This is a genomic window from Algoriphagus pacificus, assembly GCF_017254845.1.
Classification (GTDB): Bacteria; Bacteroidota; Bacteroidia; order Cytophagales; family Cyclobacteriaceae; genus Algoriphagus; species Algoriphagus pacificus.
Map to the genome: position 1 here is coordinate 57,672 of NZ_JAFKCU010000001.1, position 56,936 is coordinate 114,607.

A 56,936-nucleotide genomic window follows, 5' to 3' on the forward strand; every position below is an offset into this window, starting at 1 on the left:
CCTCTTGCCTGTGGCAAGAATTACCAGCTTTTATTTCATCGTGCTTTTACTGGCACTTTTCTTACCAGTTCTCCAATTACCAACTGGAATTTGGGCCTGGATCATTGTGATTATTAAAACTCTCAAACCATTATTAATCACAGTCATCTTTTACAAAATTGTTGATGTCATCGCTGCATATTTCTCAAAGATGGCATCTCGTACAGAATCAACATTGGATGATCAATTAGTTCCGCTAATCCGAAAAACCTTAAAAGCTTTTGTGGTTATTATCGGAACACTCTTCGTACTGAAAGAAGGGCTGGATCTGGATATAATTCCATTTTTGACTGGTCTATCTATCGGTGGTGTTGCAATCGCTTTGGCAGCGCAGGATACTATCAAAAACTTCTTTGGGTCTATCATGATCTTTTTGGATAGACCTTTTCAAGTGGGAGATTGGATTACCTCAGGAGATCTAGATGGTACGGTAGAGGAAGTGGGATTTCGATCCACTAGAGTTCGAACGTTTAGGAATTCGGTAATGTATATTCCAAACGGAAAGGTAGCCGATGCTACAATTGACAACCATGGGTTAAGGCAATATCGAAGGTTCTATACCACTTTGACAATCACTTATGACACCCCGCCGGAACTTGTCGAAGAATTTGTAAAAGGCTTGCGTGAGATCGTTTTGGCACATCCCAAAACAAGAAAAGACACCTTCCATGTTTATTTTAATGGACTGTCATCTTACAGTTTGGACATCATGTTTTATATCTTTTTTGAAGTTCCGACTTGGGCAGAGGAATTGGAATGCAAGCATGAAGTTCTAATCAAAATCATGAAACTTGCAGAGTCCTTAGATGTAAGATTTGCATTCCCAACTCAGACTGTTCACATGGAAACCTTTCCGGAAAAGAAAGGATTAACTCCGGTATACGATCCAGAAATAAAAAATTATCAAGCTAAGCTCGGGCAGTTTTTACAAAGCGAATTGAAGAAAAAAGACAGTTAATTGACCTGAATCACTTTGGAGTAAGAATCACCATTTGACTTCAAAGTGACAAGGTAAAAGCCTTTAAGCTCGGGAACTTTAATTTCAACTGTATTCGATAATTCCTGACTTCCCGGAGTTTTTGACCAGAAAAGTATCGTTCTCCAATCCATTATGTCACTTTCTGAACCAGGACTGTCAAACAAATTTTGGGCGGATTGGATTTTTGGCTGAATTCCCTGATACTCTTGAAAAATCCCATTAGTTGGGATAGGATAACCTCCAAAATCATTTTTATAGGAAGTAAAACTGATTACTCCAGGAAACTCCTCCTCGTTGAGGAAAAATAACCTTGTCAAAATTTCCAAACTTTTAAACTCTTTGGGATCAAAAGCTGCCAGTTGATCTGAATCAAAAACAGGCATGGCATCGATGAGCATCAATGGGTTATTTTCAAATGCAAAAGATCTGATGGCATTGACAACCCTAAACTCTTTCTTTTTTTGGACAGATTTGACCGATACCTCAGGAACATATTCCTTGATTACAGTTTCCACTGATTCAAATCGAGTATAATCATCCAGTTTATATGCCCGGTCCTCCACAAATCCAGTAATCACCGGAAAATCTCTCGTGTCAAATTCATTCACATAATATCCCTCCACAAGTCCACCTTTCAACAATTCCTTTAGATAAGGCTCATCTGAAGGGCTGATTTCTAATTCTGGAATCGTGAACCCCTTTTTAAAATGCGTTTTGGGAGCAGGAGAAATGATGTTGAAATCAATAAGACTCTTGTTGTTATTTGCCTGTGCGACTAAATAATCCCAATTTCTTATCCCCCCAGCATCAAAAAACATTTTGCCATTTTCATCTGGCCTATCAGTAAATAAGGCTGACTTCTTGCCATGTATTGAGATAAAGTAAAGTTGGGTAGTATCCACGGTCTCTTTTGTCACATTTGCTTCGATGACATGACCAAACAACTCAGGAACAACTTCTTTTGAATCTATCGACTCATAAATTTCCGAAGAAGAAATCATTCCTTGCTTCTCTAAAAAAGGATTGTAAACTCCAATGTGTATTTCCTCGACTGAGGCTGGATCTGATAATTTCACCTGAAGCATTTCTCCACTTGTGAATTTATCCTTTGGGATAGAAAACAGCGGAGTGCTTGTGGAAGAAGGGTTTGTTTTTTTGCGATCTGAAATTACAGTTGGTGGATATTGTCTATTAAAAACAGTGATCAGTTGCTGGGATATTCCACTCTCTAAATCCTGGTAGGGACTGATTCTGGTAAATACTCTCAGAAGATAATTATCAGATGGCAAGGATTCCGGTAGAGAAAGATAATTGAATGACTTTCCATTCTCCAAAGGCATTTTTGAAATGGCCACAGATTCATTGTATCTATTGATTAGCTCTGCATAAAAAATCACTGATTTCTCTTCCAGCCCTTCCTGAGCCACTTCGCCAGCAATCCACACTTTTTCACCTCCAAAATAAATCGTTTTTGGAATGGAAAAGCTGACAGCTTCTTTGGTTTGTCCAAAGGAAAATTGAGAAAAGAGCAGTAAAAAGAGCCCTAAAAAACCATATTTCATACAGGTGGCCATTTTTAATCTTCCCAATAATCTGGTTTAACATTTGATCCTCTGAGGGTGCAATCGGTACATCTTCTCTCTGCTTTCCTAAACCCAATCGGTTCATAACAGGTATCGCAATAAATCGGAATAGCCGGAGTATAGCTCCCAGTTTTAAATGCAGACTCATAATCTGGGATTTCAACTGTATCCCCTTCTGCAATACAACCAAAATAATCCTCGACCTCAGCAACTCCCCAAGGAATAACGTCTCTAAAATCTATCCAGAGTCTTCTTTGCCTTACTGTCCCTAAACTCAAGTAACCAACTACAGGAGCACTCGGATCTTGATCATTCACAAAATTACCTCCGATATTAGAAGGCAGAGGACTAAAGATCGAGCCTAGATCATCCGTGTTTTTTCTCATCACTTCCCAAAATTCAGAGGCATTTTTATCCAGAGCTTTCTGGGATATCTCAATAGTATATCGCACCGTCAAACGCTCATCACCACGAGGAATCTGTAAAATTGATTGCCTGAAAACATATTGATCTTCAAAACGGGAGGAAGTTTCTAATATCAAATCGGAACTGGACACTTCCCTATAACACAGATCGGTTCTAAATTCCTCTGTTGCCAAAACAACGGTTTTTCTATCAGGATCATATCTATACGCCGTGGGGATTTTTGGACGAAAAGCATAAGCTTCTTCAAATGTCCATAGGAAATCATCTGCATTTTGATCTCCTTTTGTGGTTAGATAGACTTCTACTCCATTTTCGTTTCTCTCGAAACCTACATCGATGATTTCTGGTGTGATAATGGGCTGAATTTGTTCTGAAGAATAAGAGGAGCCATCATTTAAGAAAATTTTCAATCGATAAATTTGATCTTCGGGGATGTCCTCGGAAAATTCAAAAGATCCATTTCCTAAAGAAGTCAAAGGGAATTGAGCCCCCGATTCAGATTCTAAAAATACTGTTCCTTCTGGATAAATCAGCTGAAAATCATCATCAGCATCGATATTTCGCGTATAACTTAAATTCAATATACTCGGAATGCCTTCTGTATCCAGATAGCCTTCCACTACCAAAACTTTAAGATCCGTCGGTTCTATTTCAGGATTAAATGGTTCTCTACATGATGCAAGCAACAGTAGAAAAACATATAAATATGTGCTTGTTTTCCTCATTTAAAACTTGAAATTATAGGTAATGAATGGGATAGGTTTTGCAAAAATAGACAACTGATATCCCCTCAATTTTCCATTTTCCGGCACATAATACACTGAATACGGGTTACTTCTTCCAAGTAGGTTATATACCCCGAAAGACCAAGAAGCATGTGCTGGTTTATTGACCTTATGGTTTCCTTCCAGGTTCACAGAAAAATCCATTCTGAAATAATCCGGGATTCTGTAGGCATTTCTTTCTGAGAAATAAACTCTTTCAGACCCAGCATAATCAAACTTTGAAATCGGCAGTGTGATAGGTCTACCCGTGCTATAGTTTAGATTAAGAGAAGTATTGATCCTTCTACTCAACTCATAATTTGCCACAAATACCAAATGGTGTGGTTGGTCAAAATTGCTGGAATAATATTCTCCCTTATTGATTTTTTCTACACTTGGCTCATCTGATGTCTTCATCAGAGATCTTGAATAGGTATAGGAAATCGATCCTTTAAGCAAGCCAGTATTTTTCTTTAATAGAAGTTCAACACCATATGCTTTGCCTTTAGAATTAAGCACATCTTGTTCGATATCCTCATTGAGAACAATCTTAGCTCCAGATCGATAATCAAGGAGATTATTCATGTATCGATAATAAACTTCAGTAGAAAACTCAAGTGTATTTCTGGCGAAATTTTGATAATAACCAACAGAGCCTTGACCCCCGATCTGAGGTTTGATAAAGCTATCACTAAGCTTCCAACTGTCAGTTGGAGAAATGGATGAGGAGTTTGATAATAAGTGAATATTTTGTCGCATGGTGTTAAAACCAAACTTCACAGAAGATCTATTTCCCAAAGTATACCTGCCCGAAACCCTAAATTCAGGTCCATGATAAGTCTGGATAGTCTCACCTTTTCCAAATGTCTCTTCACCGATCACATTACTTTCAGTAATTGGAGCGCCCTCCACATATTGGTTAATGGTCATTGGGCCTAAGAACTGATAGAGCATGTATCTTCCACCGTAGCTTACCGAAAACTGCTCGCTTATGGTAAATTCATCACCGAAATAGATTGAAATTTCATTCGCTTTCTCTTCACTCAGTTGTTGCTCAATGACGATAGATTCAGGACCATAGGGTTTATTGCTTCCAGGATTGATATCATACTGAATTCCATGAGCCCCAAATTTGAAAATATGATTTTCAGCTTTTCTATATTCAAAATCCGCTCTTACGAAAAGTTGATTCACATCAAATCCGAAATTGAAAGAATTAAGGGGATTATCCTGTCCGATAATTCCAAATTCATAACTGTCTTTACCTACTGTAAACTTCCCTTCTAATTGGTCATTGAAATAATGCTTCCATCCCAGCGCAAGATTAAGGTTCTGATAAGAATACGTCGTATCTAAATCAAACTGGAAGTCATCCTTACTGAAATAAGAAGTGAATTCGAGAATGTTTTTATCGTCGATTTGATGTTGAATATTGGCATTGATGTCATAGAAAGCGATGTTGCTTCCTTTGAGATCGGCTTCGTCTTCCAAAAGCTTTAAAGCCCAATCTGAATAAGTCGTCCTTCCTCCTATCGCAAAGTTTGTTTTCTTTCCAATAGGCCCTTCAAAACCCAATCGACTTGTAAGAATTCCTATTCCTCCAGACCCACTGAATTTTTCCTTCGTTCCAAATTTTGGATCCACTTGAAGCACTGAAGATAATCTACCTCCATAATTGACTGGAATAGAACCTTTATATAGCTCTACTCCAGAAACTACATCGGCATTAAATGCTGAGAAAAAGCCGAAAGCATGTGTTGGGTTAAAGACTGTTGAATTCCCGTAAAGGATCAGGTTTTGATCGGCAGCCCCTCCTCTTACATTAAATCCTGTAGTAGCCTCTCCAACTGTATTTACACCTGGCATGGTCAATACCCCTCGCAAAACATCAACCTCACCCATTACAGCAGGGAGTCTCTTTACTTCTGCAATAGTGATAGATTGAACGCCCATGTCCAGTTTATTCACATTAGATAAAGCTCCAGAGCTTACCACAACTTCATCAAGTGAAAGGACATTTTCTGCAATACTCATATTCAAGACGCCATCCCCGCGAAGCTCTATCTGTCTTTGCTCTTGGAAACCTCCAATATTTTGAATCCAAATCGTGTGACGTCCTTTGGGTAACTTCAATTGGTATCTACCATCCTTATCCGTAGCAACTTGGGTGAAATTCACTTTTTCAAGTACGATGGCACCGTTCATTGGGCTACCTGACTCTATACTTGAAATAACACCACGTAAAGTTGCTGTGGAAGATTCTGGATTGTCGGTAGCTTTTCCGATTACAAAACGTTTGTTTTTATCAAATGCTCCAAGAGTGTCACTCGCATTTACTTCTAACTCTTGTCTTTCTCTTACCAAAAAATAATCTAAAGGGAAATCAGTTACTATTTTTGTTCCTTTTGAAACCCAGATTCGCTGCGAGCTATCAATGGTATAAGTCAAACCAGAATTAGCAAAAATCTGATCCAAAACTAACCTGAGTTCAGTATCAGATGCCTGAAGGTTTACCTGGAGATTATCGACATCCTCCTTTTTATAGAAAAAACGAACAGAAGACTCTGCTTCTACTCTCTCGGCAAATGTGCTAAAAGGAGTTCCTATGAAAGTTCCAGAAATCCTGACGCCTTTATTGGTTTGAGCGAACAAGTCAAATATCAAACAAATGAAAAAAGTAAAGAGTAAAAGTTTTTTCATTTAGTAAATCCGTTAAATGCCTCACCTTTCCCTTCACGTAATTCAGCAAGCTCCAGGATGTACTTTTCTCTTTCCAAAGCAAAATAGATGTTCCTTTCTTTCATGTATCTTTTCGCTTCTTTTTTACTAAGTCCTAAACTTTGTATTGCCTGCTTCTTTTTTCGAATAGGTACAAAATCCCCGTCATTCCAATAGAAATATTCACTATCCTCTATAAACTTGTAGGTATATTTCCCAATTTCCTTGGTGGGCTTCGTATCCTTATAGTGTTTCTGAAGCACTTTTATCTCCCCATCTTTTAAAACCTCATAAAACCCGTTGTTATGATGAGGATAAGATTTATTGCCCTGAAATCTCCTGAATAAAAAATCCCCGTTTAATTGAAATTCTTCAACTTTTTCCGGTTTGATCAGGATCTTTTGCTTGTAGATAGGATGAAAAGTCACCAGATCGTCAGCGTTTTCATCAAATAATAGAGGGACTCCAGTATACTTAATTCCATTGATCAATAAATAGCCCTCTTCAAAAACTCTAGTTTGAAAAAAAGGGTGGCCTTCATAATTTAACGGAGCTTCCTCATATTGCCCTCCCGTAATTAACTCTTGAAAATAAGGCAATTGCTCTTTGTACAATGCTAAAAAAGAATTAGACTGAGCAGAAGATTCTGCAGCCCAAATAAAAATCAATAGAAAAGGTGTGAAAAAGTATATTTTTAGCATAGGATCAATACGATACTAATTCTCTTAAGATTCTAATTTATACAGAATATCATAAGCGGTAATTAGAAACTTTGAATGGAAAAAATAAGATTATCTCAATAAACCTAACATGAAAAGAAGAAACCTCATTAAATCACTTGTTTTAGCACCAGTTGCTTTGACCAGTACGCAGAGCATCGCCAATTCGCAACCAAAGAAGGAAGCTAAGATTCATTTTTGTTTAAATACCAGTACTATACGCGGTCAAAAGCTCAGTTTTGAGCAAGTAGTTGATACCTCCGCCAAAGCAGGATTTGATGGAATGGAGATTTGGGTAAATGAAATAGAGGCTTACTTGGCATCTGGAAAAAGCCTTTCATCTTTAAAAACACTTTTGAATGATGCGAAACAAATCCCGTTTAATGCAATCGGGTTTGCTCCTTGGATGTCGCAAGATGCTGAAAAGTCCAAGCAGGGTTTTGCCCAAATGGAAAAAGAAATGGAAATGCTGGCTGCAATTGGCTGCACAAGAGTTGCTGCTCCGGCCATTGGAGCTACTGCTCCGATTGATGTCATGGAATCAGCCGAAAAATTTTCCAGACTGATTGATTTAGGAAGAAAAACTGGTGTAATGCCTCAACTGGAGTTCTGGGGTTCTTTCCCTCCTTTTCACACGATTAGTCAATGTCTTGCAGTAGCTGCTGCTGCAAATGATGTTGATGCTAAAATTTTACCGGACGTATACCACTTATACCGAGGAGGCTCTGGATATAATGCCTTAAAATTATTGAGTGGAGAGGCATTTGACGTCATCCATGTCAACGACATCCCGGATGGAATTGAAAGAGAAAAACTAGCCGACAAGGATAGAGTCTATCCAGGCGATGGAATTGCTCCTTATACGGAAATTGCTAGCATGCTAAAAACCATGGGAGGCACAAAGATTCTTTCTTTGGAATTGTTCAATGAAAAGTATTGGGCTCAGGATGCTTTAACTGTTTCAAAAACGGGCTTAGAAAAAACTAAGCAGTTTTTCTAATTAGCCAAAAAGATCCGAACTCAAATATCTATCTCCCCTGTCGCAGGTAATACAAACAATTAAACCTTCTTCAAGAGTTTTAGAAAGTTCAATCGCAGCATGAAGTGCTCCGCCGCTACTCATTCCAGCCAAAATGCCTTCTTCTTTGGCCATTCGGCGGGTCATTTTTGTTGCCTGATCTTGACTTACATCTATCACTTGATCCACCCGGGAAGCATCAAAAATCTCAGGTAAAAATTCAGGAGACCATCTTCTAATTCCTGGAATACTGGAACCATCCGTTGGTTGGGTGCCTACAATTTGAATAGCGGGATTTTGTTCTTTTAGATACATGGAAACCCCCATGATAGTACCTGTAGTCCCCATGGCTGATACAAAATGGGTGATTTTCCCCTCAGTGTCATTCCAGATTTCAGGTCCTGTTGTTTTATAATGAGCCAGATAGTTATCCGGATTGGCAAATTGATTCAGCAAATAATAACCTTGCTCTTTATTCATTTGCTCTGCCAAAGTCCTCGAGTATTCAATTGTCTTTTCGGCAGGCGTCAAAATTACTTTTGCTCCATAAGCCTCCATAGATAGTACTCTTTCTTTTGTAGAGTTATCCGGCATAATGAGAGTCATATCAAGACCCAAAACTTTTGCCACCATTGCCAAAGCAATTCCGGTATTTCCACTGGTAGCTTCAACAAGTTTATCCCCTTTTTTGATGTCGCCTCTTTCCAAAGCAGACTTTATCATGTTATAAGCTGCTCTGTCTTTGACAGAACCACCGGGATTTTGCCCTTCCAACTTACATAAGATTTTGACTTTTGGATGGGTAGGAATATGTTCTAGTTCGATTAGTGGAGTATTTCCTACTAGTTCAAATAGCTTCATTTTGGTCGTTTTTGAAAACATACAGATCTGTAACTTCCCGGTCGGCATGGTACATCTGTGTCTGATAATAAACTTTACTTCCGGCAGGAACACTCTTGGTTAGCCAGACATTCCCCCCTACGATACTATCTTTCCCGATTACGGTATTTCCACCCAAAATCGTAGCACCCGAATAAATAATCACATTATCCTGAATGGTTGGATGTCTTTTCACATCTGCATCTGCTTTATCAACACTCAGTGCCCCCAGTGTTACTCCCTGATAAATTTTCACATGATTACCAATTATGGTAGTTTCTCCAATCACCACTCCAGTCCCATGGTCTATGCAAAAATACTGGCCAATTTTAGCTCCAGGGTGAATTTCTATTCCGGTTCGGCTATGAGCCAACTCTGTAATCATTCGAGGGATCAAAGAAACCCCAAGTGTATGTAATAAGTGGGCAATTCGATAAGCTGCAATGGCATAAAACCCTGGGTAACTTCTGAGAATTTCTGTTCTGGATTTAGCGGCAGGATCTCCCTCATAAATGGCGTCCACGTCCTGATTGATCCAATCATATACTTTCTCCAATCCTTCAAAAAAATCGGAAGAAATTTCATTTCCATCTTTATGATGGAGATGTGTATTTCGATTCAAAATCGAACTTAAAGTCTCTTTCAGTTGCTTTAGTTTGGATTCAATTTCCTCTTTTCCTTTTATTTTACTTAGAGCAAACTCAGGAAAAAGAAGACCTAATACATCTTCAAAAAAACCATGAACAACCTTTGGGGAAGGACAATCAGAGCAATCTTGATGTGCTTGATGGAGTTTTGAAATAAAGGAATTCATGGAATTGAATTTAGTGCACTGTCAAAGTACAAAACCAACCCTGATGACATAAGGTTCAGCGTAGGGCGATCTTAAATTATCATGCAGGACATTGTAGAGAAATGTGAAATTAGCCCCTCCCCTAGGTCCAAATGGCGCGAAATAGCCACCGCCTAGAAAAAGGGAATTTGCCCAGATTCGCTCGAACTGATCCGTGAAGAGGTTATAATTATCAAAGTTTATACTTTCATACTCCGCATGGGTAAAGATATTGGGCAAAACATTGTATCGGGTAAAAAGCCTTCCTCCGTAGGAAGAGGTTTCACCACCTATATATCTCTTATCATTGAAATATTGATAGGTTGCCCCAATCCCAGAGGATAATCTCGGAGTGATCATGACTCCCACCAAAGGTGAAATATCGATTAGAGAAACCGTCCCAAATTGCATCCCGAAGTTACCTCCAAAATACAAGCGGTCTTTAAAAGCTACAGAATCTGAATAGATTTGCCTTTGTGCATTCGCTGTTAGATGCAGAAAAAATGTAAATACAAAAAGTAGTAAAATCTTATTTTTCAACAATGACATAGAGATCTTCAGTCTTCTTTTTCATCAGATACTTTTCACGAGCAAACTTCTCCAAAAGTTCAGGATTACTCATCAACTCTTCTCTTTCTGCCTTTATTATTTCTTTCCTTTCGATGTAAAATTCCTTTTGATCGTTTAGCTCACCTAGTTTACTACTTAACTTGAACTGATTGACCACATTATTGGAATCGATAAAAAACATCCAAAAAATAAAAAAGAGCGTCCCGAGAACATAGAAGTTTTTGGTGTATTTAAGGTATTTGCTCATTTGGTAATTCTGGAAAATTAATTCTCAACCAAGGTACAAAAATGATGCAAAAAAAAAGCAGCCATCTCTGGCTGCTTTTTTTATCTATTGTTTGGCTTATTTCTTTTTTGGAAAATAAGCAGTATCTGCTAGTAATTCTTCAATTCTCAACAATTGATTGTACTTAGCCATTCTGTCTGATCTTGAAGCAGATCCAGTCTTAATTTGACCACAGTTACATGCTACGGCCAAATCAGCAATAGTAGAATCTTCAGTTTCTCCAGATCTATGTGACATCACAGCAGTAAATCCAGCTTTATGAGCTAGTTCAATTGCATCTAATGTCTCAGTCAATGTTCCGATCTGATTTACTTTGATCAAGATAGAATTCGCTGATTTCTCTTCGATACCACGCTTCAAGAATTTCACGTTAGTCACGAAAAGATCATCTCCTACCAATTGAACTTTATCACCGATTTTCGCAGTCAACATTGCCCAACCTTCCCAGTCTTCTTCAGCACAACCGTCTTCGATTGAATCGATTGGATACTTTTCAGTCAATTCAGCCAAGTAATCTACTTGTTCTGCTCTTGTTCTTACTTTTCCAGTTTCACCTTCAAACTTCGCATAGTTATACATGCCGTCTTTGAAGAATTCTGAAGAAGCACAATCCAATGCAATTGTAATATCTGATCCAGCTTTATAACCTGCTTTAGCGATTGCATCAAGGATACAAGCCAAAGCTTCCTCAGTACCACCTGAGAAGTTTGGAGCAAATCCACCCTCATCACCAACAGCAGTACTTAAGCCTTTGTCGTGTAAGATTTTTTTCAAATTATGGAAAACCTCAGCACCCATTCTCATCGCTTCAGAGAAAGTTGGAGCTCCAACTGGACGAATCATAAACTCCTGAAATGCAATAGGAGCATCAGAGTGAGATCCACCATTGATAATGTTCATCATTGGAACAGGAAGAGTTTTGGCATTTACTCCGCCTACATATCTAAACAAAGGAATTCCCAAGTCATCAGCAGCAGCTTTAGCTACAGCTAAAGAAACGCCCAAAATAGCATTGGCTCCCAATTTTGATTTAGTATCTGTGCCATCCAATTTGATCATTAGGTTATCGATTCCTCTTTGATCAAAAACTGATTCTCCGATCAATTCTGACTGGATGATTTCATTCACATTTTCGACTGCTTTCAAAACACCTTTACCAAGGTATTTGCTCTTGTCTCCATCTCGAAGCTCAACAGCTTCATTAACTCCTGTAGATGCACCACTTGGAACTGCAGCGCGGCCAAAGGCACCTGAATCTGTTAGAACATCCACTTCGATAGTAGGATTTCCTCTAGAATCTAAAATTTGTCTTGCATGAATTGCTTGTATCAATGTCATAGTATAAAAGGTTATTGAGATTTAATTTTTGTTTATTAAAGAAATGAAATCATCGAAAAGATATCTTGAATCATGAGGTCCCGGAGATGATTCAGGGTGATATTGCACAGAAAATGCCGGTTTGTTTTTCAGCTTGATTCCAGCCACAGTGTTATCATTCAAATGAACGTGTGTAATTTCTACTTCAGGATTGCTTTCAGCATCTTCTCGAGAGATGTTGAAACCGTGGTTTTGAGAGGTAATTTCACTTTTACCAGTCAAAATGTTTTTGATTGGGTGATTCAAGCCTCTGTGACCATGGTGCATTTTATACGTAGAAATCCCACAAGATTCTGCTAAAATCTGATGTCCTAAACAAATACCGAAAACAGGCTTACCTGTATTTAGGATATCCTTGGTAGTTGACACCGCATACTCCATTACCGCAGGATCACCTGGGCCATTGGAAAGAAAATATGCCTGAGGTTCCCAAGATTCCATTTCTGCCAATTTTGTTTTAGCAGGGAAAACTTTGCAGTAAACCCCTCTATCAGCAAGGTTTCTAAGGATATTCTTTTTGATACCGAAATCTAGGCAAGCCACTTTGATGTTGGCATTTTCATCACCAAAGAAATAAGGCTCTTGGGTACAAACCTGAGAAGAAAGTTCCAAGCCATCCATGTCAGGAACTTTTGCTAGTTCAGCTTTTAAACCTTCAAGATTATCTTCAAATTCAGAACTGATAATAGCATTCATCGCACCTTTGGATCTCAAGTGTCTTACCAGTTTTCTGGTATCGATATCAGCGATTCCTGTGATATTATTTGAAACCAGGTAATCTTGTAAGGACCCAGAAGCATCAATTCTTGAGAAAATGTCGGAGAAATTGTTCACAACAATTCCAGCTACGGTAGGATGATCAGATTCTACTTCTGAATCGATCACACCGTAATTCCCGATATGAGGAGTCGTGGTTACTACAATCTGACCGGTGTAGGATGGATCCGTATAGATTTCCTGATATCCGGTCATACCTGTGTTAAAGCAAATTTCGCCGCCGTTTGTACCGGCATTTCCGATGAGGGTTCCGTGGAACACTGTTCCGTCCGCTAAGAGTAAAGTCGCTTTTTGTCTAATCATTTTATTGAAAGTTGCCCAAAGTTAAAGATTTATTGGGAAGGAGAATGAATGATTGGGGTATAAAAAAAGGATTGAACGAAAGTCCAATCCTTTTTAATATCTAAGTCATTAATCAACTTATTTTTCTTCAGTTTCACCTTCAGTTGTATCAGCAGAAGCTTCAGGAGCCTGAGGCTCTTCTGATTTAGCTTCAACAGCTGGAGTAGCAGGAGCATCAGCAGCTTTACCAGATCCTCTACGAGATCTTCTGGTAGTTTTCTTAGCTGGCTTCGCATCTTTCAACATCAATTCGTTGAAATCAACTAGCTCAATGATACACATCTCGGCGTTATCACCTAGACGGAATCCAGTTTTGATGATACGAGTGTATCCTCCTGGACGTGTACCAACTTTAGAACTGATTTCACCGAAAAGAGCGATGATAGCATCTTTGCTTTTCAGGTAAGAGAATGCAATTCTTCTGTTATGAGTAGTATCTTCTTTGGCTCTGGAAACCAATGGCTCCACATATTTCTTCAATTCTTTAGCCTTGGCAAGCGTAGTTGAAATACGCTTGTGAAGAATCAGGGAAGTAGCCATGTTGGAAAGCATAGCCTTCCTGTGAGCGGCTTTCCTACCAAGGTGGTTAAATTTCTTACCGTGTCTCATCGTTATTTATTCTTCATCAAGTTTATACTTAGAAATATCCATCCCGAAGGTCAGACCTTTCTCTTGGATAAGTTGCTCCAGCTCGGCAAGAGATTTTTTACCAAAGTTTCTGAATTTCATCATGTCAGAAATTTCAAGTTTGGCAAGGTCTCCTAGAGTTTTCACATCAGCAGCTTTCAGACAGTTGAATGCACGAACAGAAAGATCTAGATCGCTCAAAGATGTCTTCAGAAGTTTTCTCATGTGTAGGAACTCTTCGTCGATTGGTTCTGGTTCTGCAACTCCAGTAGAGTCAAGTACCATCGTTTGATCAGAGAACAACATAAAGTGTTGGATCAGGATTTTAGCAGACTCCTGAAGTGCTTTCTCCGGGTGGATAGAGCCATCAGTAGATACTTCCAAGATCAACTTTTCAAAGTCAGTTTTCTGTTCAACACGGGTATTCTCAACGCTATACTTTACATTCTTGATAGGAGTAAAGATTGCATCGATGGCAATTTGCCCGAACACCTGCTCTTTTGGTTTGGATTCTTCAGCTGGTAGATATCCTCTTCCTTTTTCGATAGTGATCTCAATCTCAAAATTCTTAGACTCGTCGATGTGACAAATCACCAAATCCGGATTAAGGATCTCGAAAGAAGAAGTGAACTTAGCAATGTCCCCTGCGGTGAACACGGACTGATTTTTGATTTCGACAGTGATTTTTCCGTCAAAAGCCTCATGGACTTTCTTGAATCTCACTTGCTTTAAATTCAAAATAATATCGGTCACGTCTTCAACTACACCTTCGATGGTAGAAAACTCATGCACCACTCCAGGTATTTTGATGGACGTGATGGCATAACCCTCCAGCGAAGAAAGCAATATTCTTCTTAGGGCGTTACCGATAGTAACTCCATAGCCTTTTTCTAGTGGTTTGAAAGTAAACAAGCCATGGAAGTCGTCGGCCTTTTCCATCACCACTTTTTCGGGCATTTGAAATGCTAGTATGGACATATATCTTGTTCTTTTTTTAAAAGCTGAAAATAGTAAAATTACTTAGAGTAAAGTTCGACAATGAGTTGTTCCTTGACATTCTCTGGAATATCATCTCTGGAAGGTACACTGACGAATTTGCCGGACAAGGAAGCGCTATCCCACTCTAACCAGGAATATTTATTAGCACCTCTACCAGCCAAACTATTGGTAATAGCTTCCAAAGATTTTGATCTCTCTCTTACGGAAACAACATCACCAGGCTTCAATGAATAGGAAGGAATATTTACTACTTCACCGTTTACAAGCACGTGCTTGTGAGAAACCAATTGTCTGGCACCTCTTCTAGTTGGAGCAATTCCCATTCTATACACGGTGTTATCCAATCTTGCTTCAAGAAGCTGAAGAAGGTTTTCACCTGTAATACCAGATTTTCTGGAAGCAATATCAAACATCTTAGCGAATTGTCTTTCCAACACTCCGTAGATGTATTTTGCTTTCTGCTTTTCAGCAAGCTGAATAGCGTATTCTGACTGCTTCTTTCTTCTACCTCTACCATGTTGTCCTGGAGGGTAGTTTTTCTTTTGAAGCGCTTTGCTATGCCCTTCGATAGGCTCGCCAAATTTTCTGGCGATCTTTGCTTTAGGACCTGTATATCTAGCCATTCTTTTACAATTTTAAATTAAACTCTTCTACGCTTAGGAGGACGACATCCATTGTGTGGCATAGGAGTTACGTCTGTAATAGTCGTTACATCCAAACCAACATTTTGCAATGTTCTGATCGCTGATTCACGACCAGATCCTGGACCTTTCACAAATACTTCGATCTTTCTCAAACCTAAGTCATAAGCTACTTGTCCGCAGTTTTGCGCCGCCATCTGTGCAGCGTAAGGAGTATTTTTCTTTGAACCTCTGAATCCCATTTTACCGGCAGAAGCCCAAGAGATCACTTGACCTGCATTATTGGTAATAGAGATGATGATATTGTTGAAGGAAGCTCTGATGTGAACTTGTCCTACAGCTTCTACCTTAACAACTCTTTTTTTACCTTTTGCTTTATCGTTTCTTTTCTGAGCCATAATCTAATCAGGTTTTATTTAGTTGCTTTTTTCTTGTTGGCAACTGTCTTTCTCTTACCCTTCCTTGTTCTGGCGTTGTTCTTGGTATGCTGACCACGAACTGGAAGTCCTTTTCTGTGTCTCAAACCTCTGTAACAACCAATATCCATTAGTCGCTTGATGTTCAATTGGATCTCTGACTTCAGTACACCTTCGGTTCTGAATTCTTCGGCAATAATGTTACGGATTGCGGTTGATTCATCATCATCCCACTCACCTGCTTTTTTGTCGAAAGAGATACCGGCTTTGCTCAGGATCGCCTTGGCGGAGCTTCTTCCAATTCCGAAGATATATGTAAGCCCGATTTCGCCACGCTTATTGTCTGGTATGTCTACACCTGCAATTCTAGCCATAATCTTAACCTTGTCTTTGTTTAAACTTAGGATTCTTCTTGTTGATGACGTAAAGTTTTCCGTTTCTTCTGATCAACTTACAGTCAACACTTCTCTTCTTAATAGATGTCTTTACTTTCATATCAGTTTATTTATAACGATATACAATTCTACCTTTTGATAAATCATAGGGAGACAACTCTAATTTTACACGGTCTCCAGGCAAGATTTTGATGTAATTCATTCGCATCTTTCCGGAAATGTGTGCGATCAACTGATGTCCATTTTCTAGTTCTACCTTGAACATCGCATTTGACAATGCTTCAATGATAGTCCCGTCTTGCTCTATCGATGTCTGTTTAGCCATATTAGAATTTAAAATTCTCTTCTATGTATTTATGGGTCGTCAAAACCTCTGTTTTATCTTCAAATATTGCCACTGTATGCTCATAGTGGGCAGAAGGCTTCCGATCCGCGGTACGTATCGTCCATCCATCTCTTTCTTGTACAATGTTTCGTGTACCCAGATTCACCATTGGCTCAATTGCAATCACCATTCCTGCTTTCAGCAGGGGACCACTCCCTTTTTTGCCATAATTGGGAACTTCAGGGGCTTCGTGGAGATTCCTTCCTATTCCATGTCCTACTAGCTCTCGAACTACTGTGTAGCCTTTTGCTTCGACATATTTTTGGATCGTATTCCCTACATCTCCCAATCTGTTTCCAAAGACAGCTTGCTCAATTCCCAAGTAAAGTGAATCTCTGGTGGCTTTTAATAATGCAATAACAGAAGGGGAAACCTCACCAATGGGGTACGTATAAGCGGAATCGCTATGAAAACCTTGGTGAAAGACTCCACAATCTACTGAGATTATATCGCCATCTTTCAATTCATATTCGCTGGGAAATCCGTGAACAACAACTTCATTCACAGATATACAGAGTGAAGCAGGAAATCCATTGTAGCCCTTAAAAGAAGGTACTCCATCATGATCCCTAATAAACTCCTCAGCAATTTTATCTAGAAAAGAGGTCTTTACCCCTTCTTTGACATACTTGGCTACTTCCCCATGGGCTCTGCCAAGTATATCGGCACTTTCTTTAATTATATGAACTTCTTCTGAAGTCTTATAATGAATCATATTAAGCTACTTGGTAATTAGAAGGATTGTTCTTCAGATTACCACTTTTCATCATGCCTTCATAATGACGCATCAACAAGTAACTTTCAATTTGTCTCAATGTATCTAAGATTACACCCACCATAATCAAAAGGGATGTACCTCCATAGAATTGAGCAAACTCACCTCCAACACCTGCGATAATTGCAAGGGCAGGAAGAATAGCTACTGCTGCCAAAAGGATGGATCCTGGCAGAGTAATTTTGGAAATGATTCCATCAATAAACTCTGAAGTAGGAGCTCCCGGCTTAATGCCCGGAACAAATCCACCATTTCTCTTCATATCTTCTGCGATCTGCTCAGGATTAACCGTGATAGCCGTATAGAAGAATGTGAAAAGGATAATTAAGACTGCGAAAAGCAAGTTATACTGCCAAGATGTAAAATCACTGAAAGTATTACCAATGTAATTGGCAATGTCACTTTCAGCTGCCCAAATACCAGAAATCAAAGCTGGAAGAAACATCAAAGACTGAGCAAAGATGATCGGCATAACACCAGAAGCATTCACCTTGATAGGAATATACTGTCTCTGTCCACCATAAACTTTTCCTCCTACAACTTGCTTGGCATATTGAACAGGAATTCTACGAGTTGCTTCTGTCAAGGCAATTACCCCAACCACAACAAAGAACAATACCACTGCTTCAATTATCAAAAGCAACATCCCTGAAGTACCTTTCTCAAGTGTTTCCGCGATGATAGCACCTGGGAATCTAGAGATGATACCGATCATGATTAGCATTGAAATACCGTTACCGATACCTTTTTCAGTGATTTTTTCACCTAACCACATACAGAACATTGTTCCTGCAGAAAGTAAAACCAAAGAACTAAACATGAAAAGGGTTGTACTAACCATCACAGCTCCAGTTGGTAAGATAGTGGCACTTACGTAACCAATACCTTGCGCAATAGTGATCAGGATAGTTAATACTCGAGTGATCTGATTGATTCTTTTTCTCCCAGACTCACCCTCTTTTTGCATTTTTTGAAAATAAGGTACTCCGACAGTCAACAGCTGCAACACAATGGAGGCAGAAATATATGGCATGATGCCTAATCCGAAAATGGAAGCATTACTAAATGCACCACCTAGGAATGTATCTATCAATCCAAAGATGCCCTCTGCTGCGCCTTCACCTAATCTAGATGGATCGACACCAGGAAGAACAACGTAAGAACCCAATCTGAAGATAATTAGGAACCCGATGGTATTCAGGATCCTAACTCTCAGATCTTCGATAGAGAAAATATTCTTAACCGTCGAAATAAACTTTTTCATTTAATTAAATCTTGTTTACAGAACCACCGTTCTTCTCGATTGCTTCTGAAGCAGAAGATGAGAATTTGTGAGCGGTTACGTCTAATTTGGCCTTCAATTCACCTCCACCAAGGATTTTGATTTTGTCATTCTTAGAAGCTACTCCATGAGCTACTAGAGCCTCCATGTTGATAGCTGTTAAGTTGAACTCCTCAGCAAGCGCCTGCAAGGTATCCAAATTTACTGGTTTGAACTCAACCTTATTCAAGCTTTTGAAGCCAAATTTAGGAACTCTTCTCTGAAGTGGCATCTGACCACCTTCAAATCCAGCCTTAGACTTATATCCAGATCTAGATTTAGCACCTTTATGACCTCTTGTAGAAGTTCCACCTCTTCCAGAACCAGTACCTCTACCGATTCTTTTACGATTTTTTGTAGACCCTTCTGCTGGTTTTAATGTATGCAGTTTCATAATTAAGCTTCCTCCACTTTTACAAGGTGATTAACTTTATTAACCATACCAGCAATCTGCGGAGTGTTTTCAACAACAACAGACTTACTGATTCTTCCTAAACCTAAAGCAGTGATTGTAGCTTTTTGGTCCTTCGGACGGTCGATAGTACTTTTAGTTTGTGTGATTTTGATCTTTCCCATGATGATTATCCGTTAAAGACTTTTGACATTTTCACACCTCTTTGCTGAGAAACTGCGATAGCATCTCTCAATTGAGTCAAAGCATCAATTGTTGCTTTAACCACGTTGTGAGGATTTGATGAACCTTTGGATTTTGCAAGAACGTCAGTAACGCCAGCACTCTCCAAAACAGCACGCATCGCACCACCAGCAATAACACCGGTACCTGCTGCAGCTGGTTTGATCAATACAAAACCTCCACCAAACTTACCAATTTGCTCATGAGGAATGGTTCCTTTTAAAACTGGAACTTTCACCAAGTTTTTCTTAGCATCTTCGATGCCCTTAGTGATCGCGTCAGTTACTTCGTTTGCTTTACCCAAACCGTAACCAACTACACCAGCTCCATCTCCTACTACAACAATCGCAGAAAAAGAGAATCTTCTACCACCTTTCACCACTTTGGCTACTCTGTTAATAGCAACTACTTTTTCTTTAAGTTCTGTATCTGTAGCCCTGATAGGCTTTTTTCTTAGTTGAGACATAGTTGATTAAAATTTAAGGCCTCCTTCTCTGGCACCATCTGCCAAAGCTTTCACTTTACCATGGTACAAGTAGCCGTTTCTATCGAATACTACTTCGCTTACACCGTTTGCTACAGCTCTTTCTGCAAGTTTCTTACCTACTTCAGTTGCAATTGCGATGTTGGTGTTAGCTTTCGCTCCCAATTCTTTGGAAGATGCTTGTGCCAATGTCTGACCTTTAAGATCATCGATAAGCTGAGCATACATGCCAGTATTACTTTTGAAAACTGACAAACGAGGTCTGGAATCAGTACCAGAAATCTTTCTTCTGATACCCTGCTTGATTCTAAGTCTTCTGGAATTCTTATTAAATGCCATAACCTATTATTTTTTACCGGCAGTTTTACCAGCCTTACGTCTAACTTGTTCACCCACGAAGCGCACACCTTTACCTTTGTAAGGTTCAACTTTACGAAGACCTTTGATTTTGGCAGCTACTTGTCCGATCAATTCTTTGTCAATTGCCTCTAAAGTAATGATCGGGTTCTTACCTTTAGGAGTTTCTGTCTTTACAGCCACCTCAGATGGCAATGCAAAGAAGATACTATGAGAATAACCAAGGGAAAGTTCAAGAACTTGACCTTGATTCGTAGCCTTGTAACCTACACCAACAAGCTCCAAGTCTTTCTTGTAACCTTCAGAAACACCAATAACCATATTGTTAAGTAGTGATCTGTAAAGTCCATGCATAGACTTGTGTCTTTTGGAATCGGTAGGTCTGGAAACGACAATTTCATTGCCCTCCACTTTTACCTCAATATCGGGATTCACATCCTGAGTGAGTGTACCTTTTGGACCTTTAACAGTGACCAGCCCGTGAGCTGACACGTCTACAGTAACACCGCCAGGTAGATTTATTGGTTTTTTACCTATTCTAGACATGATAGTAAATTAATATACGTAGCAAAGTACTTCGCCCCCAACGCCTTCAACGCGGGCTTCTTTGTCAGTCATTACACCTTTAGAGGTGGAAATAATGGCGATACCTAGGCCATTGATTACTCTTGGAAGAGAATCATGCTTTGCATATTTTCTCAAACCTGGAGTACTTACTCTTGTAAGATTTACAATCGCGTTTTGCTTTGTTGTAGGATTGAATTTCAAAGCGATTTTAATAGTACCCTGAGGACCATTGTCTTCGAACTTGTAATTCTGGATATATCCTTTGTCGTGCAATACTTTTGTAATCTCCTTCTTAATGTTAGAAGCAGGTATCTCTACGATTCGGTGAGATGCTTTAATCGCATTTCTCAACCTTGTCAGATAATCAGCTATTGGATCAGTCATGATATTTATAAGTCTAGCTCCACCCTATTTGGGCGTGCAAAGTTACGAATTGATTTTTAGAATAAAAACTACTGTCGTTATTTTACCAGCTGGACTTAGTCACTCCAGGGATTTTGCCTGAAGAGGCCATTTCTCTGAAGGTTACCCTGTTGATACCGAATTTTCTCATGTAGCCTTTTGGACGACCAGTAAGTTTACATCTGTTGTGAAGTCTTACCGGTGAAGCGTTCTTTGGCAATTTGTCAAGTGCTTCATAATCGCCAGCTGCTTTCAGCTCAGCTCTTTTTTTAGCATACTTGGCTACCAGACGTTCTCTTTTTCTCTCACGAGCTTTGATGGACTCTTTTGCCATGACTATTCTTCTTTATTTTTGTTAACGAACGGCATTCCGAAAGCCTTCAACAACGCGTGGCTTTCCTCATCTGTTTTGGCAGAAGTCACAAATGTGATATCCATACCAGAGATTCTGTTCACCTTTTCGATGCTGATCTCAGGGAAGATAATTTGCTCAGTAACACCCAAAGTGTAGTTACCTCTTCCGTCAAATCCTTTATCAGAGATTCCTTTGAAGTCTCTTACACGTGGAAGAGCTACAGTCATCAATCTGTCAAGGAATTCATACATTTTCTGACCTCTCAAAGTAACTTTAGCTCCGATAGGCATACCCTCTCTTAACTTAAAGTTAGATACAGAAGTCTTAGCTTTGGTAGATACTGCTCTCTGACCAGTGATCAAAGTAAGTTCTTCAACTCCCTGATCTACCAATTTCTTGTCTGCTACTGCTGCACCAATACCTTTGTTTAGAACAATTTTGGTAAGCTTAGGCACTTGCATTACAGAAGAATATTGGAATTTCTCCTTCAAAGCAGGGACGATATCGTCCACATATTTTTGTTTGATTCTTGGATTAGCCATTGATCACCTCCCCAGTTTTCTTAGAGTATCTCACAAGTTTACCATTTTCACCTGCCTTACGACCTGTTCTGGTAGCTTCACCAGTTTTAGGATCTACAAGCATCAGGTTACTGATGTGCAAAGCAGCTTCTTTCTTTTCGATTCCACCTTGTGGTTTAGCAGCAGTTGGCTTCACGTGTTTGGTAATCATATTGATTCCTTCTACGAAAGCTCTTCTTTTTGCTGTATCTACAGAAAGTACTTTGCCTGTTTTGCCTTTGTCATCCCCAGAGATCACCTTTACAGTGTCACCGGTTTTGATATGCAGCTTAGGCTGCTTATTGAATTTTCTTTCCATGATTACAATACTTCAGGGGCCAAAGAAACGATTTTCATAAACTGCTTCTCTCTCAATTCTCTAGCGACTGGGCCGAAGATACGAGTGCCTCTAGGCTCATCATTGTTATTCAACAATACTGCAGCGTTGTCCTCAAATCGGATATATGAACCGTCTTTTCTTCTAATTTCTTTTCTGGTTCGTACGATAACCGCTCTTGAAACGGTACCTTTTTTCATGTTGCTGGAAGATAGGGCAGACTTTACAGTCACGACTACTTTGTCACCAATAGAAGCATAACGCTTCTTGGTTCCTCCCAATACACGGATCACCAATACCTCTTTGGCACCGGAGTTGTCCGCCACACTTAGTCTGGATTCTTGTTGTATCATGATTATTTAGCCCTTTCAATAATTTCAACTACTCTCCAACGTTTGTTCTTACTCAGCGGACGAGTTTCACTGATTTTCACGAGGTCACCTGGGTTACACTCGTTTTTCTCGTCATGAGCCATAAATTTGGTTGTTTTAGCAACAAATTTACCGTACATGGCATGCTTTACGCGACGCTCAACTGCAACGGTAATGGACTTGTCCATTTTGTTACTTACCACTTTACCAACTCTTTCTTTTCGAAGATTTCTCTCAATCGTAGCCATTTTCTTTTCTGTTAGCTAGTTATTTGGCAGCCAATGCAGTCTTCAATCTTGCGATCAGACGCTTGGTCTCGCGGATTCTATTAGGATTCTCTATAGGAGATATCGTATGCGCAAACTTAAGTTTGGTTAGATTCCCCTGCTCAGCGACAATTCGCTCGGCGATTTCATTAGCAGCAAGTGCTTGGATCTCAGTATTTTTCATAGTCTTCTATTCTACGTAATCTCTACGAACGATGAAATTTGTACTTACTGGAAGCTTTTGTTGAGCTAATCTCAATGCCTCTTTAGCAGTCTCCAGGCTCACGCCTGTAGCTTCGAAAAGGATCGTTCCTGGTTTGATAACAGCTACCCAATATTCTGGAGCACCTTTACCCTTACCCATACGAACCTCTGCGGGCTTTTTGGTTATAGGTTTGTCAGGAAAAATCCTGATCCAAACTTGACCTTCTCTTTTCATGGCTCTTGTCATCGCGATACGAGCTGCCTCGATCTGACGAGAAGTAATCCATCCTGCCTCCAGGGATTTGATGCCAAAGTTGCCAAAAGAAAGCGTGTGCCCTCTTTGTGCAATGCCTTTGACACGGCCCTTTTGCATTTTCCTATATTTAGTTCTTTTTGGCTGTAACATGAGTTCTCACTTAGTCGGTGAAAATTAGTTATTTCTTTTTCTGCGTCTTGGACCGTCGTTTCTCTTAGGGCCTGCATTACGTCCGCCTTTTGGCTCGTTTGCAGCTCCTTGATTCGGAGAAAGGTCTCTTTTTCCGTACACTTCACCTTTGAAGATCCATACTTTGATTCCGATGATTCCGTACACTGTTAGTGCTTCAGAAAGTGCGTAATCAATGTCTGCTCTCAATGTGTGAAGAGGAATTCTTCCTTCTTTGTACATTTCGGATCTTGCCATCTCGGCTCCACCCAGACGACCAGAAAGTTTTACTTTGATTCCTTCTGCTCCCACTCTCATGGATGCTGCAATGGCTTGTTTCATTGCTCTTCTGAAGGAAATTCTAGCTTGAAGTTGCTGAGCGATAGATTCACCTACCAATTTCGCGTCCAATTCAGGTCGCTTGATCTCAAAGATATTGATTTGGATATCTTTGCTGGTGATCTTCTTAAGTTCTTCTTTCAGCTTGTCTACTTCGGCTCCACCTTTACCAATTACAACACCTGGTCTGGCAGTATGAATGGTAAGAGTGATTCTCTTAAGCGTACGCTCAATGATCACCTTAGCAATCCCACCTTTAGGAATTCTGGCAAGGACGTACTTACGGATTTGCTGATCTTCGTATAGTTTTTCAGCGAAGTCTTTCCCACCATACCAGTTGGAATCCCAGCCTTTGACTACACCAAGTCTAAATCCTATTGGGTTGATCTTTTGTCCCATAGTCTGTTCTTAATTTGCCTTTTCGTTAGTTTCTACTACATCAGCGGTAACTGGCTCTGCATTGAACGCGTCAATAACAAGGGTTACATGATTTGATCTCTTACGGATTCTGTGGCCTCTACCCTGAGGAGCAGGTCTCAATCTCTTGAGTGATCTACCTTCGTCTACCATGATGGTTTTGATGTATAGATCTGCTTCTTCAAGTTTAGCGTCAGGATTTTTTGCCTGCCAGTTGGCAACAGCAGAAAGCAGTAATTTCTCTAGTTTCATAGCTCCGTGATTCGGAGTGAACTTTAAAATGCTAAGTGCATTCCCAACTCTCTTGCCTCTGACAAGGTCAGCCACAAGGCGCATTTTACGCGGAGAAGTAGGAACGTTATTTAATCTTGCGATAGCTTCCATGATTATCTCTTTCCTTTATCTTTTTTGGCAATGTGGCCTCTGAAATTTCTGGTTGGAGCAAATTCACCTAGCTTATGACCTACCATATTGTCTGTCACGAAAACTGGGATAAATTTATTTCCATTATGCACAGCGAAGGTATGTCCCACGAAGTCTGGAGAAATCATAGATCTTCTTGACCAAGTCTTGATGACAGATTTCTTGCCTGACTCGTTCATGACATCCACTTTCTTCACCAGGTGATGCTCGATATAAGGACCTTTTTTTAATGAACGTGCCATAATTATTTAGATCTTTTGCTGATGATGAACTTGTTTGAATACTTTTTAGGTGATCTGGTTTTTTTACCTTTAGACAAGAGACCTTTTCTAGATCTTGGATGTCCACCGGAAGAACGACCCTCACCACCACCCATTGGGTGATCTACTGGGTTCATCGCAACACCTCTAGTACGAGGTCTTACACCTAACCATCTTTTACGACCAGCTTTTCCAAGCACTACGTTCATGTGGTCTCCATTGGAAACAGTACCAACTGTTGCCATACAAACTCCAAGAACAAGTCTCATTTCACCAGATGGAAGTTTTACAGTTACGTATTTACCCTCACGAGCTACGATCTGTGCATATCCACCAGCACTTCTGGCCATTACTCCACCCTTACCTGGCTTCAATTCCACATTGTGTACAATAGTACCCAAAGGAATATTTACCAAAGGCATAGCGTTACCTACTTCTGGAGCAACTTGCTCACCGGAAATCACTGTTTGTCCCACTACCAAACCTTCCGGGGCGATAATGTAGGCCTTAGCTCCGTCAGCATAATAAAGTAGGGCTAGACGTGCTGTTCTGTTTGGATCGTATTCGATTGCCTTAACGGTAGCCGGTACACCAAACTTATTTCTTTGGAAGTCTACAATTCTTAGTCTTCTCTTATGACCACCACCGATATAACGGGCAGTCATTTTGCCTTCATTATTTCTTCCGCCTGATTTCTTCAAAGGAGCAAGAAGAGACTTCTCTGGCTTTGACTTTGTAATCTCGTCAAAAGCAGGAGCCACTCTGAATCTTGTCCCTGGAGTAACAGGCTTCAATTTTTTAATTGCCATGATATTGATTCAATTAAATTTCTCCGTAAAAATCAATTACCTGTCCGTCAGCTACTTCTACAATTGCTTTTTTGAAAGCATTGGTAAAGCCTGACACCACTTTGTTCTTGGTGTATCTTGTTTTATGCTTCGCAGCATATCTCATGGTTCTGATAGAAACCACATCCACACCGTATGTTTTCTCTACTGCATTCTTGATTTCTGGTTTTTTCGCAGTTTTCTCCACGATAAATCCATAAACGCCTTTTTCGTTCATGGCAGAAACCTTCTCAGTAATTAGGGGCTGCTTTAGAATATCCATTGTCTTATTTCGATAAAATGGTTTCCAACATACTTACAGAACCTTCACATATCACTAAGTGGTCAGCGTTAAGAACTTGGTAAGTATTTACATCATTTACAGTCACTACTTTTGACTTAGGTAGGTTTCTGCTAGACAAGTATACATTTTTGTTATCCTCAGGGATTACAACCAATGTCTTCTTATCAGCTAAAGCCAAACCACTCAAAAGTGCTAAATAGCTTTTAGTCTTTGGAGCATCAAATGAGATGTTTTCCAAAACCATCAGACTATTGTCTTTTACTTTATAAGCAAGAGCTGACTTTCTAGCCAACTGCTTCAACTTCTTGTTCAATTTGAAAGAGTAATCTCTAGGCTGAGGACCGAAAACTCTACCTCCACCTCTGAAAAGAGGAGACTTCAAAGATCCAGCTCTAGCACCACCGGTACCTTTTTGCTTTTTGATCTTCTTAGTAGAACCAGCGATTTCATTTCTTTCTTTTGACTTGTGAGTACCTTGTCTTTGATTGGCCAAGTACTGCTTCACATCCAAATAGATCGCATGATCATTTGGATCAATTGCGAAGATTGCGTCAGAAAGGCTCACCTTTCTTCCTGTATCTTCTCCTTTATGATTTATTACTGCTAATTCCATGGACTTATTTCTCTAGAATAACGAAAGAATTTTTAGGACCTGGCACTGAACCAGAAACCAACAGCAGGTTTTGCTCAGGGTAGATTTTCAACACTCTAAGGTTGATCACCTTCACTCTGTCACCGCCGGTTCTTCCTGCCATACGCATTCCTTTGAATACTCTTGATGGCCAAGAACAAGCACCAATGGAACCTGGGTGTCTCTGTCTGTTGTGCTGACCGTGAGTTTGACCACCCACACCACCAAAACCGTGACGTTTTACTACACCTTGGAATCCTTTACCTTTAGAAGTACCGATAGCATCCACGAAGTCTCCTTCGATAAATACTTCACCAGCCTTCACAGTAGCCCCTAGATCTACCTGGCCTTCAAACTCGACCCGGAATTCTCTGAACTCAACAACTTTTTGCTTTGGCGTTGTACCGGCCTTTTTAAAGTGACCGATCAATGGCTTTGGCGTATTTTTTTCCTTACGCTCGCCATATGCCAACTGCACTGCGTTGTACCCGTCTGTTTCAACGTTTTTTACTTGCGTCACTACGCAAGGACCAGCTTCTATTAGCGTGCATGCGACATTACGTCCATCGGCACTGAAAATGCTAGTCATTCCTACTTTTTTACCTATAATACCAGACATCTATAATAAGATAATTTGATAATTCACAAGCGTTTATACGCATGAGCCCTTTTAAAGGACTGCAAAGTTACTGAAATAAAATTCTGCAACAAATGCCAACTCGTATATTTTCAAACATTTAGAGATATTTTCATTCTTTAGATGTTTGAACACTTACTCATTTTATCAAAAGGTGATGATAGAAAAAGACCTGCACCAAAGCGCAGGTCTTATTTTAAGAAAATATTTAAGAGAAGATCAAACTTTGATTTCTACGTCAACTCCACTTGGAAGCTCGATTTTCATCAAAGCATCTACGGTTTTAGAGCTGTTTGAGTAGATATCCACCAATCTCTTGTAAGTACAAAGTTGGTATTGATCTCTTGCTTTTTTACTTACGTGTGGAGACTTCAATACTGTGAATTTCTCCTTCTTTGTTGGCAATGGAATAGGTCCCACGACAACTGCACCAGTGGCTTTAACAGCCTTTACGATTTTCTCTGATGACTTATCCACCAGGCTGTGATCGTATGATTTTAGTTTTATTCTAATTTTCTGATTCATCGCAAATATTGATTAGTCTTTCTGACCTTTTACTTTAGCAATTACGCCCTCTGCTATGTTATTCGGCACAGGCTCGTAGTGAGAGAATGTCAAAGAAGCCGTTGCTCTACCAGAAGAAATCGTTCTAAGGTCAGTGATATAACCGAACAATTCTGACAATGGCACTGCTGCTTTCACCACTGATGAAGTACCTTTGGTATCCATCCCTTTCATCAAACCTCTTCTTCTGTTCAAATCACCGGTAATTGGACCAGTATATTCGTCAGGAGTAACTACGTCTACAGACATGATTGGCTCCAACAATTGAGGCTTACATTTTTTAGCTGCTTCTTTAAAACCAATTCTAGCTGCCAATTCGAAAGAAAGAGCATCTGAATCGACGTCGTGGAAGGATCCGTGGAACAATCTAACTTTCATAGACTCTACTGGATATCCAGCCAAAGGTCCATTCTTCATAGATTCTGCAAATCCTTTCTGGATCGCAGGGATAAATTCCTTTGGAATCACACCACCTACGATACCATTGACAAAGTCAAGTCCTGGTTTAACCTCTCCAGTTTCTGGATCAGCATCTTTAGGTCCGATTTCGAATACGATATCAGCAAATTTACCTTTACCACCTGACTGCTTCTTATAAACTTCTTTATGTTCTACAGAACCGAATAAAGCTTCTTTATAAGCAACTTGAGGAGCACCTTGGTTGATTTCAACCTTGAATTCTCTCTTCAAACGGTCGATGATGATATCCAAGTGAAGTTCTCCCATACCTCTCAAGATAGTCTGACCAGTTTCGTGATCAGTATTTACTTGAAGTGTAGGATCTTCTTCTACAAGTTTAGCAATCGCCATACCTAGTTTATCTACGTCAGCTTGAGTCTTAGGCTCAATTGCATAACCAATAACTGGCTCAGGGAATACCATGGATTCCAAAACAACTTTACGGTTTTCAGCACATAGCGTATCACCGGTTTTGATATCCTTAAATCCAACTACCGCACCGATATCACCTGCTCTTAGGGCATCGATTTGGTTTTGTTTGTTAGCATGCATCTGGAATACTCTGGAAATACGCTCCTTATTGCCTGAACGGCTATTATAAACGTAAGATCCTGAATCCAATCTACCAGAGTATGCTCTTACGAAACATAGTCTACCAACAAATGGGTCAGTTGCGATTTTGAATGCCAAGCCAGCAAATGGCTCGTCTTCATTAGGAGTGATAACAACTTCTTTCTCTTCGTCATTCAAATCATGACCGATCAAGTTGTCTTTATCCAAAGGAGAAGGAAGTAATTCCATAACCAAGTCTAGCATGGTTTGAACTCCTTTGTTTTTGAATGAAGATCCACAAACCATAGGAACAATTTTCATGTCGATGGTTGCTTTTCTCAACGCATTAAGAATCTCTTCTTCTGTGATTGAGTCTGGATCATCAAAGAATTTCTCCATCAATGACTCATCGTAGTCAGCAACAGCCTCAAGCAAATGCTCTCTCCACTGCTCTACGTCATCAGTCATATCTTCAGGAATAGGAACTTCTTCGAAAGTCATTCCCATATCTTCTTCATTCCAAACGATGGCTCTGTTATTGATCAAATCAACAACACCTTTGAATTTATCTTCAGCACCGATTGGAAGTTGCAAAGGAACTGCATAGCTACCTAGCATTTCCTTCACTTGCTTACAAACCTCAAGGAAGTTTGCGCCTGCACGGTCCATTTTGTTAACGAAACCGATACGGGCTACTTTGTAATTATCAGCTAATCGCCAGTTAGTTTCAGACTGTGGTTCAACACCATCCACAGCACTGAATAGGAAAACCAAACCATCCAATACTCTAAGGGAACGGTTTACCTCAACGGTAAAGTCAACGTGTCCAGGAGTATCGATGATATTAATTTGATACTTGTGATCTCTGTAGTTCCAAAACACAGTTGTAGCAGCTGAAGTAATAGTAATACCTCTCTCCTGCTCCTGTGCCATCCAGTCCATGGTAGCTGCACCATCGTGCACCTCACCGATTTTGTGGGAAACGCCAGAATAAAAAAGAATTCGCTCAGTAGTTGTAGTCTTACCAGCATCGATGTGAGCGGCAATACCGATGTTTCTGGTATATCTTAAGTCTCTTGCCATCCTAATTAAAATCTAAAGTGGGAGAATGCTTTGTTAGCCTCGGCCATTCTGTGTGTATCATCTTTCTTCTTTACGCCGGCACCTTCGCCTTTGCTAGCTGCGATGATCTCACCTGCAAGTCTATCCATCATAGTTTTCTCACCTCTTCTTCTGGCATAAGTGATCATCCACTTGATACCTAGAGACAATTTTCTTTCTGGACGAACTTCCATTGGAACCTGGAACGTAGCACCACCAACTCTACGACTCTTCACCTCTACGGATGGAGCAATATTGTTAAGCGCTTTTTTCCAAACTTCAAGACCATTCTCACCTACTTTTTGTTCTACTTTTTCTACTGCATCGTAGAAAATTCTGTAAGCAATACTCTTCTTCCCATCTACCATTAGACAGTTCACAAACTTGGTAACCAAGGTATCGTTGAACTTTGGATCAGGAAGAATATATCTCTTCTTTGGTTTCGCTTTTCTCATTTCTTCTGAATGTTTTTAATTATTTTTTCTTTGCCGGAGCAGCTGGAGCGCCTTTGCCCGCTTTCGGTCTTTTAGCACCATACTTAGAGCGACCTTGCTTACGGTCTTTTACTCCTGCTGTATCTAGTGCACCACGGATGATGTGATATCTTACACCTGGTAGATCCTTCACACGACCACCCCTGATCAATACGATAGAGTGCTCTTGCAAATTGTGACCTTCACCTGGAATGTAAGCATTCACTTCTTTTCCATTTGTCAATCTAACCCTAGCTACCTTTCTCATTGCAGAGTTAGGTTTCTTAGGTGTCGTAGTGTATACTCTGGTACAAACTCCTCTTCGCTGAGGACATGCATCCAAAGCTCTAGATTTTGATTTGGTCTCCAGTGTAGTTCTACCTTTTCTTACTAACTGTTGAATAGTAGGCATTAACTGATAAAATTTAGTTTTCCTGTAAACTGTTAAATTTTGGACTGCAAAGGTAAACAAAGTAATAAGATGAACAAAATTAAGTAGTTATATTTTTGTTATGCTTCACCCGGTGTACCAAAGCTAATTGGGAATTGTGGAGTACCTCCCGATGGATTGATCTTTCCAAAAGCGGCCTCGTACTTGTCAATATTGTCTTTCAATGCTGCCAATAAGCGCTTTGCATGCTCCGGAGTAACTATGACTCTGGATTTAACTTTTGCTTTCGGCACTCCTGGCATAAGCCGAATAAAATCGATTACAAATTCTGAATTGGAATGAGCGATCATTGCCAAATTCGAATAAACGCCTTCCGCTACTTCTTCGGATAATTCAACGTTGATCTGCTGGTCAGGTCTGTTTCCTTTTTCGTCTTGCATATTCTATGGATTAAAAAAGGCCTGTACGAATACAGGCCTTTCATTAGTTATTAATTCAAACCATTATAAAATGGCTTCACTTGATTTTCTGGAACTAGTACGGTCCATGTTATCGGATAACTTATCGTACTCTTCTTGAGATCCAACGATCATGTTTTGGATACGTCTCTGTCCGGTACCGGCAGGGATCAAGTGTCCAACTAATACGTTTTCTTTCAAGCCCAACAATTCATCACGCTTACCTCTGATGGCAGCTTCAGAAAGAACTTTGGTAGTTTCCTGGAAGGAAGCTGCTGATAAGAAACTTTCTGTACCCAAAGAGGCTGCAGTAATTCCTTGCAAGGTTGGCTTAGAAACGGCAGTTTCAGCATCTCTTACTTGTACCAGTTTCAAATCTTTACGCTTCAAGCTTGAGTTTTCGTCTCTCAATCTTCTTGCTGTAATGATCATACCTGGCTTCAAAGTAGAGGAATCACCTGCGTCCATTACCACTTTTTTGTCAAGAATCATGTCATTCTCTTCTCTGAATGCCCACTTATCCACTACCTGGTTTTGAAGGAATCCAGTGTCACCAGCATCAAGGATTTCAACTTTCTGCATCATCTGAGATACGATTACCTCGATGTGCTTATCGTTGATTTTTACACCTTGAAGTCTGTAAACTTCCTGAATTTCATTTACCAAATATTCCTGAACAGCTGTTGGGCCTTTGATTGCAAGGATGTCATTTGGAGTGATTGCTCCATCAGACAATGGCTCACCCGCACGGATGAAGTCATTTTCCTGAACCAAAATATGCTTAGAAAGAGATACCATGTATTTCTTGATCACACCGTCTTTTGATTCGATGATGATCTCTCTGTTACCACGCTTGATACCTCCGTAAGTTACCACACCGTCGATTTCAGAAACAACAGCCGGGTTGGATGGGTTACGTGCCTCGAACAATTCAGTTACTCTTGGAAGACCACCGGTGATATCTCTAGTTTTACCTACAGATCTTGGGATTTTCACCAATACCTGACCAGCTTTCACTTTTTCGCCGATTTCAACAGCTAAGTGAGCTCCAACTGGGATGTTATAAGACTTAGACTCATCGCCATAGTTTACAACAATTGCAGGGTTCTTGGTTCTATCTTTTGTATCGATAATTACTTTTTCACGGAAACCAGTCTGATCATCGGCTACTTCTTTGTAAGTAACACCTTCTACGATTGCCTCAAAATCGATCTTACCGTCGAATTCAGAAAGGATAACCGCATTGTACGGATCCCACTTACATAGCGGTTCGTTTTTACCGATTTTCTGTCCGTCCTTCACACTTAACAAAGCACCATAAGGCACATGGTTAGATACTAAAGTCTTTCCAGTTTTTGCATCGTTGATTTTGATCTCTCCGGATCTACCCATTACTACTGTAACTGGCTCTCCATCTTTGTTGGTAGTTTCCAACATTCTCAACTCCTCATCGAATTCAACCACACCTTCGAATTTAGCAGTGATGCTAGCTTCAACGGCCATGTTGGATGCAGTACCACCCACGTGGAAGGTTCTCAAAGTAAGCTGTGTTCCTGGTTCACCGATTGACTGTGCTGCAATAACACCTACTGATTCACCATTCTGTACCATGTATCCAGTAGCTAGGTTTCTACCGTAGCACTTAGAACATACACCTCTTCTGGTTTCACAAGTCAATACAGATCTGATCTCCACTTCTTCGATAGCTGATTCATCAACTTTTGCAGCAATCTCATCAGAAATCTCGATTCCAGCTGGAATGATCAATTCATCTGTCAACGGATCGTAAACATCATGAACAGATACTCTACCAAGGATTCTTTCAGAAAGTGGTTCAACGATCTCGTCGTTGTCTTTCAATGGAAGAACATTCAATCCTCTCAAAGTACCACAATCCTCTTCGGTTACGATCATATCCTGAGCTACGTCCACCAAACGACGAGTTAAATAACCCGCATCGGCAGTTTTCAATGCTGTATCGGCAAGACCTTTACGAGCACCGTGTGTAGAGATGAAGTATTCCAATACATCCAGACCTTCTTTAAAGTTAGAAAGGATTGGGTTTTCGATGATTTCACCAACAGAACCTTGAAGGTTTTTCTGTGGCTTAGCCATCAAACCTCTCATACCACCCAGCTGACGAATCTGCTCTCTAGAACCACGGGCTCCTGAGTGCATCATCATGTAGATAGCATTGAATCCTTGCTTATCCTCCTCCATCTGCTTCATCAGATTATTAGTCAAATGAGAGTTGGTACGAGTCCAGATATCAATTACTTGGTTGTAACGCTCGTTATCAGTAATAAGACCCATCAAATAGTTATTCCAAACCTGGTCAACCTCTTCTTGCGCTTTGGCAATCATTGGCTCTTTTTGTTCTGGAATAATTACGTCATTAAGTCCCATAGACAAACCACCACGATATGCACTTTGGAATCCTAGGTGCTTGATATCATCCAAGAACTGTGCAGTACGGGCAATACCACATACTTTCACTACTTGGGCGATGATTTGCTGAAGTTTTTTCTTAGTCAAAAGTTCGTTTACATAACCAACTTCTTCCGGTACAAACTGATTGAAGATCAATCTACCTGCTACCGTATCGATGATTTTCTCAACGATTTGACCGTCTGCTTCTCTCACTTTTACCTTACACTTGATGTTCGCGTGCTTGGAAATAACACCTTCGTTCAAAGCGATTACCACTTCTTCAGTGCTATAGAAAGTCATTCCTTCACCTGGAACCGGCTCTTCTGGAGTCGATTTCTTGCCTTTAGTTACATAGTATAGACCCAAAACCATATCCTGAGAAGGAACAGTAATAGGAGCGCCATTGGCAGGGTTCAAAATGTTATGAGAAGAAAGCATCAAAGTAGAAGCTTCCAAAATTGCTTCATGTCCAAGTGGTACGTGAACAGCCATCTGGTCACCGTCAAAATCGGCGTTGAATGCTGTACATACCAATGGGTGAAGCTGGATTGCTTTTCCTTCGATCAATTTTGGTTGGAAAGCCTGGATACCTAATCTGTGAAGAGTAGGAGCACGGTTAAGGAGCACAGGGTGTCCTTTTAGTACGTTTTCCAAAATATCCCAAACCACTGGATCTTTACGATCCACAATTTTCTTGGCAGACTTAACAGTCTTTACAATACCTCTTTCGATCAGTTTTCTGATGATAAATGGTTTGAAAAGCTCAGCCGCCATATTTTTAGGAAGACCACACTCGTGAAGCTTCAATTCTGGACCTACTACGATTACAGAACGACCGGAGTAATCCACACGCTTACCGAGCAAGTTTTGACGGAAACGACCTTGCTTACCTTTCAACATGTCAGAAAGAGACTTCAAGGCACGGTTACCATCGGATCTTACCGCATTTACTTTTCTTGAGTTATCGAATAGAGAATCTACAGCTTCCTGAAGCATTCTTTTTTCGTTTCTCAAAATTACCTCTGGAGCTTTGATATCGATCAATCGCTTCAAACGGTTATTTCTGATAATAACTCTTCTATAAAGGTCATTCAAATCGGAAGTTGCGAAACGACCACCATCCAAAGGAACCAATGGACGCAATTCCGGTGGGATAACTGGAACCATTCTTACTACCATCCACTCTGGGCGGTTTTCAATTCTGGTTCTTGCATCACGGAATGCTTCTACTACCTTCAATCGCTTCAAGGCTTCTGCTTTTCTCTGCTGAGAAGTATCAGTCGCTGCTTGGTGACGAAGAGAATAAGAAAGATCATCCAAGTCAATTCTTGCCAACAACATTTCCAAAGCTTCAGCACCCATTTTGGCGATGAATTTATTTGGATCGTCGTCGTCAAGCATATGGTTCTCCTTAGGGAGTTTGTCCATGATATCCAAGTATTCATCTTCAGTCAAGAAGTCCAAATATTGGATTCCATCTTCTGCTTTGATACCTGGCTGAACAACTGCGTAACGCTCGTAATATACGATTTGGTCAAGTTTCTTAGTCGGAAGACCAAGAAGATAACCAATTTTATTAGGAAGAGATTTGAAATACCAAATGTGAGCCACAGGAACCACCAATTCGATGTGTCCCATTCTTTCTCTTCTTACTTTCTTTTCTGTAACCTCCACACCGCAGCGGTCACAGATAATACCTTTATACCTGATGCGCTTGTACTTGCCACAATGACATTCCCAGTCTTTTACCGGACCAAAGATTCTCTCACAGAACAAACCACCCATTTCAGGCTTATAGGTTCTGTAATTGATAGTCTCTGGCTGGGTCACTTCACCGTTTGAGCTATCCAGAATAGATTCTGGGGAAGCCAAACTAATGGTGACTCTGGAAAAATCGATGTTAAGTTTTTTGTTTTTTCTGAACGCCATAGTTTTTTGAAAGATATGTAAAGGGCCCTTGCGAGCCCTAATGTGCTAAATTAATCCAGGGTAATTTCAAGAGCCAAACCTCTCAACTCGTGAACCAATACATTGAATGATTCTGGGATGTTTGGTTTAGGAAGGTTCTCACCTTTCACTATAGCTTCATATGCTTTAGCTCTACCGATTACGTCATCAGACTTCACTGTCAGGATTTCCTGAAGTACGTGAGATGCACCGAATGCCTCAAGTGCCCAAACTTCCATCTCTCCGAAACGCTGACCACCAAACTGAGCTTTACCACCCAATGGTTGTTGCGTAATCAATGAGTATGGTCCGATGGAACGTGCGTGCATCTTATCATCTACCAAGTGACCAAGTTTCAGCATGTATGCCACACCTACAGTCACTGGCTGGTCAAATTTCACCCCTGAAAGTCCATCATAAAGGTAAGTTCGTCCATAAGCAGGAACACCAGCTAGTTCCAATTCAGCTGAAACCTCTTCCATAGAAGCCCCATCGAAAATCGGAGTAGCATATTTCTTGCCCAATACCTGACCAGCCCAAGCAAGAACAGTTTCGAAAATCTGTCCGATGTTCATTCGGGATGGTACACCTAGTGGGTTCAATACGATATCCATTGGAGTTCCGTCTTCTAGGAATGGCATGTCTTCGTCTCTTACGATACGAGCAACAATACCTTTGTTTCCGTGACGACCCGCCATCTTATCACCTACTTTTAGCTTACGCTTCTTAGCCACGTAAACCTTAGCAAGCTGAACAATACCTGCTGGAAGTTCATCTCCTACCTCTAGTGTGAATCTATCTCTCTTGAAGAGACCAGAAATCTCATTTCTAGAATTGGTGTAGTTCTTAACCAATTTCACAATCAAATCATTGGTATGTGGATCATCTGTCCAATCATCCAAGATGATATCTGAAATAAGGTTAGCTTCCTCAGGAACGTTGTAATTACTTTCGTCTCTGTAAGGGTTTTTAGCTGGGAATAGGTTGTTTTCAATATTTTTCAAATTGAACTTAACCCCCTTGCTAATGATCTCATCACCAAATTTATGCTTCACACCTTGAGAAGTTTTACCATCAAGAAGTGTCACCAATTTGTTGATCATTCGAGCTCTGATACCCAATAGATCCTTAGAATATTTTGCTTTCAGTTTTTCAACCTCTGCTTTAGCTTTCGCTCTTACATCCTTATCCTTTTTAGGACGAGAGAATAGTTTTGTTTCAATAACAACACCATTCAAGGAAGGAGAAGCTTTCAAAGAAGCATCTTTAACGTCTCCAGCTTTATCACCGAAGATCGCTCTAAGAAGTTTTTCTTCTGGAGTTGGATCAGTTTCACCTTTTGGAGTGATTTTACCGATGATGATATCACCTTCTTTAACTTCAGCTCCGATTCTGATCACACCATTCTCATCCAAGTGCTTCACTGCTTCCTCGGATACGTTTGGAATTTCAGAAGTCAATTCTTCTTCACCTCTCTTAGTATCTCTTACTTCCAACTGGAACTCTTCCACGTGGATAGAAGTAAAGATGTCTTCACGAACAACTCTTTCAGAGATTACAATCGCATCTTCAAAGTTGTATCCTTGCCATGGCATATAAGCCACTTTTAGGTTTTTACCCAAAGCCAATTCGCCTTGGTTTGTGGAGTATCCTTCTACCAGAACCTGACCCTTCACTACTTTTTCACCCTTCAACACCAATGGTGTCAAGTTGATAGTAGTATCCTGGTTGGTTCTTCTGAATTTGATCAAATCATAAGACTTGTATTCATTCGTGAAGTTCACCAATAACTCATCATCAGATAGATCATATTTGATGGTGATTGTCTTGGCGTCCACATAATCAACAACACCGTCAGCTTCTGCAATGATCAAAGATCTAGAATCTACAGCAGCTTTTGCTTCTAAGCCAGTACCCACGATAGGTGCTTCAGCTTTCAACAATGGAACTGCCTGACGCTGCATGTTGGATCCCATCAAGGCTCTGTTTGCATCATCATGCTCCAAGAATGGAATCAAAGAAGCTGCAACAGATACAATTTGATTTGGAGCAACGTCCATGTAGCTGATTTCACTTGGTTCTAGAACCGGGAAATCACCTTCAAATCTTGCTTTTACTTTTTCGTTGATAAAGTTTCCTTTTTCATCCAAAGGTGCATTTGCCTGTGCGATGTTATTGTCATCCTCTTCTTCTGCAGTCAAGAATACAATGTCATCCTTCTCCATGCTTACTTTACCTTCCTTCACTTTTCTGTAAGGAGTTTCAAGGAATCCCATAGAATTCACTTTCGCATGAACGCAAAGTGAAGAAATCAAACCAATGTTTGGACCTTCTGGAGTTTCGATAGTACACAGACGACCGTAGTGTGTGTAGTGAACATCTCGAACTTCGAAACCTGCTCTTTCTCTAGAAAGACCACCTGGACCCAAAGCAGAAAGTCTTCTCTTGTGAGTCAATTCAGCCAATGGATTGGTTTGATCCATGAACTGAGAAAGTTGGTTTGTTCCAAAGAAGGAATTGATAACAGAAGAAAGTGTACGAGCGTTGATCAAATCGACTGGTTTAAAGTCTTCATTGTCACGAACGTTCATTCTTTCACGGATTGTTCTGGCCATTCTGGCAAGACCTACACCGAATTGGCTATACAATTGTTCTCCAACTGTTCTAACCCTTCTGTTACTTAAGTGGTCAATATCATCGACTACAGCCTTAGAGTTGATCAAACCAATCAGATATTTCACAATGGAAATGATATCTTCTTTGGTTAATACAATCTTTTCAGCTTCGATGTCAAGACCTAGCTTTTTATTGATTCTATATCTACCTACTTCGCCAAGATCATAACGCTTATCTGAGAAGAACAAGCTATGAATTACTTCTCTAGCTGTTGCCTCATCTGGAGCTTCAGTATTTCTCAATTGACGATAGATAACTTCAACAGCTTCTTTTTCAGAGTTTGAGTTATCTTTTTGTAGGGTATTATAAATGATTGAGAAATCGGCAATATTCACATCTTCTCTATGGAGAATGATGCTCTTAGAGCCAGAATCCAAAATCATGGTAATATCTTCTTCTGTAAGAACGGTATCACGCTCAAGCAATACCTCATTTCTGTCGATAGAAACTACTTCACCAGTATCCTCATCAACGAAATCTTCTACCCAAGTTCTAAGAACTCTTGCAGCTAATTTTCTACCAGCCGCTTTTTTCAAAGCGTTTTTGGTAGCAGAAACTTCCTCAGACAGTCCAAACAAATCCAAAATGTCTTTATCTGAACCGTAACCAATTGCTCTTAGCAAAGTGGTAACCGGGAACTTCTTCTTACGATCGATGTAAGCATACATGACATTGTTGATGTCAGTTGCAAATTCGATCCATGAACCTTTGAAAGGAATAATTCTAGCAGAATAGAGCTTTGTACCGTTTGTATGCTTGCTTTGAGCAAAGAATACACCTGGTGATCTATGAAGCTGAGAAACGATTACTCGCTCTGCACCATTGATTACAAAGGAACCCTTCTCAGTCATGTAAGGAAGGTTGCCTAAGAAAACCTCTTGCTCTATGGTTTCGAAATCCTCATTATCTTCATCATGGCAAAGGAGTCTAAGTTTTGCCTTCAAAGGGACAGAGTATGTCAAACCTCTATCAATACATTCTCCTACACTATATTTAGGAGGATCTACTGCGTAATCAATAAATTCCAAGGTGAAATTTTCACGGGAATCACTGATTGGGAAGTTTTCGGCAAATACTTTAAATAACCCATCTGCCCGGCGCTTTTCTGCAGGCGTATCCAGCTGAAAAAAGTCTTTGAAAGACTGCAACTGAATATCTAGAAAATCCGGATAGTCTTTGACCACCTTAATGGAGGAGAAACTTTTCCTTTCGGTTTGATTCTTGATAGCCAAGGTAGTATATGTTTATAGTGAAATTAAATAACGAAATGCGACAATTTTCGCTTAGAATAATGCAATTTTATACCTGTGCATAAACAGGAAAAGACCTGACTAATTTAGTCAGGTCTTATGGGCTAAACCATAACCTAGTGGCTCTGGCTTAGCAAATTACTTGATCTCTACTTCAGCACCAGCTTCTTCCAAAGACTTCTTCAAGCCTTCAGCTTCGTCCTTAGCTACGCCTTCTTTCAAGGCCTTAGGAGCAGAATCAACTAGATCTTTTGCTTCTTTCAAGCCAAGTCCTGTCAATTCTTTTACCAATTTAACTACTGCCAATTTAGATGCACCAGCAGCTTTCAAGATAACGTCAAATGAAGTTTTCTCTTCTTCTGCAGCAGCTTCTCCTCCACCAGCGGCACCACCAGCTACTACTGCTACACCAGCAGCAGCAGGCTCGATTCCGTACTGATCTTTAAGGATATCTGTCAATTCTTTAACTTCTTTTACAGTCAAGTTCACCAACTGATCTGCAAGTTGCGTAAGATCTGCCATTGTATTTGAAATTTATTTTTTGTGTTTTATTTATTTTTTTTGTACTTATTTTTCTTCCTTCTCTGCAAGAGTTTTCAACACACCAGTGATGTTGTTTTGACCACTTTGCAAAGCAGAAATAAGGTTCATAGCTGGAGACTGAAGCAATCCGATAAGGTCGCCCAATAGTTCCTGCTTAGATTTAAGATTAGACAACATTTCAAGATTTGCCTCTCCGATAATGATATCAGTTTCAATGGCAGCACCTTTAAATACAGGTCTAGTCTCTTTTTTACCTACTTTTTTTCTGAAATCCAACAAAACTTTTGCTGGAAGATTACTAGTCTCTTTGGAGAAAATAATTCCAGAGAATCCTTTCAAAGCCTTGTCGCTTAGTTGGGAATAATCCGCGTCTAAGTTTTCAAGTGCTTTTTGAATCAATGTGTTTTTGTACACTTTGTACTCCACACCTTTTTCAAAACAAGTTCTTCTGAATGCGTTCACTTGAGCTACAGAAAAACCTGAAGCATCTGTGATATAGAAGAAAGGGTTTTCTCTGAATTTCTCGGTAAGACCGTCGATTATTACTTTCTTTTCGTCTCTAGTCATGATTAAATACCTTGAATACTACCCTTGTCTACTGCAATACCAGGAGACATTGTACTTGATAAATGAATACTCTTGAAGTATGTACCTTTAGATGAGCTAGGCTTTAGTTTAGAGATAGTCAGCATCAATTCTCTCACGTTATCCTGAATTTTTTCAGGAGAGAAAGAAACCTTACCAACACTTGCATGAATAATTCCAAACTTATCTACTTTGAAATCAATCTTACCAGCTTTTACTTCTTTAACAGCTTTAGCGACATCTAGTGTAACTGTTCCTGATTTAGGGTTTGGCATAAGACCTCTTGGTCCTAGCACTCTACCCAATCTACCTACCTTTGCCATTACGTTAGGCATCGTGATGATGACATCAATGTCAGTCCATCCGCCTTCGATCTTAGCAATGTAGTCGTCCAAGCCCACATAATCTGCACCCGCTTCAGTTGCCTCAGCTACCTTGTCAGGAGTACAAAGCACCAATACTTTGATGTCCTTGCCAGTACCATGAGGAAGCGCTACTACGCCTCTTACCATTTGATCTGCTTTACGTGGATCAACACCCAAACGGATGTCAAGATCTACGGAAGCGTCAAACTTCGTCATGGTAATTTCCTTAACGATAGATGAAGCTGCCTCAAGGGAGTACTCTTGGCTTGGGTCGTACTTAGAAAGAGCTTCTTTTTGCTTTTTTGTTAACTTAGCCATTGTTTTTTATTTATACTTCCCAAGGGGCTTTTCCTGATACTGTGATACCCATGCTTCTAGCTGTACCAGCAACCATTTTCATGGCTGACTCTACTTTGAAAGCATTAAGGTCAGGCATTTTAACCTCTGCTATTTCTCTTACCTGATCCCAGGATACAGATCCAACTTTCTTACGGTTTGGTTCTGAAGACCCGCTTTTCAATTTCGCAGCCTCAAGCAACATATTTGCAGCAGGAGGAGTTTTTACTACGAACTCAAAAGACTTGTCAGAGAAAATTGTAATCAATACAGGTAGCACCTGACCCATTTTATCTTGGGTACGTGCGTTGTATTGCTTACAAAACTCCATGATGTTCAAACCCTTGGAACCAAGAGCTGGACCTACTGGAGGCGACGGGTTAGCCTGGCCACCTTTCACTTGTAGTTTTAAATAACCAGTGATTTCCTTAGCCATTGCTTAGTCTTGTTTTTCTACTTGTATAAAGTTTAACTCTACCGGAGTATTCCTTCCGAAGATCTTGACCATAACATTCAATTTCTTCTTCTCTTCGAATATCTCCTCTATTGTCCCGGTAAATCCACTGAATGGGCCGTCCATTACTTTTACGGCTTCTCCTACTATAAATGGTGTATCTAACTTCTCAGCAAACTCATCAATCTCTTCAACCTTACCTAAAATACGGTTGACTTCTGATTGGCGTAATGGCTCAGGGGTTTTGGAAGCTCCCCCCTGGTTTGATCCTAAGAAACCGATAACACCCGGGATACTTGTAATTACATGGTTGGCTTCGCCATTAGAAAGATCCGCATTGACTAAAACGTATCCGGGAAAGAAATTTCTTTCTCTGACACGCTTCTTGCCATTTCGCATCTCGTATACCTTCTCGGAAGGTATCAGTACTTCAGGAATAAATTCATCTATACTTTGTCTGGAAATTTCGTTATCCAGATAAGTCTTTGTCTTCTTTTCCTGCCCAGCTACTACCCTGAGTACGTACCATTTATGTTCAGCCATTCTGTAATGTCAATTCAATTAAAATAAATCATAAAACCATGTCATGATGTTTTCGAATCCTAAATCAATAACCCCGATGAACAAGGCAAAGATTAAAGATGCTACCAACACCAACACTGCACTATTTTGAAGAAATGAATACTTTGGCCAAGTGACCTTGTTTTTCATTTCATCATACGACTCCAGAACAAAGTTTTTTAGATTCATAGTGATTTACTTACTGGCACGGGCAGAGAGATTCGAACTCCCATCAACGGTTTTGGAGACCGCTATTCTGCCGTTGAACTATGCCCGTGTGAATGAACGCTCCGCTAATGGGAACGCAAAATTAGGTATTGTTAGATAAAGAAACAAATGCGATCCCAAAAAATATTCAGGATCGCATCGTTCAATATATCAGAAATTGATTAGTCTAGGATTTCAGTTACCTGACCAGCACCTACTGTTCTACCACCCTCACGGATCGCAAAACGAAGTCCTTTCTCAAGTGCGACTGCTGACAACAAGTTAACTTCGATAGTTACGTTATCACCTGGCATAACCATTTCAACGTTTTCTGGAAGTTTGATCTCACCAGTTACGTCAGTTGTTCTTAGGTAGAATTGAGGTCTGTACTTGTTAAAGAATGGAGTATGACGTCCACCTTCTTCTTTAGACAATACGTAAACTTCAGCTTTGAAAAGAGCGTGAGGCTTAACAGAACCTGGCTTACAGATAATCATACCTCTCTTGATTTGAGATTTTTCAATACCTCTAAGCAATAAACCTACGTTATCACCTGCCTCACCTCTGTCAAGGATCTTACGGAACATCTCAACACCAGTTACTGTAGACTTAAGTCCTTCAGCACCCATACCGATGATGTCAACTGGATCACCAGAGTTGATTACACCTCTTTCGATTCTACCAGTAGCTACAGTACCACGACCAGTGATCGAGAATACGTCTTCTACAGGCATCAAGAATTCTTTATCTACAGCACGCTCAGGTAGAGGAATATACTCATCTACAGCGTTCATCAATTCCATTACAGTTTCAACCCACTTTTCTTCACCGTTCAAAGCACCAAGTGCAGATCCAGCGATTACTGGGATGTTGTCTCCGTCGAATTCGTAGAAAGAAAGAAGTTCTCTGATTTCCATTTCCACAAGCTCAAGAAGCTCAGGATCGTCAACCATATCAACTTTGTTCATGAATACTACTAGAGCTGGTACACCTACCTGGCGAGCCAAAAGGATGTGCTCTCTAGTTTGTGGCATAGGTCCGTCAGTAGCAGCTACCACTAGGATAGCGCCGTCCATCTGGGCTGCACCAGTTACCATGTTCTTTACGTAATCGGCGTGACCTGGACAATCCACGTGTGCGTAGTGTCTTTTGTCAGTTTGATATTCTACGTGAGAGGTGTTAATGGTAATACCTCTTTCTTTTTCTTCCGGAGCGTTGTCGATAGAAGAGAAATCTCTTAATTCAGATAGACCCTTACTAGCCAAAACGGTAGTGATGGCAGCAGTCAAAGTGGTCTTTCCATGATCTACGTGACCAATCGTACCGATATTAACGTGCGGCTTGGAACGGTCGAATTGTGCTTTTGCCATGCGTGAAAATCCTCAGTTTAAGTTTAAAGATATGTTTAGATATAATTTTAAAGCCGTTATGAGCCAACGACGGGATTTGAACCCGTGACCCCTTCCTTACCAAGGAAGTACTCTACCCCTGAGCTACGTCGGCTTAAGCCCGATACTTTTCCGAAGAAAAGTATAGAGCGGGAGACGAGGCTCGAACCCGCGACCTGCAGCTTGGAAGGCTGCCGCTCTACCAACTGAGCTACTCCCGCTTATTTCCGGCTAAGCCGAATTTTTTTAGCCCTGCAAAACTAAGAAAAAAATTTTGCATTCGGCAATGGTGGGGGAAACAGGATTCGAACCTGTGAAGACATAAGTCAACGGATTTACAGTCCGTCCCAGTTGGCCGCTTTGGTATTCCCCCAACTTTTAGTCACAATTTCTACGTCTTTTTGGAAGACCTATCTGTTGTAACGGATGGCAAAATTATAGCCTTTTCTTAAAGTTTCAAAGAATGGATTTCAAATTTGAAAAGAAATTATTCACTATTCCTACAAACAACTAAAAATCAATAGCTTAATTTTCATCTTTCAAGGCTTCCATGAAATAATCAAAGTAATTTTTGAGGTCTGAGTCCTTTTCTAACGCTGCAATCTTGGAAATTTCATTTACAACTTCCGAATTATCGGAAAAAGCCAGCAAGCCTTGGAAAGCTCCCAACCTCATAAAACTTTGACCAGAGGTTTCCATTAATTTTAACAAATATTTAACAGCATTTTCTTTTCCCTCCTCTGGAAATCTACTGAAATATTCACTGTAATACCCCAGAAAAAAATATAAACCCTCTCCAGATAAAGTTTCGATCTTTTCCTGAAACCAATCTCCTTTTCCATTTACAGGTTTGGTTATAAAATATTCAGCCATTGGAATGACATATCGGAAATTTGTCTCCTTAGAGAATTTATCAACCAAATCTGCACTTAAGTCAACATCTTCTAAACTGGTCAAGCCCATCAAAGCTGAACTGGAAACCATCACTGACTGATCTTCCAAGAGACTTAAAAATTCCTGTTCATAGCCAGCCGCATCAAAAGCTGACAACACATCAATAGCCCCTGAACTTACGGAGTTCTTTTTCCCATTTTTCGCTATTTCTTCCACCAGTGTCACTAATTCCGGATTTTCCGCCAGCCATTCTACATGGCCTTGAAGTATTCCCAAAGCCAATTCCCTCACAGACCAGAAATCATCTTGAATAGCCCTCGGAATAATCATCCTAAGCTCATCGTATGCTTCTTGAGACACCAAACTATCCAAAGCTTCATAGCGGGCGATTCCCAATTCAGAAATCTCGAACTGTTTTACCCATGATTCTTTTTCTATCTCCTGTGTCTTTTTTGTTAAAAGATTTTTCCCTTCATCAAAGAAAACCAAATCAGTGGCTTCTCCATTTTCCAAAGCAAATTGCTGGAATGCCTCCTCGAGCATAAAGGTTTTGGCCTTACGTGTTTGGCCTTCATACCAAGAGATTTCAAAAGGCAATCTGTACAATGGGGTTGTTTCGAGATCCTGAACCTGCGTAATAGAAATGAGGATATTTTCTGGAATTGAATAATCTATCTCAACCATTAAATCCGGATGTCCCTTATCCAAAAACCACTGATTAAAAAACCAATTCAAATCCTCACCAGTCACAGCTTCAAATGCCTGACGCAAGTCATTCACCTCCACACTTGACAATGCATGTTCTGTTAGGTAGAAATTCAAACCTGTAAAAAATGCATCATCACCCAGGTATTCTCTAAGCATATGAAGAATCACTCCTCCTTTCGAATAGGAATGTGAATCAAACATGTCTTCCGAATCCTCATATTGATACCGAATCAGATCAACTTGCTTTGACATCGATTCCTGGAAATAAGTCTCCATTTCAGTAACCAACTTCAAGGTAGCCAAATCCCTTCCGTACTTATATTCATTCCATAAATACTCACTGTAATTCGCAAAAGCCTCATTCAAAGGCAAGTTGGCCCAAGACTCTGTCGTCACGTAATCCCCAAACCACTGATGAAAAAGCTCATGGGCAATGATGTAATCCCATTCGGAATCTATCGCTTCCCACTCACTTAATTTCAGCTCTTCCATGAAAATAGAGACCGTGGTATTTTCCATTGCACCAGAAACAAAATCCTTGACAACCACTTGATCATACTTTGGCCATGGATATGGAATCCCCAGTTTCTCCTCAAAAAAGCCAATCATTTCTGGCGTATTTTTAAAAACCTCAGCCGCACCTTTTTCAAATCCTTTTTCTACATAATATCCCAAAGGAATATCTTGATATGAATCCTCCACCTTTCCAAAATCACCAATGGCAAAGGCTGCCAGATACGGTGCATGAGGCTTCTTCATTTCCCAATAGTCTTTGTGGCTTCCATTACCTAAATCGACTTGTTTGATCATTTCACCATTTCCAATAGAAATCATCGAATCCGGAACTGTCAATTTGATCAATTGAGTCATCCTTTCATTGGGGTGATCAAAAGTGGGAAACCACTTAGAATTATGCTCGGTCTCTCCCTGAGTCCAAATCATCGTAGGGCGGTTTGGATCCTCTCCTGTTGGATCAATGAAATACAGGCCTTTGGTATCTGTAATCGCATCGCTACCTCCCCCAGAATTCATATTGGGAAAGGCTTTGTACTTTATGGAAAGCTGAACCGTGTCATTTCTTGTGAATTCCTGAGGTAAGTAAATCAGCAATTCTTTCCCGTCATATTCATAATTCATGCTGGTACTATCCATTCCTTGCAGTAGGTAAACTTTACCCATTTCAAAATCCTTGGCATCCAGACGGACTTTCTTTTGGGCTTTAAAAAATGGCTTCATGGTTAGGATAGCTTTTCCCAGGACAATCTGATTTTGATAATCAAAGTCCAGATCAAGTTCTGTATGAAGCAAATCAAAATACCTAGTGGCAGATCCTCTATAGTTTGCCAATTCATATTCCTTTTGTTTCAAAAGCTGAATCAACTTCACAGTATCAAGTGCAGTAGGATTACTTGTTTCGATAGAACTTTCATTTCCCATATTTTCCGAAGAATCATCCGATACAGGCTGGGAAGATTTACAGGCACTTAAAAAAATTGTCAGGGCAATAAAGAGACTGAAACCCGACTTTTGAAGAATATTTTTTGCCTTGGCATGCATTTGTTTCATATTTGAGAAATATAAATTAAAGGCCGAAAAATTCGGTTTTGATTATTTCAGCTTCAAATTAACAGGAATGTTTTCAGTAAGTATCCAAAATGAAACCTATTCGGTAGAAAAATCCGAAGGTCTGACTGAGGTAAACGGTAAAGCCCTTGCTTGGGATTTGCAGTGGATCTCAGATAGAAAAATCCATTTGATCCATCAAAATCAATCCATTGAGGCAGAGTTGATTTCCCTCGATAAGGAGACAAAAACGCTGCAAATCCGAATCGGAAACAAAACTGCAAGTGTCAGCTTAAAGGATCGATTTGACCTTTTACTACAGGAAATGGGCATGAATACCCAAAACGCCGGTGCTGTGAAAGACATCAAAGCACCAATGCCAGGACTCATCCTTGAGCTTAAAGTGAAGCCTGGCGATGAAGTCAAAAAAGGAGATGTTGTCTTGATTTTGGAAGCAATGAAAATGGAAAATATCATCAAAGCTCCAGGAGATGGCATCGTAAAAGCGGTGAAAGTAAATTTGAAGCAAAGCGTAGAAAAAAATCAGCTTCTCATCCAATTCTAGGCAAGATTTCAAAGTGATCCATCTCAAAATTGAGATTTGCCCTAGCATAATGAGATGAAGGAATTATATTTGTCGGATTATTTTATTTTAACCTACCTGATTCAGCAACTCCTTTGCAAATTAATCCATCTATGAAATACAAAAGAATACTGCTCAAACTAAGCGGAGAAGCACTCATGGGCGAAAAGAATTACGGCATCGACCCAAATAGGCTTCAGCAATACACCCAAGAAATCAAAAAAGTGAAAGAAATGGGTGTGGAGATTGCAATCGTGATAGGAGGAGGAAATATATTCAGAGGAGTCCAAGCTGCACAATCCGGAATTGATCGTGTACAAGGTGATTACATGGGCATGCTTGCCACTTTGATCAATGCCATGGCGCTTCAAAGTGCATTGGAACAGGCTGGCCTTTTCACCAGACTAATGTCAGGGATCAAAATAGAAAGTGTTTGTGAGCCATTTATCAGAAGAAGAGCAATCCGCCACTTGGAAAAAGGTCGAATTGTGATTTTCGGGGCCGGAATCGGAAACCCATATTTCACAACGGATTCTACCGCCAGCTTAAGAGCGATTGAAGTGGAAGCAGATGTGGTTTTGAAAGGAACCAGAGTTGATGGTGTGTATACAGCAGATCCTGAAAAAGACGCGACAGCTACTAAATACAAGACAATTTCTTTCCACGAAGTGTATGAAAAAAATCTAAATGTCATGGATATGACGGCATTTACACTTTGTCAGGAAAACAATTTGCCGATTATTGTTTTTGATATGAACAGAGCTGGTAATTTAAGTAAACTAGTACAAGGTGAAGAAGTAGGAACTTTGATCACAACACTTTAAGCTTAAGATTATGGAAGAAATCGAATTATTCTTAGACGAAGCAAAAGAATTAATGCAAAAAGCAGTAGACCATACTGTTTCCGAATTATTGAAAATCCGTGCGGGCAAAGCCATGCCAAATCTTTTAGATGGAATCATGGTTCAATACTATGGCGCACCTACCCCTTTATCTCAAGTTGCATCTATAAACACCCCTGACGCGAGAACTTTATCGATCAAGCCTTGGGAAAGAAACCTGATCAGCGAAATCGAGAAAGCAATTATCAATTCCGATTTGGGATTGGCTCCTCAAAACAATGGTGAAATCATTATCCTGACCATTCCAGCACTTACAGAGGAAAGAAGAATTTCTTTGGTGAAACAAGCCAAAAACGAATGTGAGAATGGAAAAATCTCTATTCGAACTGTCAGAAAAGATACCAACGATTCGTTGAAGAAACTTCAAAAAGAAGGAGTTGCCGAAGATGAAATCAAAAGAGCAGAAGATGTGGTTCAAAAATTAACCGATCAATATTCCGCTAAAATCGATGATTTGCTTGTCAAAAAAGAAGCAGATATCATGAAAGTGTAACCCAACAAAAAACCCAGTCGGCGACTGGGTTTTTATTTTTTCTATCAATTCACCTGGATAAAGGTGGCAATTCCAAACCTCACTCCTCCCCTCAAATATTTCCCGTTTTCAAATCCTGCACCCATTTCTAGTCTAAAGATCCGGAATAGGTTGTCCAAAGAATATCCCAACTCCATGTAATTGGGTGAATTTTCGGTTTTCAGATAATTGAAGAAAATGTTTTCCCTCACCCCGGAAAATCTCAACATCGGCAATTGAGTAAGCAAGAACTTTCTGAATTGGTAATGGAAAATCCCAGAAACATAGGATGTGTTTGTGCTATACTTATAATAATCCATGAACCGGTAATTAGAGGCTGGACCGAAGTTTGAAAAGATGGTTCTGTTACCTCCAAAGTGCTGGTAATCCTGGAAGTAAACCTGGTTGTTGTTCAGGAATGTTCCAGCGGATACATTGAAATCAAATTTCCCGCTGACCCCAAACTCAAAGAAATGCTCGATCCCCAATTCCAAATGATCAAAGTCTGCTACATTTTCAGAATCTAAAATCCCACCAAAAGCTTTGGAGTAATTGAACTTGATCAATGGAGCATGACTGGTGATGGGATATTTTCTTCCATTTCGGATTCCATATTTTACCCCGGGTCGCCATTCTATTCCTGCATTGAATTTCAATATTTCATGGTCTGCGAAAGCTTGATCTCTTGTTTCCACATTCTCGGGTTGATTGGAAGAATATTCTCTGCCTTCTTTATTATACCAGCTATAATTGGAGTTATTGAAAAGCTGATTCCTCGATGCGAACATGAGGTTTGCACGGTAAGTAAATCCATAATTCACTCGATGTGCCCAATAAATTCTAGCAAAATCTTGCTCGTATAGCTTCATGTAATTCTGTCGGAATAAAAGCGAGTAAAATGCGTTTACCTGCTCATTGATTGGCTCTCCACCATTGAATTGATAAATGTATTTACCGCCTTCCAATCCAAAAGTGGTTCCTGAAGTAGGCTTGGTGGTAGACCATCTCACGTCCACTTTACTGTAAAATTGGTTACTGGAAAACCCATATCTCAATTCAGGTTCGATATTGAAGCTTTTCCGAATTCTATTTACACTATCTGCCAGCTTTTCCTCTTGGTATTTTCGGTAGAAAAGCCCCATTCCCACCTTAAATCCTTCCACAGTATTGAAGGAAATTTTGGTCCAATTTTGCTTAAATCCGAAGGAAACTCCCTTTCCAAAATTATAGGTTGAGCCATTCATGAAATCTAAAGGTCTATACTTGCTTCTTGCTTTTTTTGCCACTGAATCGACTTCACTGACTTTTGCAGCTTCCACAACCGCAAGGCTATCATCTCTTTTATACCCTTCAATTTCTTTTTCAGTCAGAGGAACTGGCCTGATGCTGTCCCAATAAGACAAAGCCCTTTTCTTGGCCAAGGAATCAATGCTATAGTAACTTTCTGAAATAACTTCCGGCTCATCTCTTTCTTTCAGAGCTTCTTTTTCATATTCATTAATGAGCTTTCGATATTCTTTTCGAGTAGTTGGTTGCTCTTTAGCGAGTTGCTCTAGCGCGGATTCGGATTTATTAAAGTCCACCGTTTCCTCTGGAACTTCCTGTACTTTCTCATCGATGATTTCCGGCACATAGGCCAAATCAGGATTGAGAGTCACCTCATATTCACGTGTAGAAGCCAAGTATTTGAACTCACCTTCAAATCCAAAGAATTTCCCGCCAAAGCGATAGGTATGTGTCAATGGCATCCATACATTTTCAGCTACAGGAGCATATTGCTGGGTAGCCTGAATATCAAATCCCAATAGAGATGTCTTAAGATTCAGAGAATGAATAGCCCAAAGATCCTCGATGATGTAAATGTATCCTTCGAAAACACGCTCTCCTCTAGAGCGCGGAGTGACTTTGATCTTATTGACCATAACATCCTGATCAAAAAAGCTTCCCTCGTATTTGAATTTATAATAGGCAAAAGCTGATCTGGATAGTGGTGAGATAATGTCGTTGATTTTCTCCTGGTAAAAACTGGTTTGAATGTAAGGTGCTGGAGAAGTGGATTGATTGTCGCCATTTGTACGAATGGAAATGACCTTTTCTTCTACTTTGTTGGGCTGTGTAAAAGTGATCCTAGAAACAGATTCACTGGTATAAGCCTCGTTTAATTTCAGCCCTTCTTTCTCCAGAGTTTTCTTCAGAAAAAACGGTGCATCAGTCAGCTGCCCGGTCCCTTTCAAATAAACGGTCATGGAATATTGCTGCAATTGCAAACGGTGAAACTTCGCTTTAGAAATTGCCTTTCGCATGATCGTCAAAGCTGGATCCTCGGCTCCTGCCCTTACCTCCACCTCTCCAAGCGTATAGATCTGAGGCTCCAACTCAAAATTCATTTCCACCCATTCTTGCCCAATTTCAACTGTTTTCAATTGGGATTTATAACCTAAAAATTGAATCAAAACATCATAAACTCCAGGCTCAAGTTTGTATTCATAATTCCCATTTTGGTTAGTGGGTACGCCATCGCCAAGATTTCGGATATAGACCGATGCATAGGCCAATTCCTCCCCTTCCGTTGAAATTACTTTTCCTCTTATCCCTTGAGCAATTGAAAAATGAAATTGTATAAACAATAAGATTAGGAGCAAAACAGACTTGCAAAAAATGGGTAATTCTTTTGTCATATTATATTATTTAAGGATTAAATATATCCTATTAAATAGCACTCTATAAAACTTATTAATATCATTTAAGATATGTCTCTTTTCTAAAATTGAATTGAGAATGATTTCTCTTGCTTTTTCAACAAAAATTGAAAAATCCATAATCTCAAGCTTTTACGAAAAAAGGCTTCTATCTGCCAAAAATTAATTAAGTTTTTAATCAGAACTTCTTGAAAAATTTTAAAAATGTCGATTCTGAGCTCTCAGGGCATTTTTCTCAAAAACCCATTTTTTTAAAAAAATTAAAAAAAATTGAATTTTTTAAGTATTCATAAATGGAAATCGATTTCCATTGTCTTTTCAATTGATAAAAAATGATTTATGTAATTATTCATTAATAGAAGGATAATTCTGTTAATACCAACTTTTTAAACCTTCACCTAGGGCATTTGTTAATAATTGTAAAATCGAAATATATGCTTCACTTTAGAATCGAAATTAAGTACTCATACCTATTTCGCTTTTTAAAAAACCAAAAAACCCTATGAGAAATTATTTACAAAAACTCAAGTCGTTGCTGCTTGTAATGGTGCTTTTGATAAGTGCCACATTAGTAGCAAACGCCCAAAGTAGAACCGTGACTGGAACAGTCTTGGACGCTACTTTTGGAGACCCTGTTCCAGGTGCGACGGTGCTAGTAAAAGGTACTACCCGTGGTGTCGCCACAGATCTAGATGGTAAGTTCTCAATTGACCTACAATCTGGAGATCAAATTCTTGTGATTTCATTCGTTGGGTATATTACCCAGGAAGTTGAAATCGGAAACCAATCTACTATCACTGTAAATCTTGAAGAAGATATTCAGAGCCTAGAAGAGGCAGTAGTTATTGGTTATGGTTCTCAGGACAAAAAAGAAATCACCTCCGCTGTGGTTGGTGTGAAGCCTGAAGATTTTAACAAAGGTAACGTATCTAACCCTGCTCAATTATTGCAAGGTAAGGTAGCTGGTCTATCCATTACCAGACCAGGTGGTAACCCAAACAATGGTTTCAATGTGAGATTAAGAGGTCTTTCCACCTTTGGAGCAAACTCTTCTCCTCTTATTGTATTGGATGGTGTAATCGGTGCTTCATTGGAAAACGTAGATCCTAATGACATCCAGTCTATTGATGTATTGAAAGATGGTTCCGCAGCTGCTATTTATGGTGCTAGAGGTTCTTCTGGTGTAATTCTTATTACCACCACTAAAAAAGGAGGCAAAGATGGAAGAGCAAATGTTTCTATCAATGCTTTTGGAACAATGGACCAAGCAACTAATCTGATTCCAGTTCTTTCTGCTGAAGAATTTGTAGCAAGAGGCGGAACTGACTTTGGTAGTAACACAGATTGGAGAAACGAATTGATCGGTGATGCATTCTCTTATACTACCAATGCCAGCGTATCAGGTGGATTCAATAACACTAACTACATGGCTTCTGTAAACTACAGAGATAACCAAGGTATTGTAAATGGTGTATCTAACCAAAGACTAAATACAAGGTTAAACCTACAGCAAGGTGCATTTGATAATAAGTTGAGATTCAATATCAACCTATCATTCACAAACGTTGATTCCGAGTCTATCAACGACGCAGCATTCAGATATGCTACGCTTTATAACCCAACAGCACCAGTTTTCGAAAATTCTGAAGATGCAATGAATCGTTTCAATGGATATTTCCAGAGAGATTTGTTTGACTTCTACAATCCGGTTGCGTTGGCAAACCAGCAAAAATTCGTAGGTGAGACTAAGACAGCTTTGACTTCTTACAGAGCTGAATATGACATCCTTCCAAATTTGACTGTTTCTGCTCAATATTCTCAAGACAGAAGAAATACACTTTCTGGAGCTTTCTGGTCTCAATATGATTTCCAAGTAGGTCTAGGAGCCGGTGGTTCTGCTCAAAGAAATACTTTTGACAGAGCTCAGAAAATCTTTGAATCTACTATCAGATATGAAATTGATCTATCAGATGGATTGAATATGACTTTACTTGGTGGTGCTGCTACTCAGACTACTAAAAATCAGGGATTCAATGCTCGAGTAAGACAATATCTTTTCGACTTGGGTTGGGATAACTTAGGAGCTGGATCTATCAGATTGGGTAACAATACTGATGTTTCTTCCTTTGCAAATGAAGACAAGCTAAACTCTTTGTTTGGTAGAGCTAACTTCAACTACAACAACACATTCTTCTTCTCTGCATCTGTTAGAGCGGAAACTTATTCTGGATTTGGTCAAAACAATCAAACCGGTGTATTCCCTGCATTCAGTTTAGGTTCTGACTTTACTCAAGTTTTCGACATGGGTATTTTCAGTCAATTTAAGCCAAGAGTATCTTACGGTATCACTGGTAACCTACCTCCATCTCCAACCTTGGCTTTGGGTGTGTATGGTAATGGTAACAGAATCGATCTAGACGGCGATCCTTTGACAACAAATGATGTCTATGTTGGTATCGTTCAAAACTCAAACCCTAACAAGGATTTGAAGTGGGAGACTAAAAAAGAAATCAACTTCGGTGTTGACTTTGGAATCTGGAACAATAAGGTAACTGGTAGCATGGATTATTATGTTAGAAACATTTCTGACTTGCTATTCAACGTTCCTGTTGCTACTGGTGCTCCAAACCCATTTGATCCAGGAAGATTCAATACTGCTTCTTCAACTTGGGTGAACCTTGCTGATTTGAGAGCTGCTGGTTTTGAATTTGCCTTGGGAGTAACTGATATCGCTTTGGGTCCAATCAAATGGAATCCAAATATCAACTTCACCATCTATGACAAGACAACAATCGAAAGTTTATCAGCTGGTGAGCTAGGATTTGAAGAATTAAGATTCGCACCTCCGGGATCTCCTGGTCAGAACAACAACCCGATGATCTACAACAGAGTAGGCCAAACTTTGGGTGATTTCTACGGACCAAGATTATTAGGTTTGACTGATGGTGGTGAGTATATCCTTTCTACTACAGATCCAAATGAATTCGAAAGATTAGGAAATGGTCTTCCAAAAGGTGAATTCGGTTTTGCAAACAATTTCGTGTATGGAGCTTGGAACTTAAGCTTCTTCTTGAGAGGTGCTTGGGGTCATGATCTTTACAACTCTTACAGAGGTTTCTATGAAAATGCAGATGCAGGATCAAATACTTGGAACTCTGTTGTAACAGACAAAACTCCTTCTTCTCCATTGGTTACATCTACTCCAACATTCAACAGCTCTTACATTGAAGATGCTTCTTTCGTCAGATTGGATAACATGGAAGTGGGTTATAACTTCAAGACAAGTTCTCCAAACTTGAATTCTTTCAGAGTTTATTTTGCGGCTCAGAACTTATTCACGATTACAAATTACACAGGTGTAGATCCTGAAGTAAGAATTACAGACAGTGAAAATGGAGATGGATTTACTACTTCATTGTCGCCGGGTATTGAGAGAAGAAATACTTACTTCCAAACAAGATCATTGACTTTGGGTGTAACTGTAAATTTTAAATAATCAATCAAAAATCAGAGACATGTTAAAATATATTAGTAAAATCTGTCTATTGGTTCCAGTGGTATTCTTACTGGGATCATGTTGGGAATTGGATCAGGAGGTCCTCGACGGAGTTACTCCTGAGGATGTTGCAAATAGCAATAACCCAGAATTGATTGACGTTTTGAAAGCTTCTGCTTATTCAAGAATTGTTGGTAGCTGGGGAGGTCATAACAGTATTTGGTCTATCTACGAAGTAGCTTCTGATGAGATGGCAATCCCTCAAAAAGGTGCTGACTGGGAAGATGGTGGTCTATGGCTAAGAATGCACAGACATACTTGGGGACCATCTGACGAGGCTTTCAATAACTCTTGGAACTATTGCTTCACAGCAATCGGTGAGATCAACAACTTGATTATCTCTTTCCCGGATGTAGAAGCTTTGAATGCTGAATTGAAAGTACTTCGTGCTTTGACTTACTTATGGTTGATCGATAGCTTTGGTAACGTTCCTATCGTAACTGAAGAATCTACAGGTGGAAACCCAACCAATAATTCAAGACAAGAAGTTTTCAATTTCATCGAGTCTTCAATTTTGGACAACGTTGATTTGCTTACTAAAGCAAACACAAAAACCACGATCAATTACTATACAGCTCATGCAATGTTGGCTAAGTTGTATCTAAATGCTGAAATCTACACCGGAACTCCTAGATGGGCTGACGCAGAAGCTGCAGCTGACGTTGTAATTAATAGCGGTATGTATTCTTTGTCTACTAATTTCTTCAGCAACTTTGCTACAAGAAACGGTGGATCTACTGAAAACATCTTGACTTTGCCATATGACGAAAACAACGCAGGTGGTTTCAACTTGGTACAGATGACTCTTCACTACCTAAGCCAAAACACATTCAACCTTCAGGAGCAGCCATGGAATGGTTATGCTTCTTTGGAAGAATTCTACAATGGCTTCGATGACAATGACGTAAGAAAGCAAAGCTTTTTAGAAGGTCCTCAGTTTGCTGCAGATGGCACAAGATTGAATGATATTTCTGCTGAAGCAGGTGATCCAGATGGACAGCCTTTGACCTTCACACCAGAAATCAACATGCTTGCTCCAAATGCATTCAGACAAGCTGGTGTTAGAGTTGGAAAATTTGAATTCGCTTCCGGTTCTCCATCTAACATGAGTAA

The 56,936-nt window shown here is 39.9% G+C and carries 62 protein-coding genes and 4 tRNA genes (2 of these 66 cut by a window edge); 7 read left to right on the forward strand and 59 right to left on the reverse strand.

Going from position 1 to position 56,936, the window contains the following annotated elements; translation table 11 throughout:
- Positions 1–997: the 3' portion of a mechanosensitive ion channel family protein gene (locus J0A69_RS00225; RefSeq protein WP_206584516.1), read on the forward strand. The gene continues 668 nt to the left of window position 1, outside the view; the window shows 997 of its 1,665 coding nt (coding positions 669–1,665); its start codon lies off the left edge, out of view; it ends in the stop codon at positions 995–997.
- On the opposite strand, the gene J0A69_RS00230 is transcribed toward J0A69_RS00225, so the two are convergent.
- Genes J0A69_RS00230 through J0A69_RS00245 form a run of 4 tightly spaced genes read right to left on the reverse strand, consistent with a single transcriptional unit; the run spans position 994 to position 7,210 of the window.
- Complete coding sequence (locus tag J0A69_RS00230) at positions 994–2,580, reverse strand: hypothetical protein (RefSeq protein ID WP_206584517.1); 1,587 nt, start codon at positions 2,578–2,580, stop codon at positions 994–996. The two genes, J0A69_RS00225 and J0A69_RS00230, sit on opposite strands and share 4 nt — an antisense overlap.
- Before the next feature lie 14 nt (positions 2,581–2,594).
- Complete coding sequence (locus J0A69_RS00235; RefSeq protein WP_206584518.1) at positions 2,595–3,752, reverse strand: DUF4249 domain-containing protein; 1,158 nt, start codon at positions 3,750–3,752, stop codon at positions 2,595–2,597.
- The gene (locus J0A69_RS00240; RefSeq protein WP_206584519.1) at positions 3,753–6,491 is read right to left on the reverse strand and encodes a TonB-dependent receptor; all 2,739 of its coding nucleotides are present in this window, start codon (positions 6,489–6,491) and stop codon (positions 3,753–3,755) included.
- Positions 6,488–7,210, reverse strand: a complete 723-nt coding sequence (locus J0A69_RS00245; protein ID WP_206584520.1) for a hypothetical protein — start codon at positions 7,208–7,210, stop codon at positions 6,488–6,490. Before J0A69_RS00245 ends, J0A69_RS00240 begins: the two co-directional genes overlap by 4 nt.
- Before the next feature lie 109 nt (positions 7,211–7,319).
- On the opposite strand from J0A69_RS00245, the gene J0A69_RS00250 reads away from it, so the two are divergent.
- Complete coding sequence (locus J0A69_RS00250) at positions 7,320–8,228, forward strand: sugar phosphate isomerase/epimerase family protein (protein WP_206584521.1); 909 nt, start codon at positions 7,320–7,322, stop codon at positions 8,226–8,228.
- On the opposite strand, the gene cysM is transcribed toward J0A69_RS00250, so the two are convergent.
- The 54 genes from cysM to J0A69_RS00520 all read right to left on the reverse strand — a co-directional run bounded on the left by cysM (position 8,229) and on the right by J0A69_RS00520 (position 47,575).
- Complete coding sequence (gene cysM, locus J0A69_RS00255; protein WP_206584522.1) at positions 8,229–9,107, reverse strand: cysteine synthase CysM; 879 nt, start codon at positions 9,105–9,107, stop codon at positions 8,229–8,231.
- Entirely contained in the window at positions 9,094–9,939 is an 846-nt protein-coding gene (gene epsC, locus J0A69_RS00260) for a serine O-acetyltransferase EpsC (RefSeq protein ID WP_206584523.1), read from the reverse strand. Before epsC ends, cysM begins: the two co-directional genes overlap by 14 nt.
- 21 nt (positions 9,940–9,960) lie before the next feature.
- A complete protein-coding gene (locus J0A69_RS00265; RefSeq protein ID WP_206584524.1) occupies positions 9,961–10,506 on the reverse strand; it encodes a hypothetical protein in 546 nt (181 codons plus the stop codon).
- Entirely contained in the window at positions 10,487–10,774 is a 288-nt protein-coding gene (locus J0A69_RS00270; protein ID WP_206584525.1) for an FtsB family cell division protein, read from the reverse strand. The genes J0A69_RS00265 and J0A69_RS00270 overlap by 20 nt, the downstream gene beginning before the upstream one ends.
- A gap of 96 nt (positions 10,775–10,870) precedes the next feature.
- Positions 10,871–12,151, reverse strand: coding sequence for a phosphopyruvate hydratase (eno, locus tag J0A69_RS00275; RefSeq protein ID WP_206584526.1), 1,281 nt, complete (start codon positions 12,149–12,151; stop codon positions 10,871–10,873).
- Positions 12,152–12,172: 21 nt separating this feature from the next.
- The gene (carA, locus tag J0A69_RS00280) at positions 12,173–13,270 is read right to left on the reverse strand and encodes a glutamine-hydrolyzing carbamoyl-phosphate synthase small subunit (protein WP_206584527.1); all 1,098 of its coding nucleotides are present in this window, start codon (positions 13,268–13,270) and stop codon (positions 12,173–12,175) included.
- A gap of 117 nt (positions 13,271–13,387) precedes the next feature.
- Positions 13,388–13,918, reverse strand: coding sequence for a 50S ribosomal protein L17 (rplQ, locus tag J0A69_RS00285; protein WP_206584528.1), 531 nt, complete (start codon positions 13,916–13,918; stop codon positions 13,388–13,390).
- 6 nt (positions 13,919–13,924) lie between these two features.
- Positions 13,925–14,914, reverse strand: coding sequence for a DNA-directed RNA polymerase subunit alpha (locus tag J0A69_RS00290; RefSeq protein ID WP_206584529.1), 990 nt, complete (start codon positions 14,912–14,914; stop codon positions 13,925–13,927).
- 38 nt (positions 14,915–14,952) lie between these two features.
- The gene (gene rpsD, locus J0A69_RS00295) at positions 14,953–15,558 is read right to left on the reverse strand and encodes a 30S ribosomal protein S4 (protein ID WP_206584530.1); all 606 of its coding nucleotides are present in this window, start codon (positions 15,556–15,558) and stop codon (positions 14,953–14,955) included.
- A gap of 17 nt (positions 15,559–15,575) precedes the next feature.
- Positions 15,576–15,974 carry a 30S ribosomal protein S11 gene (gene rpsK, locus J0A69_RS00300; protein ID WP_074226895.1) on the reverse strand — a complete coding sequence of 133 codons (399 nt, stop codon included), beginning with the start codon at positions 15,972–15,974 and terminating at the stop codon, positions 15,576–15,578.
- A 14-nt stretch (positions 15,975–15,988) separates the two neighbouring features.
- Positions 15,989–16,366, reverse strand: a complete 378-nt coding sequence (gene rpsM, locus J0A69_RS00305) for a 30S ribosomal protein S13 (protein ID WP_008202997.1) — start codon at positions 16,364–16,366, stop codon at positions 15,989–15,991.
- 4 nt (positions 16,367–16,370) lie between these two features.
- Positions 16,371–16,487 carry a 50S ribosomal protein L36 gene (rpmJ, locus tag J0A69_RS00310; protein WP_206584531.1) on the reverse strand — a complete coding sequence of 39 codons (117 nt, stop codon included), beginning with the start codon at positions 16,485–16,487 and terminating at the stop codon, positions 16,371–16,373.
- 6 nt (positions 16,488–16,493) lie between these two features.
- On the reverse strand, positions 16,494–16,712 hold the full coding sequence (gene infA / locus J0A69_RS00315) for a translation initiation factor IF-1 (protein ID WP_008202999.1): 219 nt from the start codon (positions 16,710–16,712) through the stop codon (positions 16,494–16,496).
- 1 nt (position 16,713) lies between these two features.
- Complete coding sequence (gene map, locus J0A69_RS00320) at positions 16,714–17,487, reverse strand: type I methionyl aminopeptidase (protein ID WP_206584532.1); 774 nt, start codon at positions 17,485–17,487, stop codon at positions 16,714–16,716.
- Position 17,488: 1 nt separating this feature from the next.
- Positions 17,489–18,811 carry a preprotein translocase subunit SecY gene (gene secY / locus J0A69_RS00325; RefSeq protein WP_206584533.1) on the reverse strand — a complete coding sequence of 441 codons (1,323 nt, stop codon included), beginning with the start codon at positions 18,809–18,811 and terminating at the stop codon, positions 17,489–17,491.
- Between the two features lie 4 nt (positions 18,812–18,815).
- A complete protein-coding gene (gene rplO, locus J0A69_RS00330) occupies positions 18,816–19,262 on the reverse strand; it encodes a 50S ribosomal protein L15 (protein ID WP_206584534.1) in 447 nt (148 codons plus the stop codon).
- Between the two features lie 2 nt (positions 19,263–19,264).
- Complete coding sequence (gene rpmD, locus J0A69_RS00335; protein ID WP_074226890.1) at positions 19,265–19,444, reverse strand: 50S ribosomal protein L30; 180 nt, start codon at positions 19,442–19,444, stop codon at positions 19,265–19,267.
- 5 nt (positions 19,445–19,449) lie between these two features.
- Positions 19,450–19,968 carry a 30S ribosomal protein S5 gene (gene rpsE / locus J0A69_RS00340; protein WP_074226889.1) on the reverse strand — a complete coding sequence of 173 codons (519 nt, stop codon included), beginning with the start codon at positions 19,966–19,968 and terminating at the stop codon, positions 19,450–19,452.
- Positions 19,969–19,974: 6 nt separating this feature from the next.
- Complete coding sequence (gene rplR, locus J0A69_RS00345; protein ID WP_206584535.1) at positions 19,975–20,325, reverse strand: 50S ribosomal protein L18; 351 nt, start codon at positions 20,323–20,325, stop codon at positions 19,975–19,977.
- Between the two features lie 6 nt (positions 20,326–20,331).
- On the reverse strand, positions 20,332–20,889 hold the full coding sequence (gene rplF / locus J0A69_RS00350) for a 50S ribosomal protein L6 (RefSeq protein WP_206584536.1): 558 nt from the start codon (positions 20,887–20,889) through the stop codon (positions 20,332–20,334).
- 9 nt (positions 20,890–20,898) lie between these two features.
- Positions 20,899–21,294, reverse strand: coding sequence for a 30S ribosomal protein S8 (rpsH, locus tag J0A69_RS00355; RefSeq protein ID WP_206584537.1), 396 nt, complete (start codon positions 21,292–21,294; stop codon positions 20,899–20,901).
- Between the two features lie 82 nt (positions 21,295–21,376).
- Positions 21,377–21,646 (reverse strand): 30S ribosomal protein S14, encoded by a 270-nt coding sequence (gene rpsN / locus J0A69_RS00360; RefSeq protein ID WP_008203013.1) that lies wholly within the window; start codon positions 21,644–21,646, stop codon positions 21,377–21,379.
- Positions 21,647–21,648: 2 nt separating this feature from the next.
- Entirely contained in the window at positions 21,649–22,209 is a 561-nt protein-coding gene (gene rplE, locus J0A69_RS00365; RefSeq protein WP_206584538.1) for a 50S ribosomal protein L5, read from the reverse strand.
- Positions 22,202–22,546: a 50S ribosomal protein L24 gene (rplX, locus tag J0A69_RS00370; RefSeq protein ID WP_221444475.1), complete on the reverse strand. Its 345-nt coding sequence runs from the start codon at positions 22,544–22,546 to the stop codon at positions 22,202–22,204. Before rplX ends, rplE begins: the two co-directional genes overlap by 8 nt.
- A 2-nt stretch (positions 22,547–22,548) precedes the next feature.
- The gene (rplN, locus tag J0A69_RS00375; RefSeq protein WP_057939449.1) at positions 22,549–22,917 is read right to left on the reverse strand and encodes a 50S ribosomal protein L14; all 369 of its coding nucleotides are present in this window, start codon (positions 22,915–22,917) and stop codon (positions 22,549–22,551) included.
- 2 nt (positions 22,918–22,919) lie between these two features.
- Entirely contained in the window at positions 22,920–23,183 is a 264-nt protein-coding gene (rpsQ, locus tag J0A69_RS00380; protein ID WP_074226883.1) for a 30S ribosomal protein S17, read from the reverse strand.
- Between the two features lie 19 nt (positions 23,184–23,202).
- Positions 23,203–23,385, reverse strand: a complete 183-nt coding sequence (rpmC, locus tag J0A69_RS00385) for a 50S ribosomal protein L29 (protein WP_206584539.1) — start codon at positions 23,383–23,385, stop codon at positions 23,203–23,205.
- A gap of 6 nt (positions 23,386–23,391) precedes the next feature.
- Complete coding sequence (gene rplP, locus J0A69_RS00390; protein WP_184494596.1) at positions 23,392–23,811, reverse strand: 50S ribosomal protein L16; 420 nt, start codon at positions 23,809–23,811, stop codon at positions 23,392–23,394.
- A gap of 24 nt (positions 23,812–23,835) precedes the next feature.
- Positions 23,836–24,567 (reverse strand): 30S ribosomal protein S3, encoded by a 732-nt coding sequence (gene rpsC, locus J0A69_RS00395; RefSeq protein WP_184494597.1) that lies wholly within the window; start codon positions 24,565–24,567, stop codon positions 23,836–23,838.
- A 9-nt stretch (positions 24,568–24,576) separates the two neighbouring features.
- The gene (gene rplV / locus J0A69_RS00400) at positions 24,577–24,969 is read right to left on the reverse strand and encodes a 50S ribosomal protein L22 (protein WP_206584540.1); all 393 of its coding nucleotides are present in this window, start codon (positions 24,967–24,969) and stop codon (positions 24,577–24,579) included.
- A 2-nt stretch (positions 24,970–24,971) separates the two neighbouring features.
- Positions 24,972–25,250 carry a 30S ribosomal protein S19 gene (rpsS, locus tag J0A69_RS00405; RefSeq protein WP_074226879.1) on the reverse strand — a complete coding sequence of 93 codons (279 nt, stop codon included), beginning with the start codon at positions 25,248–25,250 and terminating at the stop codon, positions 24,972–24,974.
- A 2-nt stretch (positions 25,251–25,252) separates the two neighbouring features.
- Complete coding sequence (rplB, locus tag J0A69_RS00410) at positions 25,253–26,077, reverse strand: 50S ribosomal protein L2 (protein WP_206584541.1); 825 nt, start codon at positions 26,075–26,077, stop codon at positions 25,253–25,255.
- A 13-nt stretch (positions 26,078–26,090) separates the two neighbouring features.
- Complete coding sequence (gene rplW, locus J0A69_RS00415; protein ID WP_074226877.1) at positions 26,091–26,378, reverse strand: 50S ribosomal protein L23; 288 nt, start codon at positions 26,376–26,378, stop codon at positions 26,091–26,093.
- Positions 26,379–26,382: 4 nt separating this feature from the next.
- Positions 26,383–27,012 (reverse strand): 50S ribosomal protein L4, encoded by a 630-nt coding sequence (gene rplD / locus J0A69_RS00420; RefSeq protein WP_206584542.1) that lies wholly within the window; start codon positions 27,010–27,012, stop codon positions 26,383–26,385.
- Positions 27,013–27,016: 4 nt separating this feature from the next.
- The gene (gene rplC, locus J0A69_RS00425; RefSeq protein WP_184494602.1) at positions 27,017–27,649 is read right to left on the reverse strand and encodes a 50S ribosomal protein L3; all 633 of its coding nucleotides are present in this window, start codon (positions 27,647–27,649) and stop codon (positions 27,017–27,019) included.
- A gap of 237 nt (positions 27,650–27,886) precedes the next feature.
- Entirely contained in the window at positions 27,887–28,192 is a 306-nt protein-coding gene (gene rpsJ / locus J0A69_RS00430) for a 30S ribosomal protein S10 (RefSeq protein ID WP_008203035.1), read from the reverse strand.
- A gap of 12 nt (positions 28,193–28,204) precedes the next feature.
- Positions 28,205–30,325, reverse strand: a complete 2,121-nt coding sequence (gene fusA / locus J0A69_RS00435) for an elongation factor G (RefSeq protein WP_206584543.1) — start codon at positions 30,323–30,325, stop codon at positions 28,205–28,207.
- 5 nt (positions 30,326–30,330) lie between these two features.
- The gene (gene rpsG, locus J0A69_RS00440) at positions 30,331–30,798 is read right to left on the reverse strand and encodes a 30S ribosomal protein S7 (RefSeq protein ID WP_206584544.1); all 468 of its coding nucleotides are present in this window, start codon (positions 30,796–30,798) and stop codon (positions 30,331–30,333) included.
- Positions 30,799–30,817: 19 nt separating this feature from the next.
- A complete protein-coding gene (gene rpsL / locus J0A69_RS00445) occupies positions 30,818–31,228 on the reverse strand; it encodes a 30S ribosomal protein S12 (RefSeq protein ID WP_084118526.1) in 411 nt (136 codons plus the stop codon).
- A gap of 98 nt (positions 31,229–31,326) precedes the next feature.
- Positions 31,327–31,647 (reverse strand): DUF3467 domain-containing protein, encoded by a 321-nt coding sequence (locus J0A69_RS00450; RefSeq protein ID WP_206584545.1) that lies wholly within the window; start codon positions 31,645–31,647, stop codon positions 31,327–31,329.
- A gap of 63 nt (positions 31,648–31,710) precedes the next feature.
- The gene (gene rpoC, locus J0A69_RS00455) at positions 31,711–36,024 is read right to left on the reverse strand and encodes a DNA-directed RNA polymerase subunit beta' (RefSeq protein WP_206584546.1); all 4,314 of its coding nucleotides are present in this window, start codon (positions 36,022–36,024) and stop codon (positions 31,711–31,713) included.
- Between the two features lie 50 nt (positions 36,025–36,074).
- A complete protein-coding gene (gene rpoB / locus J0A69_RS00460) occupies positions 36,075–39,950 on the reverse strand; it encodes a DNA-directed RNA polymerase subunit beta (RefSeq protein WP_206584547.1) in 3,876 nt (1,291 codons plus the stop codon).
- Between the two features lie 156 nt (positions 39,951–40,106).
- Entirely contained in the window at positions 40,107–40,490 is a 384-nt protein-coding gene (rplL, locus tag J0A69_RS00465) for a 50S ribosomal protein L7/L12 (protein WP_206584548.1), read from the reverse strand.
- Positions 40,491–40,535: 45 nt separating this feature from the next.
- On the reverse strand, positions 40,536–41,078 hold the full coding sequence (gene rplJ, locus J0A69_RS00470; RefSeq protein ID WP_206584549.1) for a 50S ribosomal protein L10: 543 nt from the start codon (positions 41,076–41,078) through the stop codon (positions 40,536–40,538).
- Positions 41,079–41,080: 2 nt separating this feature from the next.
- On the reverse strand, positions 41,081–41,779 hold the full coding sequence (gene rplA / locus J0A69_RS00475; protein ID WP_206584550.1) for a 50S ribosomal protein L1: 699 nt from the start codon (positions 41,777–41,779) through the stop codon (positions 41,081–41,083).
- 10 nt (positions 41,780–41,789) lie between these two features.
- Positions 41,790–42,233 (reverse strand): 50S ribosomal protein L11, encoded by a 444-nt coding sequence (rplK, locus tag J0A69_RS00480; protein WP_206584551.1) that lies wholly within the window; start codon positions 42,231–42,233, stop codon positions 41,790–41,792.
- Between the two features lie 3 nt (positions 42,234–42,236).
- Positions 42,237–42,794 (reverse strand): transcription termination/antitermination protein NusG, encoded by a 558-nt coding sequence (nusG, locus tag J0A69_RS00485; RefSeq protein WP_206584552.1) that lies wholly within the window; start codon positions 42,792–42,794, stop codon positions 42,237–42,239.
- A gap of 18 nt (positions 42,795–42,812) precedes the next feature.
- The gene (gene secE, locus J0A69_RS00490) at positions 42,813–43,001 is read right to left on the reverse strand and encodes a preprotein translocase subunit SecE (RefSeq protein WP_206584553.1); all 189 of its coding nucleotides are present in this window, start codon (positions 42,999–43,001) and stop codon (positions 42,813–42,815) included.
- Between the two features lie 14 nt (positions 43,002–43,015).
- Positions 43,016–43,089, reverse strand: a tRNA-Trp gene (locus J0A69_RS00495).
- A gap of 112 nt (positions 43,090–43,201) precedes the next feature.
- Entirely contained in the window at positions 43,202–44,389 is a 1,188-nt protein-coding gene (gene tuf / locus J0A69_RS00500; protein WP_206584554.1) for an elongation factor Tu, read from the reverse strand.
- 61 nt (positions 44,390–44,450) lie between these two features.
- A tRNA-Thr gene (locus J0A69_RS00505) sits at positions 44,451–44,522 on the reverse strand.
- 33 nt (positions 44,523–44,555) lie between these two features.
- Positions 44,556–44,628, reverse strand: a tRNA-Gly gene (locus J0A69_RS00510).
- A gap of 66 nt (positions 44,629–44,694) precedes the next feature.
- Positions 44,695–44,780: transfer RNA gene (locus J0A69_RS00515), tRNA-Tyr, on the reverse strand.
- Positions 44,781–44,932: 152 nt separating this feature from the next.
- Positions 44,933–47,575 carry a M1 family metallopeptidase gene (locus J0A69_RS00520; RefSeq protein WP_236032559.1) on the reverse strand — a complete coding sequence of 881 codons (2,643 nt, stop codon included), beginning with the start codon at positions 47,573–47,575 and terminating at the stop codon, positions 44,933–44,935.
- A 67-nt stretch (positions 47,576–47,642) separates the two neighbouring features.
- Between J0A69_RS00520 and J0A69_RS00525 the strand changes: the two genes are divergently transcribed.
- From J0A69_RS00525 to frr, 3 genes are all read left to right on the forward strand, one after another.
- Positions 47,643–48,137: an acetyl-CoA carboxylase biotin carboxyl carrier protein subunit gene (locus J0A69_RS00525; protein ID WP_206584555.1), complete on the forward strand. Its 495-nt coding sequence runs from the start codon at positions 47,643–47,645 to the stop codon at positions 48,135–48,137.
- Between the two features lie 131 nt (positions 48,138–48,268).
- Positions 48,269–48,979 carry a UMP kinase gene (pyrH, locus tag J0A69_RS00530; RefSeq protein WP_206584556.1) on the forward strand — a complete coding sequence of 237 codons (711 nt, stop codon included), beginning with the start codon at positions 48,269–48,271 and terminating at the stop codon, positions 48,977–48,979.
- Positions 48,980–48,989: 10 nt separating this feature from the next.
- Positions 48,990–49,550: a ribosome recycling factor gene (gene frr / locus J0A69_RS00535; protein ID WP_206584557.1), complete on the forward strand. Its 561-nt coding sequence runs from the start codon at positions 48,990–48,992 to the stop codon at positions 49,548–49,550.
- 44 nt (positions 49,551–49,594) lie between these two features.
- Here frr and J0A69_RS00540 read toward each other — a convergent pair whose 3' ends face one another.
- Positions 49,595–52,246, reverse strand: coding sequence for a DUF5686 and carboxypeptidase regulatory-like domain-containing protein (locus J0A69_RS00540; protein WP_206584558.1), 2,652 nt, complete (start codon positions 52,244–52,246; stop codon positions 49,595–49,597).
- A 523-nt stretch (positions 52,247–52,769) separates the two neighbouring features.
- Here J0A69_RS00540 and J0A69_RS00545 point away from each other — a divergent pair.
- Positions 52,770–55,763 (forward strand): SusC/RagA family TonB-linked outer membrane protein, encoded by a 2,994-nt coding sequence (locus tag J0A69_RS00545; protein WP_206584559.1) that lies wholly within the window; start codon positions 52,770–52,772, stop codon positions 55,761–55,763.
- 19 nt (positions 55,764–55,782) lie between these two features.
- A protein-coding gene (locus tag J0A69_RS00550; RefSeq protein WP_206584560.1) for a RagB/SusD family nutrient uptake outer membrane protein crosses the window boundary here: on the forward strand, positions 55,783–56,936 show its 5' portion. The gene runs 337 nt beyond the window's last position; only the first 1,154 of its 1,491 coding nucleotides appear in the window; its start codon is at positions 55,783–55,785; its stop codon lies off the right edge, out of view.

What these genes read in the sequence shown, in the direction of transcription:
- rpsK (WP_074226895.1), bottom strand. Translation starts at nt 15,974, where the DNA reads ATGGCTCAGAAAAGAAACGATAAAGCAAAAGGTAAAAAAAGAGTTGTT.
- epsC (WP_206584523.1), bottom strand. Translation starts at nt 9,939, where the DNA reads ATGAATTCCTTTATTTCAAAACTCCATCAAGCACATCAAGATTGCTCT.
- rplC (WP_184494602.1), bottom strand. Translation starts at nt 27,649, where the DNA reads ATGTCTGGTATTATAGGTAAAAAAGTAGGAATGACTAGCATTTTCAGT.
- rpsE (WP_074226889.1), bottom strand. Translation starts at nt 19,968, where the DNA reads ATGTCTCAACTAAGAAAAAAGCCTATCAGGGCTACAGATACAGAACTT.
- fusA (WP_206584543.1), bottom strand. Translation starts at nt 30,325, where the DNA reads ATGGCAAGAGACTTAAGATATACCAGAAACATCGGTATTGCCGCTCAC.
- rplB (WP_206584541.1), bottom strand. Translation starts at nt 26,077, where the DNA reads ATGGCAATTAAAAAATTGAAGCCTGTTACTCCAGGGACAAGATTCAGA.
- rpmC (WP_206584539.1), bottom strand. Translation starts at nt 23,385, where the DNA reads ATGAAAAATACTGAGATCCAAGCACTTGCTGCTAATGAAATCGCCGAG.
- rpsH (WP_206584537.1), bottom strand. Translation starts at nt 21,294, where the DNA reads ATGACTGATCCAATAGCTGATTATCTGACAAGGTTGAGAAATGCGATT.
- J0A69_RS00230 (WP_206584517.1), bottom strand. Translation starts at nt 2,580, where the DNA reads ATGAAATATGGTTTTTTAGGGCTCTTTTTACTGCTCTTTTCTCAATTT.
- J0A69_RS00520 (WP_236032559.1), bottom strand. Translation starts at nt 47,575, where the DNA reads ATGAAACAAATGCATGCCAAGGCAAAAAATATTCTTCAAAAGTCGGGT.
- J0A69_RS00270 (WP_206584525.1), bottom strand. Translation starts at nt 10,774, where the DNA reads ATGAGCAAATACCTTAAATACACCAAAAACTTCTATGTTCTCGGGACG.
- rpmD (WP_074226890.1), bottom strand. Translation starts at nt 19,444, where the DNA reads ATGGGAAAGATCAAAATCACACAAACTAAAAGTACTATCGACCGTCCG.
- J0A69_RS00540 (WP_206584558.1), bottom strand. Translation starts at nt 52,246, where the DNA reads ATGACAAAAGAATTACCCATTTTTTGCAAGTCTGTTTTGCTCCTAATC.
- J0A69_RS00245 (WP_206584520.1), bottom strand. Translation starts at nt 7,210, where the DNA reads ATGCTAAAAATATACTTTTTCACACCTTTTCTATTGATTTTTATTTGG.
- rpmJ (WP_206584531.1), bottom strand. Translation starts at nt 16,487, where the DNA reads ATGAAAGTAAAGACATCTATTAAGAAGAGAAGTGTTGACTGTAAGTTG.
- J0A69_RS00265 (WP_206584524.1), bottom strand. Translation starts at nt 10,506, where the DNA reads ATGTCATTGTTGAAAAATAAGATTTTACTACTTTTTGTATTTACATTT.
- J0A69_RS00250 (WP_206584521.1), top strand. Translation starts at nt 7,320, where the DNA reads ATGAAAAGAAGAAACCTCATTAAATCACTTGTTTTAGCACCAGTTGCT.
- rpsC (WP_184494597.1), bottom strand. Translation starts at nt 24,567, where the DNA reads ATGGGACAAAAGATCAACCCAATAGGATTTAGACTTGGTGTAGTCAAA.
- rplV (WP_206584540.1), bottom strand. Translation starts at nt 24,969, where the DNA reads ATGGAAGCTATCGCAAGATTAAATAACGTTCCTACTTCTCCGCGTAAA.
- rpsS (WP_074226879.1), bottom strand. Translation starts at nt 25,250, where the DNA reads ATGGCACGTTCATTAAAAAAAGGTCCTTATATCGAGCATCACCTGGTG.
- rpsG (WP_206584544.1), bottom strand. Translation starts at nt 30,798, where the DNA reads ATGAGAAAAGCGAAACCAAAGAAGAGATATATTCTTCCTGATCCAAAG.
- rpsQ (WP_074226883.1), bottom strand. Translation starts at nt 23,183, where the DNA reads ATGGCTACGATTGAGAGAAATCTTCGAAAAGAAAGAGTTGGTAAAGTG.
- rpsD (WP_206584530.1), bottom strand. Translation starts at nt 15,558, where the DNA reads ATGGCTAGATATACAGGTCCTAAAGCAAAGATCGCCAGAAAATTTGGC.
- rpsL (WP_084118526.1), bottom strand. Translation starts at nt 31,228, where the DNA reads ATGCCTACTATTCAACAGTTAGTAAGAAAAGGTAGAACTACACTGGAG.
- rplX (WP_221444475.1), bottom strand. Translation starts at nt 22,546, where the DNA reads ATGGAAAGAAAATTCAATAAGCAGCCTAAGCTGCATATCAAAACCGGT.
- J0A69_RS00545 (WP_206584559.1), top strand. Translation starts at nt 52,770, where the DNA reads ATGAGAAATTATTTACAAAAACTCAAGTCGTTGCTGCTTGTAATGGTG.
- nusG (WP_206584552.1), bottom strand. Translation starts at nt 42,794, where the DNA reads ATGGCTGAACATAAATGGTACGTACTCAGGGTAGTAGCTGGGCAGGAA.
- rpsM (WP_008202997.1), bottom strand. Translation starts at nt 16,366, where the DNA reads ATGGCTAGAATTGCAGGTGTAGACATACCAGACAATAAGCGTGGCGAA.
- rplO (WP_206584534.1), bottom strand. Translation starts at nt 19,262, where the DNA reads ATGAAACTGCATACATTAAAACCAGCAGAAGGGTCTACAAAAAATCGT.
- rplK (WP_206584551.1), bottom strand. Translation starts at nt 42,233, where the DNA reads ATGGCTAAGGAAATCACTGGTTATTTAAAACTACAAGTGAAAGGTGGC.
- tuf (WP_206584554.1), bottom strand. Translation starts at nt 44,389, where the DNA reads ATGGCAAAAGCACAATTCGACCGTTCCAAGCCGCACGTTAATATCGGT.
- J0A69_RS00450 (WP_206584545.1), bottom strand. Translation starts at nt 31,647, where the DNA reads ATGCAAGACGAAAAAGGAAACAGACCTGACCAGCAGATCAACGTTGAA.
- map (WP_206584532.1), bottom strand. Translation starts at nt 17,487, where the DNA reads ATGATTCATTATAAGACTTCAGAAGAAGTTCATATAATTAAAGAAAGT.
- secY (WP_206584533.1), bottom strand. Translation starts at nt 18,811, where the DNA reads ATGAAAAAGTTTATTTCGACGGTTAAGAATATTTTCTCTATCGAAGAT.
- pyrH (WP_206584556.1), top strand. Translation starts at nt 48,269, where the DNA reads ATGAAATACAAAAGAATACTGCTCAAACTAAGCGGAGAAGCACTCATG.
- rplE (WP_206584538.1), bottom strand. Translation starts at nt 22,209, where the DNA reads ATGGCTAATCCAAGAATCAAACAAAAATATGTGGACGATATCGTCCCT.
- rplL (WP_206584548.1), bottom strand. Translation starts at nt 40,490, where the DNA reads ATGGCAGATCTTACGCAACTTGCAGATCAGTTGGTGAACTTGACTGTA.
- rpoC (WP_206584546.1), bottom strand. Translation starts at nt 36,024, where the DNA reads ATGGCGTTCAGAAAAAACAAAAAACTTAACATCGATTTTTCCAGAGTC.
- eno (WP_206584526.1), bottom strand. Translation starts at nt 12,151, where the DNA reads ATGACATTGATACAAGCAATTCATGCAAGACAAATTTTAGATTCTAGA.
- rplR (WP_206584535.1), bottom strand. Translation starts at nt 20,325, where the DNA reads ATGGCATTTAATAAGAATTCCAGAAGACTTAGAATCAAGCAGGGTATC.
- rplA (WP_206584550.1), bottom strand. Translation starts at nt 41,779, where the DNA reads ATGGCTAAGTTAACAAAAAAGCAAAAAGAAGCTCTTTCTAAGTACGAC.
- rplN (WP_057939449.1), bottom strand. Translation starts at nt 22,917, where the DNA reads ATGATACAACAAGAATCCAGACTAAGTGTGGCGGACAACTCCGGTGCC.
- infA (WP_008202999.1), bottom strand. Translation starts at nt 16,712, where the DNA reads ATGGCTAAACAGACATCGATAGAGCAAGACGGGACTATCATTGAAGCA.
- J0A69_RS00235 (WP_206584518.1), bottom strand. Translation starts at nt 3,752, where the DNA reads ATGAGGAAAACAAGCACATATTTATATGTTTTTCTACTGTTGCTTGCA.
- rpsN (WP_008203013.1), bottom strand. Translation starts at nt 21,646, where the DNA reads ATGGCAAAAGAGTCCATCAAAGCTCGTGAGAGAAAAAGAGAACGTCTG.
- cysM (WP_206584522.1), bottom strand. Translation starts at nt 9,107, where the DNA reads ATGAAGCTATTTGAACTAGTAGGAAATACTCCACTAATCGAACTAGAA.
- rpsJ (WP_008203035.1), bottom strand. Translation starts at nt 28,192, where the DNA reads ATGAATCAGAAAATTAGAATAAAACTAAAATCATACGATCACAGCCTG.
- rplF (WP_206584536.1), bottom strand. Translation starts at nt 20,889, where the DNA reads ATGTCTAGAATAGGTAAAAAACCAATAAATCTACCTGGCGGTGTTACT.
- rplD (WP_206584542.1), bottom strand. Translation starts at nt 27,012, where the DNA reads ATGGAATTAGCAGTAATAAATCATAAAGGAGAAGATACAGGAAGAAAG.
- rplW (WP_074226877.1), bottom strand. Translation starts at nt 26,378, where the DNA reads ATGGATATTCTAAAGCAGCCCCTAATTACTGAGAAGGTTTCTGCCATG.
- rplQ (WP_206584528.1), bottom strand. Translation starts at nt 13,918, where the DNA reads ATGAGACACGGTAAGAAATTTAACCACCTTGGTAGGAAAGCCGCTCAC.
- J0A69_RS00240 (WP_206584519.1), bottom strand. Translation starts at nt 6,491, where the DNA reads ATGAAAAAACTTTTACTCTTTACTTTTTTCATTTGTTTGATATTTGAC.
- secE (WP_206584553.1), bottom strand. Translation starts at nt 43,001, where the DNA reads ATGAATCTAAAAAACTTTGTTCTGGAGTCGTATGATGAAATGAAAAAC.
- frr (WP_206584557.1), top strand. Translation starts at nt 48,990, where the DNA reads ATGGAAGAAATCGAATTATTCTTAGACGAAGCAAAAGAATTAATGCAA.
- J0A69_RS00525 (WP_206584555.1), top strand. Translation starts at nt 47,643, where the DNA reads ATGTTTTCAGTAAGTATCCAAAATGAAACCTATTCGGTAGAAAAATCC.
- rplP (WP_184494596.1), bottom strand. Translation starts at nt 23,811, where the DNA reads ATGTTACAGCCAAAAAGAACTAAATATAGGAAAATGCAAAAGGGCCGT.
- J0A69_RS00290 (WP_206584529.1), bottom strand. Translation starts at nt 14,914, where the DNA reads ATGTCCATACTAGCATTTCAAATGCCCGAAAAAGTGGTGATGGAAAAG.
- rplJ (WP_206584549.1), bottom strand. Translation starts at nt 41,078, where the DNA reads ATGACTAGAGACGAAAAGAAAGTAATAATCGACGGTCTTACCGAGAAA.
- carA (WP_206584527.1), bottom strand. Translation starts at nt 13,270, where the DNA reads ATGATTAGACAAAAAGCGACTTTACTCTTAGCGGACGGAACAGTGTTC.